This is a genomic window from Agrobacterium sp. DKPNP3 (assembly GCF_052686535.1).
Genome location: NZ_JBQYSN010000027.1, coordinates 1 through 51,536, shown reverse-complemented (window position 1 = coordinate 51,536; position 51,536 = coordinate 1). Strand labels below are relative to the sequence as shown.

Here is a 51,536-nt window from a genome sequence, read left to right as displayed (position 1 = left end):
GGGCGATCCTCGCCGCCGGCAACGGCGCGTTTCATCTGGTGCTGACGCTGCTCTTCATGCTGATCGCGCTGTTCTTCGTCTACCGCAACGGCGCCGGTTTCACCCGTCAGGTCGATCTTGTGGGCGAGCGCATTCTGCCGACGCGGTGGGAACGGATTTCACGCGTCGTGCCCGCCACCATCAGTTCCACGGTCACCGGGATGACACTGATCGCCATCGGCGAAGGCATCATCCTCGGCATCGCCTACTGGATCGCCGGCGTCCCCTCGCCCGTCACGCTCGGCGTTCTCACCGGCGTCATGGCGCTCATTCCAGGCGGTGCTCCGCTCTCCTTCACGCTGGTGTCGATCTATCTTGTCGCCAGCGGCTCGCCCGCCCACGGGCTGGCCCTGTTCATCTGGGGCTCGGTAGAGCTTTTCATCGTCGACAAGACCATCCGCCCCAAGCTCGTCGGCGGCCCCATCAAGCTACCCTTCCTGCCCACCTTTTTCGGGCTGGTCGGCGGCGTCAAGACCATGGGTTTCCTCGGGCTTTTCATCGGCCCGGTGCTGATGGCGCTGCTTGTGGCCATCTGGCGAGAATGGGTGCGGGAGGTCGAACTCTCCGCCGCCGTCACCGAACTCCCGCCTCCGCCCCCCACGCAGGATGATACGGTCGCAGAGGTCGTGTCGCGCGACGATGGCAACGATGAAAAGACGGCGTTCCGAAAAGCCGCCTTCTGACCGGCGTCACCGACGTGTGTGGTCTCGCTCGATAGTGTAACGTGATCGCTACGTCATACCGGCCTCGAGCCGATATCCAGCGGACGCGCATGGGGCGCGAGAAGATCGGAATGAATCCGAGCCGCAGGTCTTAAAGCATCTTCTCCATGAACAGGCTGAGCGGATCGGGCTTATAGGGCGCGAAGGCCTCGATCTCGACAAACCCCGCCTTCCGGTAAAGACCGATTGCTTCCGGCTGGCTGATGCCGGTTTCAAGCCGAATAGCGGAAAGGCCGCGTTCGACACCGCGGTCGATAAGCGTATCCATGATCAGCTTGCCAATGCGCAGGCCGCGAGCATCGGGATCGACGAACATGCGCTTGACCTCGGCCGTGCCATCGCCAGCCTCCACCAGCGCACCGCAGCCGACCACCCGGCCATCGTGCCGCGCCACGAAAAACGAGACATTTTCTTTTTCCAGCGCGCCAATATCGACCAGATGGTTGCTCTCGGCGGGATAAAGCGATGCCATATAGGTATTGGAAAGATCGATGAGGCGCAGAACCGCATCCTGCCTCGGGGTTTCAAGCTTGATTTCGGTGGCCACTGGTATGCCTGCTTTCTTTCAGAAAATGCGTCTTTCGTCGTAATGTCACTGCAATCGAGATAGATGAGGTTTTAGAGCAATATTCCCGACAGAGGCAACCACGCACCATGAAAACAGCCCTCGTTCTCATGACCTTCCTCGGCTGCGACGACAGCGCCACCGACTGCCATTACCTTGCCACCTCGCAGCAGCGCTGGACAAGCATCGAGCTCTGCGACGCCGTGTCGGAAAAGGAGCTGGAGCGCTTCGCAAATGCGTCCTATCCGGTCGTGGTCGCCGTTTGCCAGACCCCTCCTGAGCAGACCCCGCAGACGGCAGGCGCGCAGCCGCCTGTAGCCGCGCCCCAGGCAGCGGTGGAAGTGACACCGAAGGAAGAAGAAAGCTTGACCAGGCAGGCAATCAGCCGCGTCAGCAGCATCCTGCCTTCCACCGAAGGCATCAAGCACCTCTTGGGCACGCCCGTCAGGATGGTTGAAAACAGCTATTCGTGGATCGCCAAGCGGTTCGACAAGTGATTGAGTCGCGAAGGCAAAGCGTGCCTGCCGTCGCCATAAAGTAACGGGTCCGGCTGTTTACGCCGCATCGACGGTCAGCGCTTCGGCATAATGCCGCGCCTTTTGCCTCTCCTCGGTCAGGGTAAGCTTTCGCACGGCATGCAGCAATTCGAACAGTGCTTCGGAGCCGTCGACATCGCGGAAATGGGCGAGCAATTCCGCCGAGACGGAGGCCGGCGCCTCCGGAACCTGGGAGCGGGCCGCACGCCGCCACATCATCGTCGCCTCGATGAAGACACCGACGACATCGCCGAACAGGCCGACCGACTGAAATAGCGCCTTCAGCGCATGCGGCCGCCCCGTCGCCAGAATGGCGCGCACCTTGCGGTCATCGAGACCGGACAAATTGACCATCGCCGCCGTAAAAAACTCAAGACGACCTGAACAGACCGCGTGGATCAGCAGCGCCGGCGTCAATTCCAGGCGCTGGCGCAGATGTTCCACCAGCGACGGCAACTCGGACGAAGAAACGTTCGAGGCGATCAGAATGGTGGCGGAATCTTCCGCTTCCCGGAAGAGGCCTTCGGCGCGCTGACGTGCGATCATCGCGTGAACGAGCGACGAGCCGGCAAGCGCATCGCTGATGCGGCGCACCAGCAGATGGCGCGCATCCGCCGGCAGTTCCTCCCGGCGCAGAAGAAGGTCACGAACATCCGCGTCGCCGCCATGGCGCTCGGCGATGCGCCGCAGCGAAAACGGCGTGATGAAGGCCTGATCGTTTTCAAGCATGATGATTGTTTCGGGCAAATCTCCCACTTCGGCGAGAGCCGCGCAGACACCGCGCGCCAAGCCGGGACGAGCTGCGATGAGCGAGCGCGTAAGACTTTCGCCGCGGGCAGCGATATCAACCAGATCGGCTTCGCTGAGAGCGGGGGAGCGGGCAATCACCGTGCAGGCGATTTCCGGCTGATCTTCCGCCAGTGAGATGAGAATGGCGCGCGGCGCATCGGGCGCGTCGGCGAGCGCTTCGGCAAGCGCGAGCCTTACCCGAGGCGACGGGTCGTCCAGCAGGTAGGTCATGGTCATATAGGCGGCATCGCGGTTTTCCGGCGCCAGATCGGACTGCAGATAGGTGCGACCGAGCGCATAGGCGGCCTTCGCCCGCTCAGTCGATCCAGCCTTTTCAGACCAGCGAAGAAATGCCTGTACGATCACCGGAGCCTCGAAACACATTCATACAACGGGTGACGGCATCCGTGCCGCCGCCATGTATAAGTTCTAGGCGCAAATGGTTTACGTTTGGTTCACCATAAACTTTAACCTTGCCGCGACAGGCCCATAGTCACCGCGCCGCCGTGGGCCGCTGCAGTTGGAACACATCTGTGCCGCCATCGCTATAGTCCATGTAGCCCATGCGCGCGACAGGGCGCGCAATGCCCATATCGATACGGCCATCGCGAATGATCGTCTCATCGATATGAATCCCCATGACCTGGCCAATCACCATCCATGAGTCGGATGGTTCCCCCTCGAGATCCGTGAGCTGCTGGATCTGCGTCACGCGGCATTCGAGAGCGGCGAAAGCCTCGCCCACATAGGGCGCGTCCACGACCCGGCCGGCGACGGCCGTCAATCCGGCAAGCTGAAACTCATCGATCTCATAGGCCACAGGCGCGGAAGAGGCATTCATATGATCGATGAGATGCCGGCTGACGAGGTTTGCGGTGAAGACACCAGTCTCCTCCACATTGCGCAGACTGTCTTTGCGGCCGCTGGAGGAAAACATGACGAGCTTTGGCCGGTCCGAGACCGCGTTGAAGAAGGAATAGGGAGACAGATTGATGAAGCCATCCCTGCCCTTCGATCCGATCCAGCCGATCGGCCGCGGTGCGACAATCGCCTTGAAGGGATCATGGGGCAGGCCGTGCTGGTTGGTATCCGTGGTGTAGAACATCACACATCCCCGACCCAGGTGACGACATCGGCAAGGTCCGGCCGGGGACGCTCCACCGGCGGAAATTCCGTCGAGCCGATATGGATGTAACCCGCAATTTTTTCGTCCGCGCTGACGCCGGTTTCCGACAGGAAGGCCGGGTCAAACGCAAACCACTCCGTCAGCCAGTTGGCGGCAAAACCGGTGGCATTGGCAGCGAAGATGAGGTTGAGGCAAACGGCGCCCGCAGACATGACCTGTTCCCATTCGGGGATTTTGAAATGCGGCTTGGCGGTGCTGATAACGGCGATCACAACAGGTGCGCGGGTGAAGCGCGTCCGCTCCACGTCCTGCTGCTGAAGGTCGAGTTCGGGGTTTTTCTCGAGCGCGATCCTGAGTGCCGTCTCTCCGAGGCGCACACGCTCCTCGCCGCGATACACAACGAAACGCCAGGGAGCGAGCTTGCCATGGTCGGGAACGCGCACGGCAAGGCGCAGCATGTCCTCGATCTGCGCCGTCGAGGGTCCCGGTTCGGCAAGTTGCAGGGCCGGCGTGGAGCGGCGAACCTTGAGGTAATCGAGGAGCTTGATATCGCTGGTCATGATCAAAAACTTTCCATTCTGCTGTCATTGCGAAAACATGGGCCTTGAAATAGCCACGGCATTGGTTTTGAAGTGAGGCGGGAAAATCAAGAAGTCAATCGGTATCGAAAATGTCGGCATTCAAAATCGCGGCACGTCTGGCCATCGCATGCGCCGCGATCAGCGCTTTAGCACAGGCTTCTTTGGCGCAGGATGCCTTCAAGGACTTCAAACAGCTCGGCGGCACGCCAAAAATGCCGAAGCTCAACGCCTTCACAGCCCCTTCCGCCCCCAATGCGCCCGCAAGCACGGCCCGCGATATCGCCATGGAAGCCAAGCTGACCAGCGAAGGCGAAGCGGTACGGGAAGGCCTTTCCTGGCGCGTTTTCAGCCCTATTCCCGGCGCTGACGGCAAGTTGCCGATGCTGGCAAGTTCCGAGGGCGGTTCCGCCGAATTCCACCTCGTCCCGGGCGAATATTTCGTCAACGTCGCCTTCGGCCGCGCCGGCGTCACCAAGAAGCTCAACGTGCCGGCTTCCGGCAACGTGCAGAAACAGGTTCTGGTTCTCGACGCCGGCGGATTCGTACTGAACGCCGTGGCAGGGTCCGACAAGCAGATCTCCGGCAACCAACTGAAATTCTCCGTCTATTCCTCGGATGCGCGGCCGGACGGCGAACGCGGCCTCGTCATGGCCGATATCAAGCCCAACACGATCGTGCGGCTCAATGCTGGCACCTATCACGTGGTTTCGGAATACGGCAATGTCAACGCGGTGGTGCGCGCCGATATTCAGGTGGAAGCAGGCAAGCTGACCGAAGCGACGCTGCAGCACCAGGCAGCCCAGATTACTCTCAAGCTGGTCTCGGAACCGGGCGGCGAAGCCATTGCCGATACCGCCTGGTCGGTGCTGAACGGCGGCGGCGACGTCGTCAACGAAAGCGTGAGCGCCTTTTCGACCATGGTTCTGGCCGAAGGTGAATATACCGCCATTGCCCGCAATAAGGACAAGGTGTACCAGCGCAATTTCAAGGTGACCTCCGGCCGGGATTCGGACGTGGAAGTGCTGATGAAGGATCAGGCGCCGGAAGAGATGTCCGGGGATTTTGAGTAGCCCGGTTGAGCCGGCCGCGACGCCAGCAATAGATCCGAAACCTCTCATCCGTCACGCCGGGCTAGTTCCGGCATCCAGCCACGGCGCGCCTGCGCCGTGAAGAAAGTCTCCCGCGATCAAGGACTTGATCGCGCTGCCCCCAAATCAAGTCCGGGGTGACAGAGTGTAGATTTTCAGCTCATGCCGCCGGTATCACCATCACTTGACGTCCCCACAAACGAAAACGGCCCCCGAAGGGGCCGTCGTCACTATCACGCAACCTGCTTTTTCGCCGCAAGCTTGCGCTTCACATCCGGCGGTGTTGCTTCATCCACGAGGCTGGTGATCGCCTCTTCCAGCGACATCGATGTCTGGTTCTGCGAACCGAGACGGCGGATGTTGACGGTGCGCTCTTCCGCTTCCTTACGACCGCAGACGATGATGACAGGAACCTTGGTCACCGAGTGTTCGCGGACCTTGTAGTTGATCTTCTCATTGCGGAAGTCGGTCTCGACCGCCATGCCTGCTTCGCGCAGCGCTTCGGCGACTTCGCGGCCGTAATCATCGGCATCCGAGGTGATCGTGGCGACCACGACCTGCAGCGGGGCGAACCACAGCGGCATGTGACCGGCAAAGTTCTCGATGAGAATGCCGAGGAAACGCTCCATCGAACCGCAGATGGCGCGATGGATCATGACAGGCTGCGTCTTTTCCGAGTTCTGGTCGATATAGAAGGCCCCAAAGCGTTCCGGCAGGTTGAAGTCCACCTGCGTCGTGCCGCATTGCCATTCCCGGCCAATGGCGTCCTTCAGCGTATATTCGAACTTCGGCCCGTAGAATGCGCCCTCGCCCGGCAGGATGCCGGTCTTGATGCGGCCTTCCGACTGTTCCTCGATGGTTTTCAGAACGTCCATCATCACGCTTTCGGCGCGATCCCAGAGGTCGTCGGAACCGACACGCTTTTCTGGGCGCGTGGAGAGCTTGACGACGACTTCGCTGAAGCCGAAATCCTCGTAGACCGACAGGATAAGATCGTTGATGCGCAGGCATTCCGCCGCCATCTGCTCTTCCGTGCAGAAGACATGCGCATCATCCTGCGTAAAGCCGCGAACGCGCATCAGGCCGTGCAGAGCACCGGAAGCCTCATAGCGGTGCACGGTGCCAAATTCCGCAAGACGGACAGGCATTTCCCGGTAGGACTTCAAGCCATGCTTGAAGATTTGCACGTGCCCGGGGCAGTTCATCGGCTTGAGCGCAAAGACGCGCTGATCGGCTTCCTCGTCATCGGGATGGGTAAAGGCATGGGCGGATTTTACCGCGAACATGTTTTCCTGATACCAACCCCAGTGACCGGAAGTTTCCCACAGCGACTTGTCGAGCACCTGCGGCGCGTTGACTTCCTGATAGGTGTTGGCGAGCCGGCGGCGCATATAGGCCGTCAGCGTCTGGAACATGCGCCAGCCCTTGCCGTGCCAGAACACGACGCCCGGACCTTCTTCCTGGAAATGGAACAGGTCCATTTCGCGGCCAAGGCGGCGGTGGTCGCGCTTTTCGGCTTCGGCCAGAACATGCAGATACTGGTCCAGCTCTTCCTGAGTCGCCCAGGCGGTGCCGTAGATGCGCGACAGCATCGCATTGTTGCTATCGCCGCGCCAATAGGCGCCGGCCACCTTCATCAGCTTGAAGGCCGTACCGATCTGACCCGTCGAAGCCATATGCGGACCACGGCAGAGATCGAACCAGTCGCCCTGGTAATAGATCTTCAGGTCCTGCCCTTCCGGGATGGCATCGACCAGCTCGACCTTGTAGTTCTCGCCCTTGGCGGCGAACACTTCCTTGGCCTTTTCGCGCGACCAGATTTCGCGCGTAAACGGCTTGTTGCGGGCAATGATCTCCTTCATGCGCTTTTCGATCTTCGGCAGATCTTCCGGCGTGAAAGGCTCGTTCTTGGCAAAGTCGTAATAAAAACCGTTCTCGATGACCGGGCCGATCGTCACCTGCGTGCCGGGCCAAAGCTCCTGCACGGCCTCGGCCATGACATGGGCGGCATCGTGGCGGATGAGCTCCAGCGCTCGCTTGTCGTCGCGCGTGACGATCTCGATTCTGCCATCGGTGATGGTCTCGGACAAATCGCGTAGCGTGCCATCGAGCGCAATGGCGACGGCCTTCTTGGCAAGCGATTTGGAAATGGATTCGGCAACCTCGCGGCCGGTCGTGCCGGGGGCGTAGCTGCGGACCGATCCATCGGGAAATGTAAGGGAAATGGCTTCAGACATCGTCTCGTGCTCCTGTCCAGTCCCGCCAACGAATGCGGGTGGTGTTGGAATAAAAATCGCCCGATTTCGCACGGGCACGCAGGCTGATAAAGGCTTTTGCGATTGCAGTCAAAGGCGAAGGCCGCTTAGCGAAGCATTTCCGAAAGGCCGTTGACCGTATTGGCATTGCGGGTCGTGCCGACACCAAGCCGCTTTGTGGTCAAAACCGGCAGCAGCCGGCTTTCGCTTGGCTTGCCGCGAAAATCGATCCATAAATCGCCGGCGACGACAGCGATCTCTTCCTGCCGGCGATATTTTTGGAGCAGGTCGAGCGCCGTGTCATTCAGCGGCTCCCGCATGACCCGGACGCAGACGTCCGGCGGATTGCCTTGCGGAAACGGATTATTCGCCGCCAAGGTCAGCCAGTCGTCACCTGAACGAACAATAATATCGACATGTTTTCCGAACCGGCTTTCGAAGGCTTGCTCCAGCCTGTCCTCGATCCCGCGAACAAGCGTTGCCTGCGCACGGAAAACCAGATTTCCGGTTGCGACAAGCGTCCTGCAATCAATGAAGCCCAGTTCTGCCGCCAAGGCTTTCAAATCCGCCATGATCAGCCTTTTGCCCTGCCCAAGCACGATGCTGTGTAGCAAAGCGACATATTCGTTCATCGCTTCAGGCTCCAGTAACGCCACGGCATCCACCACCGCCGGCTGTCATCGAGCGCTTCCGGCACCGGGTCGAGACCGCTTGTGCCGCCGGGTCCGCAACGCGCCACGCGAAACAGAGTCATCCAGCCGCCGGCCCAGAGCCCGTGACGGGCGATTGCCTCATAACCATATTCGGAACAGGTCGGGATGTGGCGGCAGGAGTTGCCGATGAAGCCGGACAGGGTCAATTGATAAAGCCGTATGAAACCGACGCCGAAAAGCCGCCCCGGAGTTTTGGCAAAACGGCCCGTCCAGTTGCGGGTTCGGCCGCCTTTTACCGCCGTCTGCGGGTGCCGGCAGTCCGGTTCGCCGCACATCCCCTAACCCGCGACGTTGAGCGCGGGCCGCCCTTCGATCTGGTCCAGCGCATCGACAACGGCCTCAAAGGTCAGCATGGTGGAGGCGTGGCGGGCCTTGAAATCGCGGACGGGAGAAAGCACCCGCATATCCTCGAAGCGGCCCGTAGGGCCCTCGCCGCCCTGTTTCAGCATCGCCAGCATATCTTCCCGCGCCTTGCGGATTTCCGTGCTGGTAGCGCCGATGACATGATGTGCCATGATGGAGGCGGAGGCCTGACCCAGCGCACAGGCGCGCACCTCGTGCGAAAAATCCGTCACCCTGCCGGCTTCGACCTTGAGATAGACCTTAAGCTTAGAGCCGCAGAGACGCGAGTGTTTCTCGGCGCTGGCATCGGCATCTTTGAGAATGCCGATCAGCGGAATGTTCCCGGCGAAGTCCAGAATGCGATTATTGTAGATGTCGTCCATCGTCAGGTGTCCGGCGCTATCGAAAATGCCCAAAACAGGACAGGTCAGATTTTTCTAACACAGCGTTTGTCGCAGTGAAGCTTTTCTGCCCTTCATTCTCATTATATGCTAACGAGCTTTCTGGACATCAAGCCGTGATCAAATTAACGGCTCCGATACCGAAAAAACAGCATCGGCCTTGCCAAAATGCTATAAAACAACCAGATAGCAGCAACTGCGAACATGAGTTCGCGATGAAAAACGAATTCAGGTGCGGCCTTTACCCGCATCGGGAGAGACAAAATGGATGCGATCGTGAAGAATTTCCCCGGCGCTGGCGCAAAACCCGACGTGGCAGAAGCTCGCCCGAGCCAGGCTGAAGCGGAAGAAGCAGTGCGCGTTCTCTTGCGCTGGGCCGGAGAAAATCCTGCCCGCGAAGGTCTTCTGGACACGCCCAAGCGCGTCGCCAAAGCCTATCGCGAGCTGTTTTCCGGTTATGAGCTGAATGTTCAGGACGTGCTCGGCACGACCTTCGAGGAAGTCGGCGGTTATGACGATGTGGTACTGGTGCGCGACATCCCCTTCTTCTCCCATTGCGAACACCATATGGTGCCGATCGTCGGCAAGGCGCATGTCGCCTATCTTCCGGCTGGCCGGGTGCTCGGTCTGTCGAAGATCGCCCGCGTTGTCGAAATCTTCGGCCGCCGCCTGCAGACGCAGGAAAACATGACGGCTCAGATCGCTCGCTCGATCGAAGAAACGCTGAAACCGCGCGGTGTTGCTGTGATGATCGACGCCGAACACATGTGCATGTCCATGCGCGGCGTCAACAAGCAGGGCTCCACGACGCTCACCACCAGCTTCACCGGCACGTTCAAGAACGACCCGGCCGAACAGGTGCGCTTCATGACCATGGTGCGGAACCGCTAAGGGTTCCGCCTTTCCTTCGGGGTAGCAATGTCCATTTCGTTTCCCTCCGCGCCCGCGGAAAAGGAAGTGCTCGAAAATGCCGGTCTCTTTTCGCCGAAATTCGATGCTCACGGCCTCGTCACAGCGGTCGTGACCGATGTGCGCGACGGCGAATTGCTGATGGTCGCGCATATGAATGCGCAGGCCCTGGCGCTAACGCTGGAAACAGGCATTGCCCATTATTACAGCCGCTCCCGCGACAAGATCTGGAAGAAGGGCGAAACATCAGGCAACCTGCAGACGGTGAAGGAATTCCGCACCGATTGCGATCAGGACGCCGTTTGGCTGAAGGTCTCCGTCGCCGGCCATGATGCGACCTGCCACACCGGTCGTCGCTCCTGCTTTTACCGGTCGGTTGAACTCGTCGATGGCCAGGCGAAGACCCGCATCCTCGACGATGTCAGGCATTTCGACCCGGCAACCACCTATTCCAGCGAATAAACGACGACCTTCCATCGGTCGCACCGATTTGCTACCAATACAGTGAGTTCCGGGGATTTGGGGCGGAACCTGAAAGGCAGGCAGGGAGTGCGATCAATGTTGGGATGGGGAAATCGTCACAATCCGCTTGCAACGGGAAATCCTGAAGCCACCAGCAACGAACCACCCGTCACCCAGCTTGTCGACAAACATCGGATAGCGCTTGCGCTCGGCGGCGGTGCCGCCCGCGGTTGGGCGCATATTGGCGTCCTGCGTGCGTTGGACGAGGCTGGCGTCAAGATCGGCATGATCGCGGGTACCTCGATCGGGGCGCTGGTGGGCGGGTGTTATCTCGCCGGGAAGCTCGATGAGCTGGAGGAATTCGCTCGCTCGCTGACAATGCGCCGCATTGCCGGTCTGCTCGATCTGACCATTGGCGGCGGCGGCCTCTTTGGCGGCATGCGCCTGACCAAGCGCATGCAGGAGCATCTGGAAGGCCTGCGCGTCGAAAGTCTCGAGCACCCCTTCATTGCCGTTGCCACGGAGCTGCGCACCGGCCACGAGGTCTGGATCCACCAGGGGGATCTCGTCACCGCCCTGCGCTCCTCCTATGCGCTGCCGGGCATTTTCGAACCGGTGCAATGCAATGGCCGCACGCTGATCGACGGCGCCCTCGTCAATCCCGTGCCGGTTTCCGTCTGCCGTGCCTATGAGCAGGCGCTGGTTGTCGCCGTCAATCTCAACTACGATCTTTTCGGGCGCTCTGCCGTGGTCAAACACGCCGCCTCTCCCCCTGGTGCCGGCACGCCACCGGTTGAAACGGCACCGCGTCCCGGCCTGCCGGGTGTCATGGTACAGGCCTTCAACATCATTCAGGACCGCATCTCGCGCTCGCGTCTGGCAGGTGACCCACCCGACCTGATGCTGCATCCGCGCATCAACGATATCGGCCTTTCGGAATTCCACCGCGCCAGCGAAGCCATCGACAGAGGTTACGAGGAAACACGTTCGCGCATTCCCGAACTTGAGCGCATGCAGCAGGCATTCCGGCGCTAGGTACTGCTAAAGCCCGAAACGGATAGACGACCACCCAACTGTGGTGAAACCACGTATTGGTCGATTTCCATCCTGCCGCCTGCCGACGAAAACACTGTAGCCGACACGAATCGACTGATCCAGTTTCTCGAAAGACGGTCCCCGGCCCGAGGCTGACGCTTGTCCAGCCAATGCAAGCCGGGACGCAGGATCAGCCAGCAATATAAGCCTTGATTTGTTCGGCTTCGGCTTCGATCTCACCGATCCGCGCCTTAACGACGTCACCGATGGAGATGATGCCGGCAAGGCGGCCATTCTCTTCAACCGGGACATGCCTGAAGCGTCCGCCCGTCATGATTTCCATCAGCTGATCGGTGGTGGAATTGTGCTGACAGCGCACGACGTTCTTTGTCATGGCGACAGAAACGGACTGCTGCAGGGAAGCCGCGCCCTGGCCTGCCACGGCCTTGACGAGATCGCGTTCGGTGAAGATGCCGAGAACCACACCATCCGCGTCGGTCACGACGACAGAGCCGATCTTGTGCGCATGCAGCGTGCCCGCCGCCTCGCCGATGCTGACATCCGGACCGACAGTCACGACGTCCCGGCCCTTGCGGTCGAGTAGATCCTTTACGAATGTTGCCATGCCTTCCTCCTCTTTGCAGCGATTGGCAGTGCCGCAGTCTCCCCCGGCGGTTGCAAATCATGCAGTATGGTGCGCTGAGGCCCGTGCGAATGCAATCCCGGATGGGACGCGCATCAGCAAATTTGCGCTGCCTCCGACAAGGAGCGTGATCGGCCTAGCGAACCGGTCGATCAAAAAGGCCGAAGAACAGAAAGCCAAGCAGAAAGCCGAACACGTGAGCATCCCAGGCGATCTGGCCGCCCACATCACCAAACAGCGGTACGCCGACGGCAATCAGAACATTGCCGAAGAGCCACATCAGCGTGAAGATCAGCACCGTCCGGTTCGAGAGCGCCCCCAAGATACTCTGCCGCCGCATGAGATGGCCGAAGGACGCGCTATATCCACCGCGGGCGGGGAAAGCGAAGCGGCAGGCCGCCCCCATCAGGGCCGAAACCACGCCAGACGCACCGATCAGCACCGTCGCGTCACCCCAGTTCAGCGCCGCATGTCCAAAAGCGGAAACGGCGGCGGAAATGCCCCATAACAGCACGAAACGCACTGTTCCGATCCGGCGCAGGACGGGCGCTCCGAAAGCCATCAGCCATAATCCATTGAAGAGAATGTGCTCGATGCCGCCATGCAGGAAAGAATAGGTGACAGGCGTCCAGAGCCACTCCAGCCCCTGCTGCGAAAAAGGCACAGCGTAGCGCAGCGGGATAAAGCCAAAGGTGAAGACGAACCAGCCATTGCCTTCCTCCGACAGCAGATAGGCAGGAACCACATAAGCGATGATCAGCGCGGCCAGAATGCCGACCAACAGCGACGGCAGGTTAAAGACGGGAGCGTTCGCGTCATCTTTCGGTTCCGGCGTTCCCGAAACCGGCGGCTGTTCGCCGTCCTCGTAGGACATGATCCCATCCCTGTCTTGGTCGAATGTTGTGTTCCCCGAGCAATATAGGAAGCTCGGACGAAAAAAAAGCCGTCCCGCTTTTCACTTGCGCGACGCCCCTGCCGCAAGCGGAAAAGGGCGCCGGGCACGAAGCGGTCCGGCTTGCGTGCGCCGAACCTGACCGGCGGCGCCGCGTGAAATTGTGCTGACGGAGCTTTCCCCGACATGCCCGAGCCGATGCCACGGCTATCGCGGCTCATCAATATCAACCTTCTGTTAACATTAACGGATCCGTGTGGCACGAAAATCGCTACTCCTCCAGATGCAGACGTTCGGATGGACATGATGTCCCAGAAGCGAACATGGAGAAATGCTATGAAGAGCATGGCCGGACTGGACATATATGCCTACTGGGATGACCTGCGCGGTAAGCGCTCAGCCCCTCGCCGCGAGGACATAGACCCCACAAAACTGAAACATCACCTTGGCGATCTTTTCATTCTGACCGACAAGGGAGAGAATACGCCCTATTTCCGCCTCGCCGGCACGCGTCTGTGCGACCTGTTTGGCCAGGAATTGCGGGACCGTCCTTTTTCTGAACTGTGGAATGAGGCCAATGCCGTTTTCCCCTGCCGCGTTGCGCGCGGTATCCTGCAACACCAGTTGCCGGTGATTTTCGACGTCGAAGCTGAAGACGAGCACGGTGCCGCGCCCCTGGCGTTTGAAATGCTCCTTTTGCCGCTGCTGACAGAGATGGACACCGCCCCAAGGCTACTCGGTGCCCTCCTGGCTGAAAGACCACGGGTGAATTTCGCGACGCCGATCCGATGCCTCTCCATGAAAAGCAGCAGGCTCTTGCGTCTGGACGTGGCGCCCAAAGACCGAACGTCCAGCACCAGCGCGACGGCCGCTCCCTTCACAGGACGGCTGTGACACACTTCGAGCATGGCGGCGACATCAAACAATGTGCGCCGCCATAGAGAACAATAAAGTAGGTCAATACTGCCATCATTGCCGTAAATGGAAAAATTGTAGATATCAGGCAATACAGTCTGTTAACTGGCACGCGTTAGAAAGAGGCATCATCATTCATTACAATTGCGATGCCCATGTTTTCGTCCCGCTCGGTCAACACCGCCCAAATTCAGCGCCCGGTTGAGGAAGCTCCGCTTGACGATGCGGTCCGTGTGTCTTTCACCGGCCGCCTCATGTTGCCCGACCACGAAGAATATGATTGCACCGCCATCGAGATGACCGCCGAAAAGGCGCAGTTCACTTGCTCGGGCATTGCCCGGCGCGGCGACCGCGTGATCGCCTATCTTCAACATATCGGCCGTATTGAAGGCACGGTGAGTTCCCTCACCGCTTCCGGCTTCCTCATCTCCATCAACGCGCCGGAGCGCAAGCGGGAAAAGCTCGCAGCCCAGCTCACCTGGATCGCCAAGCGCCAATTGCTCGGACTGCCGGAAGACCGCCGCCATGACCGCCTGACGCCACGCAATGCAAGGGCACAGCTCGTTCTGGAAGACGGCAAACTCGTCGCCTGCCGGCTTATCGACCTTTCCCTTTCCGGCGCCGCCATAGAGATTGAAAACCGACCGCCGCTCGGTACCCGCGTGCAGCTTGGCAAGAACATGAGCGGCAAAATCGTGCGTCACTTCATGGAAGGTGTCGCTGTTGAATTCGACAGGGTGCAGTCGCCCGACGCGCTGATCGAGTTTCTCTAAGCGTATAAAAGACGACAGTCTTCCAGCACCAGAAACGCATCGCGTTTTATCGCGGGTCCGCCTGACATCATCGCCAAACCCCGACGATCCCTGCACCGCAAGACGCACCCCCTTGCTGAGCCACCACGATTGCAGCCTCGTTGGCGCATCTGGCTTTCGAGCGCTTTACACATTACCGCTCACGAAGGTGTCCGAGCCGCACGAAGTGGCGCGCTTCTCACGACCCATCCCCTCGCCCAACGCGGATCCTTCGCGGTCTGAAGGCCATCCAAATGCCCTCCGCACATCTTTTTCCGTAAAAAATGCGAATTTTCTTGAATTTTTTTTGCCCGATTTTCGCACTTGTTTCAGCATGGGACAACCATCCCATAACGGGAATTCGCACTCCCGTTACACGGAGCGGGGCCAGTCGCGTATTGCCGCCAGAGCCATCCGGATCTAAAAATCGCTGTTTATTCAGCGCGCTAAATGACTACCAAAAACCTAAGATCATGATGCGTAAAATTGTAATAAAATTTGCCTCGAATAAGCGTAAAAACTGACTCAAATACAATTCAAAACAACGGCTAATTTGCTGAAATTTAAGCTCAAATTGCGCCACGCAAATTTCCGACGGGTCAAAATATAGCTGCGAATGTCTCCTCACCACGGGGAGACAAGCAATGAACAAGAACCACCGTTTCGTATTCGCCCTGATCGCATTCGTCGTCAGCGCCGTCGCACATCAGGCAAGCGCATCGCCCGCCGCCGGCATGCGCGTCATCGGCAAGGCCAATCCGCCAATCGGCCATTATGAATTCTGCCAGACCTATCAGAGCGAGTGCCAGCCGACTTCGCTCGATACCGGGCCGATGAAGCTGAACGAAGAGCGCTGGAAGACGATGCTCGACGTCAACTATACCGTCAACACCACCATCACGCCGATGACGGACATGGAAATCTATGGTGTCGAAGAGCGCTGGGCCTATCCGACCACAGTCGGCGATTGCGAAGATTTCGTTCTTCTGAAGCGCAAGATGCTCATGAACAAGGGCTTCTCCGCGTCCAACCTGCTGATAACGGTCGTTCTGCAGCCGAATGGCGAAGGCCACGCCGTTTTGACCGTGCGCACGGATCGCGGTGACTTCATTCTCGACAACATGCGCAACAAGGTCATGAACTGGTCTGAGACCGAATACACCTACCTGAAGCGTCAGGACAGCGCCAACCCCGGTCGCTGGGTGAAGATTCAGGATGGCCGCGCCACCACGGCGGTCGGCGGGATCAACTGACCGCCGTAACCGTCCCGTCTCCCCAGAATCACAAAGCCGGCCTGTGCGAAGGGCCGGCTTTTTCTTTTTGCTCCGACACCGTTAGAGCAGGCCAAGCTCGGCCAGTTCACGCCGGAGATCGGAAGGCATGTCTTCACCGCCCGTGCCACCGCCGAGATCACGCGGCGCTTCCGTGTCCTGAAGGTAGCGCCAGCCCTGAAACGGCCGCTTGGGTGCCGGCGACGTTTCAATGACCTCCGGGCCAAGAACGAGGTCGCAGCGGGAAATACCGTCCTCGCCCTTGAAGGATCGGATATCGAGAAGTTTCTGCCGGGCCTGCACCTGTCCCTTGATCACCCAGTAGAGCGAACCGCCTTCAAGCAGTTCCTCGACCCGCTTCGGGATCATCCGGGTGGTGTGGACACTGTGCGGCTCAAGGCCAGCGGCAATGGCTGTCAGCGAACGGTGCGCGACCCATTCCCTCAAGTCCTGGATGGAATCCGCACCGACGCACAATTTGATGAGATGTAGAGGCATGCCCCTATCAATGCCTTTTTGCGGCGGGCGTCAAGCATCCGTAGGACACCTGCCGCCCGGCACACTCAGCACTCCACAACGTTGACGGCGAGGCCGCCGGTGGAGGTTTCCTTGTATTTCTCGCTCATGTCGTTGCCGGTCTGACGCATGGTTTCGATGCAGGCATCGAGCGGCACGAAATGCTGGCCGTCGCCTTTCAGCGCCAGCGACGCAGCGGTCACCGCCTTGACGGCGCCGAGCGCATTACGCTCGATGCAGGGCACCTGAACGAGGCCCGCAATCGGATCGCAGGTCATGCCGAGATGATGTTCGAGCGCGATTTCCGCAGCATTCTCCACCTGTTCGGGTGAGCCCCCCATGACGGCGGCCAGACCCGCAGCCGCCATGGCAGCCGCCGACCCGACTTCGCCCTGACAGCCGACTTCGGCTCCCGAGATCGAGGCATTGTGCTTGATGATGCCGCCGATCGCGGCCGCCGTCAGCAGGAAGTCGCGCACGTCGTCAACCGTCGCATCCTCGTGGAAATGCCGGAAGTAACGCACGGTCGCCGGAACCACACCGGCCGCGCCATTGGTGGGCGCGGTAACGACGCGGCCGCCGGCGGCGTTTTCTTCGTTGACCGCCATCGCGTAGACGCTGAGCCAGTCATTGGCCATGACCGGGTTCAACCGGTTGCTGCGCCATTCCGCATTCAGCTTCTCGTAAATGGAGCGGGCGCGGCGGCGAACCTTCAGGCCCCCCGGCATGATGCCATCCACTTTCAGGCCGCGTTCGATGCAGCCGTTCATGGCGTCCCAGATCTGGTCGAGACGCGCGTTCAGTTCCTCGCGGGAAACAACCGTTTCCTCGTTCGCCCGCTTCATCTGGGCGATGGTGCGGCCGGAACGGGCCGCCATCTCGAGCATTTCCCGCGCCGTCCCGAACGGATAGGGTACACGCGGGCCATTATCGATGGTCTTGCCGCGTTGCTTGATCGCCTCCAGCTCCGTATCCGTGACGACGAAACCGCCTCCGACGGAATAATAGATTCGCTTCAAGAGCAGCCGGCCCTGGTTGTCGAAGGCGGAGAAGGTCATGCCGTTGGCATGGCCGGGCAACGGGTTCTTTTTGTCGAACACCAGATCTTCGGCCGGGCGGAAAACGTAAGAGGGATGGCCGGGCGGCGTCACCGTGCCCGCCTTCTCGACGCCCTCGATGATCGCATCCATCGCGTCGGGATCGACGAGATCGGGCTGCTCACCCGTGAGGCCCAGAACGACGGCACGCCCCGTGCCGTGGCCAATACCCGTATAGGCAAGCGAGCCGTGCAGGCTGACCTTCAGCTGCGCCACGGCAGCACCCGAAGGACGTGGCCACTCGTCACTGAGGATAAGCGCCAGGAAACGGTTGGCGGCCGTCATTGGCCCCATTGTATGCGAACTGGACGGACCGATGCCGATCTTGAAAACGTCGAAGACCGAAAGAAACATGAAATATACCCTGCGTCATGGATTCCACCGCATCATATCCAAAGCTGAAACGGATCGCCACAAAAGAGCGGCACCGGCTTTTGCAGCTGCGACATGAAGGTCCTGAAACGAAAACAGCACGGTTTCCAGAGGAAAACCGCGCCGTTTCAAAAACCCGTCATTCAGGAGAGATGCTTATGGGCTGCCAAAAATGTACGTCAATGCGAGAAAAGCGGCAAAGCCTGCAAGTGCGCGCAAGGTGACGCCCCAGCAGGATTTCTGAGCGGTTTCTTCCATGATTACTCCAGCTATTCACTCTCCGGGGGATCTTCAAGACCCGGCCCGTTGGAGCAAGCATTTATTAAAATCCGGCGCGGAACGCAAATGCAAAAAGCGGCTAAATGAAGGCGTTTTTGACGGTCTGCCATTCGCGCGGCGCATAGGTATGTGAAAAAACAAGGCCTTACAGGACTGTCCCAAAGATGGACGTTTGTCGGTGTCGCCGCAATTTAGGCTAAAGTGTAACCGTTATTTAAAGCTTTTCCACAAACCCCTGTTGAAGAGGTGCCTGTGCGGCACGCAGTGGTCGAATTTTGACCGGCCACGCGCGCGCTGTCTTGAAAGGCCACAGCCCCTGCTCTATCGACGATGCCAACAGCAACGAGGCGAGTCTTTCATGCAGCAGGCTTCTTCCTTTCCCGACAGAGATACGGTCGCGTCAAAACTGACGGCGCTCACAAGTGAGGACAAGGCGTGGGTTTTGTTACTGATGGAAAATGCGGTGCAGGACGAGAATTTGCTGGCCGGCATCAATCTCTACCTCGACCAGCAGGCCAATGCGCGCTTCCTCAACAGCCTTAAACTTGAAGCCGCAGGCGAATGGCTCGGCAGCAATGCCCCCGCCCGCCTGCAAATCCGTCTGGCGGAAACGGCCAAGGCCAGCCAGCATCCTGCCTATCTCGCTTTCCGAAAGGGGCTGACGTCATCGGCCGGGCTTGAAAAAGCCTATCCCAAGGCGCCGATCTGACGTTTCCGGTCAGTCCGGCACGCGGTCGACCACGGCGATGATCGGCCCCATCGGGAACAGCTGATCCCGCCGGTTCATGGCAGGGATATCGACGCTGGAGATAGTGCCGTCGAGATAAAGCGCATTTGGCGCATCCAGCACATCCCGAAACAGCGTGCCGAAATCGTAAAAACGGACAGTGTTTTCGGAAATGGCGAAATGCACCATGCCGTTGCGGGAGACACCGACGCCATTGCGCCGTTTCAGACTGTCGCTATCGGGCAGGAAACGTGGGTGAAGCTTGCCGTCGATGACAAGCATCGGCCCGGACTGGGTGGCGAAATCGGGCTTGGGATCGGCCGCCAGATAGGCTTGCGTTTCCAGAACGCCGGCGGCCGCACCCTTTAAATAAAACACGCCGTTGGGAAGCAGATGGAAATTTCCCCAGCCGCCGCCGCTAATGATGCGCGACCGCTCCATGCCGTTTTCGATGAAAAGCCCGACGGGGGAATAGTCGGAGTGATACATGCCGCCATTCATGGCGAAAACGCTGAACATATGCTGTCGCCACAGGGCCGACGACAGATCGGCGAAGCTGCGATATCCCTGCCCGGAGACAGGGTCGCGGTCATAGATGCGGATGGTGGATTTTGCCGGATCGAAACTGCAAACGATATAGCGTCCGCCGGCATGATCGATGGTCTTGCAAAAATCCGCCTGCCCGGCTGCCTGCGCCGAAAACGGTAATAACAACGGTAGCAGCACCTGCGCCAGTTTCTTCATCGAATACATCATGACCGCCCACCTGATTCTCGTCGGGCGAACACTCACAGGCAAATCAGGACAAAGAAAAGGCGTCACCCGACTTTTCGGGTAACACCTTTCCGAGAGGGGAGCTTGTATTAGCGGCGAGCGGCGCGGTCGACGCTGCGTCCGGCGTCCTGCGTTGCGTCAACGGCGTTTGCCGTATCGCGGCCCATACCACGGATGGTATTGCCGCAGGAACTCAGGGTGACAACGGTCAGCAAAGCCACGAAAACGGTAGAAAGAATACGTGTGATCATGTGAAACAACTCCCCTATGACTTGCCGTCCACGGCAAGCGCCGATGTGATGTGCGTCACAATAACGTGAGTCCAAAAAAACGGTTCCAGCGGCGTTTCAAAAAATCCCGTCGATGAAAATTAACATGGTTTTGAACTTCACAGGCGACACTCCAGCAGCAGTGCTGGTTTAGGATAACTTCCGTGGGCGACATGACCGAATTCAACAAACGGCTCCTGGTGATGACGGCGGGCGGCGTGAACCCCAATGTCATGATCAACGCGCTCTCGGCGCAGTTCCCGGATATTCACGTGTTCCTGGAAGAGCCGGAGGGCAAACTAGCCATTCTGAAGCGACGGGCGCGGCGGCTCGGCTGGATTGTTGCTCTCGGCCAGATGGCGACGATGATCGTTTCCCGGCTTGGCAAACGTGTCGCCGCCCGAAGAAGCAGTGAGATCATCGCCGAGCACGGTCTTGTCGCAGACCTCTCTCCCGACATTCCCGTTACTCGCTTTACCTCGCTCAATGACGAGGAATGCCGCAAGGCCGTCAATATGCTGGAACCGGCGGCGATCTTCACCATTTCCTGCCGCCTGCTGACGGCACAGACACTGCGTTCCCTCCGCTGCCCGGTCATCAATTTCCACGCCGGTATCAACCCTGCCTATCGCGGCCAGATGGGCGGTTATTGGGCGCTTGTGGAAAAGGACCGCGGTAACTTCGGCGCAACCGTGCATCTGGTGGACAAGGGCGTCGATACCGGCGCAACGCTTTATGAAAAGCGGTTGAAACCCTCCTCTTCCGACACCATCGCTACCTACCCGCTGCTTCTGACGGCGGGTTCGGTCGATATCGCCATCAGCGCCATAGAAGACGCATTTTCCGGCAGCCTCTCGCCACAGCCACCTTCCCACGGCCGATCCGTCCTGCGGTTTCCGCCGACAATCTGGACATGGCTCTGGAACGGCCTGACGAAACGAATCTGGTGACGGCCGTGGAGGCAGCGGCAAGCGAGCTTCGTCGCAGATGCAGGCCTGTCTTGCCGCAACAACTACAGACTTCGCCCTGAAATCCGTGCATGATAATAAAAAGGAACATGCACAAATTGCCCGATAACGTCACCACGTCCGCTATCCCCGCCTCCATCGAAGCCTCGCCCGCGCAGGTGCTCGGCGCGACTGATCTATCCGGTGTTTTTCCGAAGGGTGTGCGGGTCTATCTTACCGGTACCGGGGCGGCCTCGCAGGAAAAGCTTGTGCAAGCCGCAGCGCATCTGCGCGACCTGGGTTATATGCCAGTGCCGCATCTCGCAGCACGGCGCCTTCCCTCCCGCGCAGGATTTGAGGAACAGGTAAGGCGGCTGGCGGGCGAAGCGGGCGTGACCGATGTCCTTGTTGTCGGCGGTGGCGTCGACCGGCCCGTGGGACCCTTCGCATCCAGCATGGACCTGCTCTCGATGGGCCTGTTGGACAGTTGTGGTATCACGCAGATCGCCATTGCCGGCCACCCGGAGGGCAGCCCGGACTTCAGCGACGATATTGCCGTAAACGCGCTGAAGCTGAAACGCGAGTTTGCCGAACGAACGGACGCCGACATGCGCATCGTCACCCAGTTCGGTTTCGATCCCGGCCGTTTTATCGCCTGGGCGGAGGGGCTCGCCCTCTCCGGCATCGATTTGCCGGTGCATATCGGTGTGTCCGGCCCGGCCAAAATTACGACGCTTCTGAAATATGCCGCCCTCTGCGGGGTCGGCAACTCCATCGCCTATCTCAAGAAAAACGCGCTGTCCTTGACGACGCTTGCAAAAGGCCATTCGCCGGAGGGTGTCGTGGGCCCGATTGAGCGTCACTGGCGCGCCAATACGCAAGGGCCGATCCAGCAAATTCACGTCTTCCCCTTCGGCGGCCTGCAGAATTCAGCCGACTGGCTGGTTCAACGCGGAAGTTGGAAAAGGGACCCAACCGCCCACGCCTTGTCCCCGGATTCGATGACGGGATAGCAAGTGCTAGAGGCTGCGCACCAGCGTGGCCGCTGCGCCTGCCTGCGATATCAGGCCGCCTTGGCAACCTCTCCAAAAGCATTTCGAATGCTCTCCGCCACGGCCAGAACCGGGCGTGAGGCCTTATCACCCATGATCAGGCGGATATCGAAACTGCCAAGCTCCGGCAGGCCCTCCTTGTCACCCAGGATCACCATGTCGTTCTGGACATAGGAGCGCGGCAACGGCGCGATGGCAAGATCCGCCACGATCGCCGCGCGTTGCGCCATGGTATGGCCGCTGAGATAGGCCACACGGAAATTGCGCCCGCGCCGTTCCAGCGAGTTGATCGCTTCCGAGCGCCAGATGCAGCCTTCTTCCCAGATCGAGATCGGCAGCGGATCACGCAGATGAGCAGTCCCGCATTTCGCGCCGGCCCAGACCAGCCGCTCGCGCATCAACACCTCGCCGGTGTCGCGCAATGGATGCGAGGCACAGTTGACGAGGGCCAGGTCAAGCCGCCGTTCATCCATGCGCTTGTAAAGATTGGAGCTGGAATCGATGGTGACGTCGATCATGATGCCCGGGAAAACATCGGCAAAACGCTTGAGGATGCCTGGCAGCAGGCCACGCTCGCCAATATCCTCCGGCGCGCCCAACCGGACGACACCCGACAGTTCCGGCATGACGAAACGCGACACCGCCTCATTGGAAAGCGCGATCATGCGCCGCGCGTAGGTGAGCAGCGTCTCGCCGTGCGCGGTCAAGGTGACGGAGCGCGCGTCTCGCAGGAAGAGCGTCGTCTTCAACTGCTCCTCCAGCTTCTTGATCTGCATGGAAACGGCCGAAGGCGTCCTGAACACGACTTCCGCAGCGGTGGAGAAATTCCCTGTTTCCGCAATTGCTACGAAGGTTCTCAAGATGTCGTTATCCAGCAACGGCAGTGGTTGGCGGAAAGTCACGGTCATGGCACGTACCTTCAAATATTTTGATTTATAGATGGATATCATTTCGTTTGATTGAATGTCAACCGAGGCGCATCCTTCTGACATGCATTGATGGCGCGCACTGGTCGCCGGGAATGAGTGTCAAAGGCATTGATAGAGTTACACCCTGCTCGACAATTCATTCCGAAATTTGATGAATGACATAAGATTCATTCTATTGCCTGATGAAACAGGCAAGCGCATACCGAAGTCGCAAACAGGATCGTGGTTCACGAAAGGACAAAGACATGACCATGGTACATTATCTGCCGGTAACGAACCGGTCTCCACATCGTCCGTCACCCGGAGGCTGGCTCAATCGCCTCTCAGAACAGGTCGCTGCCCGTTACGCGGAATGGCGCCGCGACAGGATGCTTCGTACACTGGAGGGCCTGCCGCCCGAAACCTTAAAGGACATTGGATGGCCGACAGCCGAAACCCCCAGCATGCGCGACATCCGCAAGTGATGGCCGCCCCCTTGGCTCGCAATCTTTGAATGCATTGCGAGCCACCACTATAATCTTGAGTTATATCATGAAGGGCGCAAATAAGCCTGCCTGTTTTGCATGCGACAGACCGCCTGTTTAGAAGGCGCATCGCAAAATTTGCTTATTTCAAAAGCGATTCTTTGACAGCTCCATTTTCGCGACGTATTTTTCGCGAAAGATGTCGCAATGGGGACATCCAGAATACCAATTCCAAGAGAGGAATTGTGTATTCGCAACGGAGCACGGGCAAATGAGCAGAGACTCCCAGAAAAAGCGCTCAATCGTCTTTTTTCTCATTCCGCAATTTACCATGCTGCCTTTTACCGGAGCCATCGAGACACTTCGCCTGGCCAACCAGATGCTGGGTTACACGGCCTACCAATGGCGCCTGGCGTCTCTGGATGGCGGCAAGGTCATGTCCTCAAGCCGTATCTGTCTTGAGGCCGATACCTGTCTTGCCGACGAACGACGTTTCATCAACGGTGAAAAGCGTCCGGATATGGCAATCGTCTGTTCGGGTCTGAATGTGGAGCAATACGGCAATAAATCCGTCAATGCCTGGCTGCGCGAAGCCTATAATCGCGGCATCACGCTCGGCAGCCTCTGTACGGCCACCCACATTCTCGCCGAGGCGGGACTTCTCAATGGCAAGCGCTGCGCAATCCATTGGGAGAACCTCCCGAGCTTTGCCGAAGCCTTTCCGCAGGTCGAGGTCTATGCTGACCTCTACGAAGTCGACAGCAACATCTACACCTGCGCCGGCGGGACCGCATCGCTGGACATGATGCTGAGCCTGATCGGCCAGGATTTCGGTGAGAACCTCGTCAACCGCGTTTGCGAACAGCAGCTGACGGACCGGGTGCGCAGCCCGAACGATCGCCAGCGCCTGCCACTGCGTGCACGACTTGGTGTCCAGAACAGCAAGGTTCTTTCGATTATCGAGTTGATGGAAGGCAATCTGTCGGAACCGCTTTCGCTTCTGGATATTGCCGATGCCGCCGATCTGTCGCGGCGGCAGGTAGAACGCCTCTTTCGCCAGGAAATGGGTCGCTCCCCCGCCCGATATTATCTCGAGATCCGCCTTGATCGCGCACGGCATCTGCTGATCCAGTCCGCAATGCCGGTCGTTGAGGTTGCGGTTGCCTGCGGTTTCGTTTCCGCCTCGCATTTTTCGAAGTGTTATCGCGAAATCTACAATCGCACGCCGCAGCAGGAACGCGCCGAGCGCAAACTGTTGATGAGCGCGTCACGAATGGCAATGGCGAGCCAGGCGGGCAAAGCCGCGCATTGAAGTCGCGGCCTTAAATGCCTCGGACACGATCGCAGGCAGATCGAAGACGAAGCATCTCCCTCATGCCGGACTTGCTCCGGCATCCAGCCACGGCGCGTCGGCGCCTGAAAGAGTATCTCGCGATTAAGGACTTGATCGAGCGGGACCCTGGACCGAATTCGGGGTGACGGAAGTGAAGATGAGTATCCTACATCACCCAAACGGCCGGACCGCATGGGCGAGGTCCTCCGCGGTCATGCCATCTCCGGCCCGATGGCCCGCCTCACCGTGCAGCCAGACACCGGCGGCAGCTGCCTCGAAAGTGGGCGTTCCCTGCGCCAGCAACGCGCCGACAATACCCGCAAGCACATCGCCCGAACCCGCCGTGGCAAGGCTTGCCGGTGCGTTGGTGTTAACGACTGCCCTGCCATCGGGGGCAGCGATGACGGTATCGGCGCCCTTGTAAACCAGCACGGCGCCGCTTCTAGCCGCCGCTTCTTGCGCCTTCTCAATCTTGCCCAGCGTCCTGTCGTCGGCAAGATCGGGAAACAGTCTGGCAAATTCACCCTCATGCGGCGTCATCACGAATTTGCCCTGCCCGGCTCGGATCGCCTCGAACAGGGTGTCGGTCTGCGCCTTGAATGCGGTGATCGCGTCAGCATCCAGCACGACAGCCTTGTCTCCAAGCAGCGACACGAACCGCCTTGCCTTGTCGAGATCGCCGAACCCCGGACCGATCACAAAGGCGCCGTGGCGATTGTCGTCGAGCCACGCGCGAAGCTCGTCCTCGTCGTCCATCGGCGTGTTCATCACCGCCGTCAAAGTCACCGAGAGCACGTCCAGCGCTTTCCTGGGCGCTGCAACGGTGACGATGCCTGCGCCTGCCTTCATCGCCGCCATCGCCGTCATGCGGCTGGCACCCGTTGCGTGCGGCGGGCCGGCAAAGACCGTCAGGTGCCCTCGGCGGAATTTGTGGGTTTCGATCTCCCGCGCGGGCAAGGCATCGCGCCACACAAGCGGATCGTTTTCCGATACAGACCCCGCATGATCGAGCAGGATGCGCGAGGGAATGCCGATATCGAAAACCTCCAGCGAGCCGCACAGCTCCCGCCCCGGCATCAGCAGATGCCCCGGCTTGCGTGCCATGAAGGTCACCGTCCGTTCCGCCCGGAACGCCGCCCCGAGAGGAACGCCCCGTCGGCCGCAGAGCCCTGACGGCAGATCGACCGCAAGAACCGGAACTTTCGCCGCCGAAACGGCATCAATCACGCGCACAAGCTCTTGCGGAACATCGCGAGAAAGTCCCGCTCCGAAAACGGCGTCGATCACCACATCGCCCGGCTGCGGCGCGTATTCAGCCAGGGGCAAAGGCTTGACACCGCTCCGCTCGAATGCTCGCCGCGCGTCACCCTTCAGAGCGTCTACATCGTCCAGATGATGAGCCGTCACCGCCGCTCCGCTCCGCAGAAGCGCCCGCGCCGCCACATAACCATCGCCACCATTATTGCCGCCTCCACAGAGAACGACAAAACGCCGCGCCTGCGGATAGTGCCGAAACGCAGAAGCTGCGACCGCCTGGCCCGCCCGCTCCATCAGGTCATAAAGCGGGATGCCTGACTGGCCGGTTGCCGCGTCGATCCGGGCCATAGTTTCGGGGGCGATGAGAAGCAGGTGCCTAAGAGATGTCATACCCCGATCATCCCTGCAAAACGCGGCAAAGGCAATCGATACAAAAATGAGCAGATTTGAGTGAGGAAATAATAGTCAATTGCATAAAATATAAACAAATCAACATTTAAGCGATCATAAAATTATAAATATTCAAAATTACTAAAATAATACAAATCGGTCGAAATGCAGATGATTTTTTCGGAGTCTGACGAGAAATTGGCTGGAAAATCGCAAAAACTAGATGCATTTTGTGCTGGTGGGGCCGGTGAGCGAAGTTTTTTCTTCAAGCTGGCTTCCGATCTGGCACAATACGTGCATTCTTGTGGCAGAGCGGGATTTACCTGCTTTAACGGGAGAAGCGGAGAGATATTTTCTCATGAAAAAGATCGAAGCGATCATTAAGCCTTTCAAGCTCGACGAAGTGAAGGAAGCCCTTCAGGAAGTCGGTCTTCAGGGAATCACGGTCACGGAAGCAAAAGGCTTTGGTCGTCAGAAGGGACACACGGAACTCTACCGCGGTGCAGAGTACGTTGTGGACTTTTTGCCGAAAGTGAAAGTCGAAGTCGTATTGGCAGATGAGAATGCGGAGGCCGTCATTGAGGCGATCCGCAATGCGGCACAGACAGGACGCATCGGCGATGGAAAGATTTTCGTTTCCAATGTCGAGGAAGTCATCCGCATCCGTACCGGTGAAACAGGCGTTGACGCCATATAATTAAAAACGTCCCGAGCCGGGGAGGCTTGGGTTTTCACCTCGTCATCATCACACTCAAGGAAAATGTTTAAATGACGACCGCAAACGATATCTTGAAGCAGATCAAGGATAACGACATCAAGTTCGTGGACCTGCGCTTTACCGACCCCAAGGGCAAGCTGCAGCACGTCACCATGGACATTGTCTGTGTGGACGAAGACATGTTCGCCGATGGCGTCATGTTCGACGGCTCCTCGATCGCCGGCTGGAAGGCCATCAACGAGTCCGACATGGTGCTGATGCCCGATCCGGCCACGGCCCATGTCGATCCGTTCTTTGCCCAGTCCACCCTGGTCATCCTTTGCGACATTCTCGACCCGGTTTCGGGCGAAGCCTACAACCGCGACCCGCGCGGCACCGCCAAGAAGGCCGAAGCCTACCTCAAGGCATCAGGTATCGGCGACACGGTTTTCGTCGGCCCCGAGCCTGAATTCTTCGTCTTCGACGACGTGAAGTACAAGGCAGACCCCTACAATACCGGCTTCAAGCTCGATTCGTCCGAACTGCCGTCCAACGACGACACCGACTACGAGACCGGCAACCTCGGTCACCGTCCGCGCGTCAAGGGCGGTTACTTCCCGGTTCCGCCGATCGACAGCCTGCAGGACATGCGTTCCGAAATGTTGACGGTTCTCGCCGAAATGGGTGTCGTCGTCGAAAAGCATCACCACGAAGTGGCTGCTGCACAGCACGAGCTGGGTGTGAAGTTCGATACGCTCGTCTCCAGCGCCGACAAGATGCAGATCTACAAGTATGTCGTGCACCAGGTCGCCAATGCCTATGGCAAGACGGCAACCTTCATGCCGAAGCCGATCTTCGGCGACAACGGCTCGGGCATGCACGTTCACCAGTCAATCTGGAAGGGCGGCAAGCCGACCTTCGCGGGCGACGAATATGCCGGTCTTTCCGAGACCTGCCTCTATTACATCGGTGGCATCATCAAGCACGCCAAGGCGATCAACGCTTTCACCAACCCCACCACCAACTCCTACAAGCGTCTGGTGCCGGGTTATGAAGCGCCGGTTCTGCTCGCTTACTCCGCGCGCAACCGTTCCGCCTCCTGCCGTATCCCCTTCGGCTCCAATCCGAAGGCCAAGCGCGTCGAAGTCCGCTTCCCGGACCCGACCCAGAACCCCTATCTCGGTTTTGCGGCCATGCTGATGGCCGGCCTCGACGGCATCAAGAACAAGATCCACCCCGGCAAGCCGATGGACAAGGACCTTTACGACCTTCCCGCCAAGGAACTGAAGAAGATCCCAACCGTCTGCGGTTCGCTGCGTGAAGCGCTGGAAAGCCTCGACAAGGACCGCAAGTTCCTGACCGCCGGCGGCGTGTTCGACGACGACCAGATCGACAGCTTCATCGAGCTGAAGATGCAGGAAGTCATGCGTTTCGAAATGACCCCTCACCCGGTCGAATTCGACATGTACTACTCGGCCTGATCGGTCCTGCGAGCGCTCCACCGGGGCGCTCCAGTCATCGCGGCGGTTTTCCCCGGAAAGCCGCCGTTTTTTATTCTACTGATGTGACGCAAGCCCATGCCAACGAAACCAGTCTCTCAGCCCGCACGCTTTACGGACTGGCTCATCTTTCTGGCTGTGCCATTCTTTTTCTCCAGCAACGTCATTTTCGGCCGTGGCGTCGTCGGCGAAGTCTCGCCTTTCATCGCCGCCTTCATCCGCTGGATCGGCTCGACCCTCATCATCGCACCTTTCTTGGTGGCCGACTGGCGCAATTGCCTTGCCTTCGTCCGGCGCAAGACGCTGCTCTGGCTCATTCTGGGTATGCTCGGCATGGGCGTCTGCGGGGGCGTGGTCTATTGGGGTCTCACCATGACGACGGCCGCCAACGGCACGCTGATCTACACCACGTCGTCGCTGTTCATCATCCTGTTCCAGCGCATCTTCCAGGGCCGGGTCATCAGGAGGCTGGAAGTGGCCGGCATGGTGATCGCATTTACCGGCGTTGCCGCCATCGTGCTCAAGGGCGACCTCTCCGCGCTGCGTCACATGAATTTCAACATTGGCGATTTCGCGATCCTGACCGCCGCCATCGCCTTCGCGATCTATTCGCTGCTTCTGCGCGATCCGGCGGCCCGGCAGATGGCCTCCTTCAGCCTTTTTGGGCTGATCGCCTTTTCCGGCGCGCTGGTGCTTCTGCCGCCAGCGGCACTGGAACTGGCGCAGGGCGGCATGTTGCCCGCGACAGGCCTGGCCTGGGCGAAAATCGGCGGCATCATTCTCTTCGCCTCGCTTCTCGCCTTTTATTGCTTCACCCATACGGTACGCGTTTTCGGCCCGGCGACGGCAGGCATTACCCTTTACATGATGCCGCCAGTATCAATCGTCATGGCGACGCTGTTCCTCGGCGAGACTTTCGAGAGCTACCACGCCATCGGCATCGTGCTGGTCACGGGCGGCGTCATTCTGGCCACCGCGCCGATTGGCAGAAAGCGCTGAGCCTTTCGGCAGGCCGCCACCACGACCGCTAGCCCTTGATATTTCCTAATCTACACCCAACTAATATTGGGAAAGGAAGTACATGCCATGAAACAAAGAGACGCAAAATTTACGCTTGGCGAGATCGTTCGCCACAAGGTGTTTCCGTTCCGCGGTGTGGTAATCGACGTGGACCCGGAATATTCCAATACCGAGGAATGGTGGAATGCCATCCCTGCGGAAATTCGGCCGGAACGCGACCAGCCCTTCTACCATCTCCTCGCCGAAAACGACGAGACGGAATACGTCGCCTATGTCTCCGAGCAGAACCTCGTCCACGACGAAAACGAGACGCCGCTGAGAAATCCCAATATCGGCCGCATCTTTGACAAGGCGCCAAACGGGGAATGGCGTCCGAAAATGTCCACGGCGCATTGACGCCCGCCAAGCATCTCCCTCCTCCCGGGATGTCGAACACGCATAAAAAAACCGGTCTGTCGCCAGACCGGTTTTCTATTTTTTCTGAAGCTTGCGCTGGAAATCAGGGCTTCGGCGCGCCCTTGGCAGCGTCCTGAGCGGCTTCCAGCTTCTTGCGAGCCTCTTCGGCCTTCTTCTGCATGCCTTCCTGCAGGCTGCGCTGGCTTTCGGCCAACTGCGACTGCGTGATCGCCGGGCCGTCATAGGCGCCAGTGAAGCCGGAAAGCGCGATCTTGATGGGGTTCGGCGCGCGGCGGAAGTTGATGGAGGTGAAGACCACCTCGCTACCCTTCTTGAGCGACGCGATCATGGCATCCGTCAGCGGAACTTCGGCCGTGCACTTGTCGGGAAGGCAAACGGCGTAGTCGAGCTTCTGGCCCTTGCCGCCGTCGATCTGCATCATCACACCAGGAGGAATGAGACGCGCGGTCGGAACGGAAACCTGCAACAGCTTGCGGTTGACCTTGCCTTCAACGGTGATGAGGCCGACTGCCGTAATCATCTGGCCATTCTGGGCGAGAACCACGTTCTGCACGACGCAGACATCGTTGTCTTCCTGCTTGGAGCAGGTCTTGAACCAGCCGAGCGGAGGAGCGCCAGCGCCGCCCTGGGCAGCCGGGGCAGCATCCTGCGCCTGCGAGATGGCCGGAGCGGAAACTGCGCCGAGAGAAAGGACCAGAGCGGACAGAGCCGTCCGGGTGAATGTGTTTGCCTTGTGCATCATAAGAGTTCCGTCTCCTGAATGTCTGCCAGAACAGAACCGCAAAGTCCTGTTCGCCGATGGCGGTATCCTTCTGCCCGTTCAACTGTCGTTTAAATGAGGCAAATGCGTGACCCGTCTCTTCCGGCCACCCTGTTACATGCCGATCGCGGCGATATCCAGCACTTCTTTAACTTTTTCTTGAGCGGAGCCAAGATTTCCCGCTCCCGCATGGGTCGTGCAATGTCCCTGTGCTACATATCTGCCAGAATCATGACGATAAGCCATCGTGACGATCATCGGACGGACAGTTAGACAGGATAATAACATGCGCAACCTTGCGGCCCTCATCCCCGCATTGTTCCTTTTGGGATCATCCCTGCTTCCAGGCGGCGCCGCGCAGGCACAGCCGCTGCACGGCATCTCCATGCATGGCACACCTGCCCTTCCTGCCGATTTCCGGCACTTGCCCTATGTCAATCCGGACGTGAAAAAAGGCGGGCGTATTTCCTATGGCGTGGTCGGCACGTTCGATAGCCTGAACCCCTTCGTTCTCAAGGGAATGCGCACCACGGCGCGCGGCGTCTGGGATCCGGAATTCGGCAATCTGCTTTACGAGCCACTGATGCTGCGCTCCAGCGACGAGCCCTTCAGCCTCTATGGCCTGCTGGCCGAAACCGTGGAGTGGGACGAGGAGCGAAGCTTTGTCCAGTTCAACATCAACTCCAAGGCAAAATGGTCGGATGGCGAGCCCGTCACGCCTGACGATGTGATCTTCAGCTTCAACCTCCTCAAGGAGAAGGGCCGGCCGCCCTTCAACACCCGTCTCGCGGGCGTGGCCAAGATGGAGAAGACCGGCGATCGCAGCGTGCGCTTCACCTTCAACGACAAGGCGAATCGCGAGACCCCGCTCATTCTCGCCTCCTCGACACCGATCCTGCCGAAACATGCGACGGATCCTGAAAAATTCGAACAGGCGGGCCTTGGCGACGTTATCGGCTCCGGCCCCTACCGAATCAAGACGCTGCGCCCGGGCGAGCGAATCATCTGGGAGAGAAACCCCGATTACTGGGGCAAGGATATTCCCGGCAAAGTCGGCTTCGACAATTACGACGAGATCAGCATCACCTATTTCCTCCAGGTCACGACCATGTTCGAGGCCTTCAAGAAAGGTGATATCGACATCTACCCCGAAGGCGATGCGATCAACGGCACCTCCGATACCTCCCATTGGGGACAGGCCTATAATTTTCCGGCCGTCCATCGCGGCGATATCGTCAAGGACGTGTTCCAGCCGCGCCTGCCGACCGGCATGTTCGGCCTCGTCTTCAACACCCGCCGCGCCGTCTTTGCCGACGAAAAGGTACGCGAAGGCCTGACCTATGCGTTCGATTTCGAATGGATGAACAAAAACATCCTCGGCGGCTCCTTCAAGCGCACCCAGAGCTACTGGCAGAACTCGCCGCTCGGCGCCTATGGTAACGCCGCCGACGAGCGTGAGCTGGCGTTGCTGGGCGATGCCGCAAAATCCATGCCGCCGGAACTGCTGGCCGGCACCTACGCCCTGCCGACCACGGACGGCACGGGCGCCGACCGCAAGGTTCTGAAAATGGCCGTCGACAAGCTGAAAGAGGCGGGCTACAGCATCAAGAACGGCAGGATGTCCGATGCCAATGGCCGCCAGCTCGCCTTCGAAATCATGACGCAGAATCCGGCGCAGGAACGCATCGCGCTTGCCTATCAGCGCTCGCTGAACCTGATCGGCGTCGCCATGGGCATCCGCTCGGTCGATGACGGGCAATACCAGGCCCGCTCGAACAGCTTCGACTACGACATGATCATTCGCTCCCTGCCCTCATCGCTTTCGCCCGGGATGGAGCAGCTGAACCGCTGGGACTCGCTGTCGCGCGATGCGCAGGGCAGCTTCAATTATGCAGGTGTTGCCAATCCAGATATAGACCGGATGATAGAGGCGTTGTTGCAGGCCCGTTCGACGGAAGATTTCCAGGCAGCCGTGCGCGCCTACGACCGCCTGCTGGTGGCGGGACATTATATCATTCCGCTCTATTATATCGGCGCCCAATGGGTCGCGCGCTGGAAATATATCGACCGCCCGGATATGACACCCATACAGGGCAATCAGAAACAGACCTGGTGGGATGCGCGGGCGCAATAACCTGCCGCCATCATGTCGATCATATAAGGAATATCAGCCATGGAACGCATCGTTGTCGACGTCGTATCGGACATGGTCTGCCCATGGTGTTATCTCGGCAAAGCTCGGCTCGATCTTGCCATTGCCGAGGTGCAGGACGAAATCAGCGTCGATGTGAACTGGCGTCCCTATCGCCTCAACCCCGATTATCCGCCAGAAGGCGTCGACCAGAAAGCCGCACTCGAGGAAAAGCTCGGCAAGGAACGTCTGGAACAGGCCCATGCGACGCTGGTCCAGCTGGGCAAGGACGTCGGCATCAACTACGATTTCGACGCGATCAAGATCGGCCCGAACACGCTCGATGCCCACCGCCTGTCGCTCTGGGCCCATTCCGAAGGCCGCGACGTTCAGGAACGCGTCGTGACCGGCCTGTTCAAGGCCAATTTCGAAGAGGGCCGTAATATCGGCGATCACACCGTGCTGACAGACATTGCAGCAAAGGCTGGCATGGATGCGAAAGTGGTGGAGCGGCTGCTGGCTTCAGATGCGGACAAGGATACGGTCATCGCTGAAATCGATGCTGCCCAGCAGATGGGTGTCGCCGGCGTGCCCTTTTTCATCATCGACCAGAAATACGCCATAAGCGGTGCACAAACACCCGATGTCCTGATTGCTGCATTGCGGGATATTGCAAAAATCAAGGCGGACGAGCATAGATCGATGAACTGACGGTCAAATCACCGGCGGTTTTCAACAACTCGATTTTTGCCGGTGTTTCCGTGTCCGACCAGACCCTGAAAGGCATTCTGCTCGCCTTTGCAGCCTTCGCTGCTTATGCCTGGAGCGATGCCAGCGTTAAACTCATTGAAGGCCAGATTTCGCCGATTGAATCGGCCTTCTTCGGAGCCCTGTTCGGCCTCGTCGCCCTACCCTTCATCCGCAAGCGCAATGACAGCTGGCTGGATGTGGTAAAGACGACCAACCGGCCTTTGTGGATCATCCGTTTTTTCGCCGCCGGCACGGGCGCGGTCGGCAGCGTCACCGCTTTCACCCATCTGTCCATGGCCGAAGCCTTCGCGCTGATCTTCCTGCTCCCCTCCTTCGTCACCATCATGTCGGTGGTGTTCTTGAAGGAACAGGTCGGCATCCGCCGCTGGTCCGCCGTCATCATCGGCTTCCTTGGCGTGCTCGTCATCCTGCGGCCGGGCTTCCGTGAACTTGGCATCGGTCATCTCGGTGCCATCATCGGCGGCTTCAGCGGCGCGCTCAGCATCGTCATCTTCCGCGCCATGGGCCCATCGGAAAAAAACGTCTCGCTGTATGGCGCCGGCGTGCTCGGCTGTCTCACCATCAGCGGCATCGCCATGGTGCCGACATTCATCATGCCGGGTGGCGAACAATGGCTGCTGCTGGCGGGATATGGCCTGCTCGGCGCGCTCGGCAACGTCCTGGTCATGTATGCCGCCCAATATGCGCCGGCCGCGATGATCGGCCCGACGCAATATAGCCAGATGCTCTGGGCCATCCTGTTCGGTTATCTGATTTTCGGTGATCGTATCGATGGATGGATGCTGATCGGCATCGCCCTCATTGTAGGCTCTGGCCTGTTGACGCTGATCCGTGAAAAGCAGAGAAAAGTACCGCTGCCCGCCTCGATCGCCGCGACCGACCAGAATGTGGCCGTCGGCATCACGCCGGAAGACAGCCGCTAGCTGAAACATGCAAAAAACCGGCGACGCTCTGCACGCCGCCGGTCTGCCTGTCGATCAATCACAAACCCTGACCCGATACATGTCGCCCCAGGCATTCTGCCTCCAGGCCACATGGCAGCGGGGATAGACCGGCTGGTAGACAACAGGCGGACCATAGGCCGGAGAAGCGTAAACAGGCGGACCGTATGCAGGCGCATAATAGGCCGGGCCGTAAGCGTAGCCCGGATGTCTTGCCCCGGCAATCAGCGCTCCGCCAATGATCGTGCCGGCAATGCCTGCGGCAAGGCCGCGGCCGAAATTATTGCGCGCTTCCGCCTGGCTGGTGGTGGCAATTGTGGTGCCCGCAATTGTCAAAGCAACCAGACCAGCGGTGGCAAACCTGTTGATATTGGTCCACATCGTCCTGCTCCTTCAAAACCCGGCGGCAATCACTGATCCGCCGCACCGGGTATGAGGAAAAGATTACGCCCGTGAAGACTACCGATACATGTCCGTTTCGTTACATCGCGGTAATTTTCTCTGAGCCGCGTGGAGCGCATTTGTGAGTGGCCAAGGTGGGCTTGGCTTTACCCCTCTGCCCTGCCGGGCAGAAGGGGGTAAAACCAAACCCACCCAACGTCGCGTCAGGACCGAGCCAGCTCCGCCAGTTGCGTCATGATCATCGCCGCTCCCGTCAGCCGCTTTTCCGGCGTCGGCAGGTCGCGGTTGAGGAACAGGCTGTGATCGGGACGGATCTTCGCCATCGATCCCTGCTTGCCGATATACCCCACCAGCGCTGCCGGGTTCGGGAATTCCTTGTTGCGGAACTGCACCACGACGCCCTTCGGACCGGCATCCAGTTTCTCGACATTGGCAATGCGGCAGAGCGACTTGATGTAGACGATCTTGAGGAGGTGCTGCACCTCTTTCGGCAACGGGCCGAAACGGTCGATCATTTCCGCGCCGAAACCGTCGATCTCGCTGATATCCGCAAGCTCGCCAAGGCGGCGGTAAAGACCCATGCGCAGATGCAGATCAGGAACATAATCTTCCGGGATCATGACCGAGGTGCCTACAGAGATTTGCGGCGACCAGCCGCTATCCTGCACCTGCTCGTCACCCTTCACTTCTGCGACAGCTTCTTCCAGCATCTGCTGGTAAAGCTCGAAACCGACTTCCTTGATATGGCCGGATTGTTCCTCGCCGAGCAGATTGCCCGCGCCGCGAATATCAAGGTCGTGGCTCGCCAGCTGGAAACCCGCGCCGAGCGTATCGAGCGATTGAAGCACCTTCAGCCGGCGCTCGGCAGTCGTCGTCAGTACCTTGTTGACCGGCAGGGTGAAGAGCGCGAAGGCGCGCACCTTGGAACGGCCGACACGGCCGCGCAGCTGGTAAAGCTGGGCGAGACCGAACATATCGGCGCGGTGCACGATCAGCGTATTGGCCGTCGGCACGTCAAGGCCGGATTCAACGATGGTCGTCGACAGCAGCACATCGTATTTGCCGTCATAGAAGGCATTCATGATGTCTTCCAGCTCGCCCGCCGCCATCTGGCCATGCGCCACCGCCACCTTCAGCTCCGGCACATCCGACTGAAGGAAGGCGTGGATATCGGCGAGATCGGCAAGCCGCGGACAGACGTAAAAACTCTGGCCGCCGCGATAATGCTCACGCATCAGCGTCTCGCGAATGACGAGCGGATCAAACGGCGAAATGAAAGTGCGCACCGCCATGCGGTCGACAGGCGGCGTGGTGATGAGCGAGAGTTCGCGGACACCGGTCATGGCGAGCTGCAAGGTGCGCGGAATGGGCGTCGCCGATAGCGTCAGCACATGCACATCGCTTTTCAGCTCCTTCAGCCGCTCCTTGTGCTTCACGCCGAAATGTTGCTCTTCATCGATGATCAGCAGGCCGAGATTGGCAAAGCTGATACCCGCACCGAGAAGCGCGTGCGTGCCGACGACGATGTCGGTCTTGCCATCGGCGACTTCCTTTTTGGTCAGCGCCAGTTCCTTGGAACCAACAAGGCGCGACGCCTGCTGCACGCGGATGGGCAACCCGCGGAAACGCTCCGAGAAAGTCCGGAAATGCTGGCGGGCGAGCAGCGTGGTCGGCACCACGACCGCCACCTGCACGCCATTCATGGCGGCAAGGAAAGCGGCGCGCAGGGCCACTTCCGTCTTGCCGAAGCCCACGTCGCCGCAGATTAGGCGGTCCATCGGCCGGCCGGCCGCGAGATCCTCCCGCACCGCCTCGATGGCGTTCAGCTGGTCCTCGGTTTCGTCGTAGGGGAAACGCGCAGCAAACTCATCATAGAGCCCGTCCGGCGCAATGAGCTCCGGCGCATGGCGCACCAGGCGCGCGGCCGCAATGCGGATGAGCTCATCGGCCATGTCGAGAAGGCGCTTCTTGAGCTTGGCCTTGCGCATCTGCCATGCGCCGCCGCCGAGCTTGTCGAGCGTTGCCTCTGCCGCATCCGAGCCGTAACGCGAGAGAAGATCGATGTTTTCAACCGGCAGAAACAGCTTGGCATCATCGGCATAGTGCAGTTCCAGACAGGCACGCGGTGCGCCCGCCGCCTCGATGGTCTGCAAACCGACAAAACGGCCAATGCCGTGTTCCGCGTGAACGACGAGCGAGCCCTCGTCCAGCCCGGCCACTTCCGAGATAAAATCCGCACCGCGCTTGCGGCGCTTGGAGCGCCGCACCATGCGGTCGCCGAGAATATCCTGCTCGCCGATAACGGCAAGGTTTCCCGTCTCGAAACCCGCCTCAAGGCTCAGCACCGCCGAGGCGGCCTCGCCTTTGCCAAGCTTCTCCACCTCTTTCAGCGAGGCAACCGGCTTGATCTTCTCAAGCCCGTGCTCGTTCAGCACCTGCAGCAGCCGGTCGAGCGAACCTTCCGACCAGCCTGTTATCAGCACCTTCCAGCCCTGGGCGCGGCGCTCGGCTATGTGTTTCACGGCCAATGCAAAGACATTGACCCGCTCTTCGCTTTCGCCTTCGGTTGGCTGCCGCGCCCAGCGCGGGCCGACATGCGCGTCCAGCGTGGCGACGGGTCTTCCCTCGCTATCCTGCTCATTAAAGGGTGTCAGACGCACCGCATTGACGGCAGACAGGGCCGTGTCGAAATCCTTGCCGTTGAGATAAAGCTGGCCGGGAGACACGGGCTTGTAGGGCGCACCCTGCGTCGATCCTTTCGTCTCACCGGAACTGCGTCGCGCCTCGTAATAATCGAGCACCAGCTTGGACCGCTCCTTGGCCGCCTCTTTCGCCGTATGGTCCGTGACGATGCGAAAACCCTTGAGATAATCGAAGGCGGTTTCCAGCTTCTCGTAAAACAGCGGCAGCCAGTGCTCCATGCCGGCATATCGGCGGCCTTCGGAGACCGCCTGATAAAGCGCATCGTCGCGCGTCGCAGCACCGAAAAGCGAGAGGTAATTCTTGCGGAACCGGCTGATCGTATCGGGCGTCAGCGTCACTTCGCTCATCGGATTGAGGTCAAGCGACCGCGCCTGGCCGATGGTGCGCTGGCTGGCGGGATCGAAGGTGCGGATGCTCTCCAGCGTATCGCCGAAGAAATCGAGCCGCACAGGCTCTTCGGTCCCTGGCACGAAAACATCAAGAATGCCGCCGCGCACGGCGAATTCGCCCACTTCACGCACCGTCGCCACCCGGTCGAAGCCGTTGCGCTCCAGCCGCGCGGCGATATCCTCCATGCGGATCTGGTTGCCGGGCCTGGCGGAGAAGCCAAGGCTTTCGATAATGTCGCGCGGCGCCATCTTCTGCAGCATGGCGTTGACGGTAACCAGAACGATAGCCGGATGCGCTTTTTTGGCGTGACTGATGAGACCGGCAAGCGCCGCCAGACGGCGCGCCGACGTGTCGGCGCTTGGTGACACGCGGTCATAGGGAAGGCAGTCCCAGGCCGGCAGCGTCATGACCGGAATATCGGGCGCAACGAAGCCGAGGAGTTGTTCGAGATCGGCGATACGCTGGCCATCCGACATGACGTAGGCAACCGAGGTGCCTGCGCGCGCCATCTCGGCAAGCAGCAGCGCTTCCATGCCTGCGGGCACGTTTCCGATGGTCAGCGGCGTATCGGCCGACGACACCAGCTTTGCATCGAATCCGGCTATCATGGTTTCACGCTTTCACATTGTCTGCGGTGACGAGATCGAAATCGGGACGATAGGATGCGATCTTCATGAACAGGGGGGTCTGGAACTTTTCAGGAATGGCAAGGGCACCCGTCACCATCTTGACGAGGTCATTGTCTTCTTCCAACATGATGACTTCAAGCTCATCGAGCTGCTCATCGGTAAGCAGCGCGATATTGTCTTCCGCGAATTGCCCGAGAACGAGGTCCATCTCGCGAATGCCGCGGTGCCAGCAGCGGTAAAGTATCCGCCGGCGTCTCGGATCGAGATCGGCGCTCGTGCGCACCAGTCCAGTCATCGCATTCACCTTTCGGTTGACCATTCAACAGCATGTTGATCGCGACCTCCTATAGAACAGGAGGCGAACGCTTGGGAACCGGTTTTTATCGAAATAATGCCACGGCCGCGAAAATCTGCCGGTGATAACCCGGCTTTGTGACCCGCGAAGTCTTGCATAAGCCATTCCCTTCCCCGATTTTGCTGGCCATGCGCCCGGCCATTCTCGATCCGCTGTTTGCCTCCGTTTCCACGCTCGCCGGCGTGGGGCCGAAGCTTGCCGATCTCCTGGCGAAACTTCTGGGGCGGGAGAGTGCGGACGATACGCGCGTCATTGACCTTTTGTTCCATGCGCCCTCCAATGTCATCGACCGGCGGAACCGCCCCGGCATCGCGCTCGCAGCCCCGGGCGCCATTGTCACCATTCAGGGACGCATTGACCGACACCAGCCGCCACCGCCGGGTAACCGCTCCGCCCCCTATCGCGTCTTCCTGCATGACGAAACCGGCGAACTGGCTCTGACCTTCTTCCGCGCCAAGGGTGACTGGCTGTCCAAGGCCCTGCCTGTCGATGAACAGGTTCTGGTCAGCGGCAAGGTGGACTGGTTCAACGGCCGCGCCTCCATGGTGCACCCGGATTTCATGGTGAAGCTTTCCGAGGCGGACAACCTGCCTTTGGTCGAAGCCGTCTATCCCATGACCGCCGGCCTTTCCGCCAAGGTGTTGCGCAAGGCGATCGAAGGCGGGCTGTCGAAGCTGCCGGTTTTCCCGGAATGGATCGACGAGACGCTCAAGACCCGGCAGGGCTTCGGTGACGTGGCGTCCAGCTTCCGCGAATTGCACGACCCGCGCGACAGCGCCGATATCGAACCGCAAGCCCCGGCGCGCAGACGGCTTGCCTATGACGAATTCCTGGCTGGGCAATTGTCCCTGGCGCTGGTGCGCCAGCGGCTGCGCAAGGTCGCGGGCCAGCCGATCCGCGCCAAGGGTGATATAGCCGCAAAGATCCTGTCGCAACTGCCCTTCTCGCTGACGGCAAGCCAGAGCGCAGCCGTGAAGGATATCCTGATCGACATGGCCGGCGAAGACCGCATGTTGCGGCTGCTGCAAGGCGATGTCGGCGCTGGCAAGACGCTGGTAGCGTTGATGGCCATGGCGACGGCGGTGGAAGCCGGCGGACAGGCGGTGCTGATGGCGCCGACGGAAATCCTCGCCCGCCAGCACTATGCCACCATCTCCAAACTCGCCCAAGCCGTGGGCCTCACGGTGGAAGTGCTGACCGGCCGTACCAAGGGCAAGGAACGCCGCGAGATCGAGGAACGCGTCGCATCGGGTGAAGCGCAGATCGTCATCGGCACCCATGCGCTGTTTCAGGATAGCGTCACCTATAAGAACCTCGTGCTGGCCGTTGTGGATGAACAGCACCGTTTCGGCGTGCATCAGCGCCTGCGCCTCACTGCCAAGGGCATCACGCCGCATATGCTGGTGATGACCGCCACGCCCATTCCACGCACGCTGGTTCTGGCTGCCTTCGGGGACATGGATGTCTCCAAGCTCACCGAAAAACCGGCGGGCCGCAAACCCATCCAGACCGTGACGATCCCAACCGAACGCATCGGTGATATTGTCGAGAGGCTGCGCGCAGCGCTGAAGGAAGGCAAGAAGGCCTACTGGATTTGCCCGCTGGTGGAGGAGACAGAAGAGTCCGACTTGATGTCGGCGGAGGAGCGACACGCGGTTCTCTCGCAGATGCTCGGCACCAATATCGGTCTCATTCACGGACGTATGAGCGGCCCGGAGAAGGACGCCGCCATGTTGGCCTTCAAGAACGGCGAAACCCGGCTTCTGGTGGCAACGACAGTGGTGGAAGTGGGCGTCGACGTGCCTGACGCGACGATCATGGTCATCGAACATGCCGAACGTTTCGGCCTTGCCCAGCTTCACCAGCTTCGCGGCCGCGTCGGACGCGGCGACGAGGCCTCCACCTGCATCCTACTCTATAAGGGCCCGCTCAGCGAAAACGGCCGCGCACGGCTCTCCATTCTGCGCGACAGCGAAGACGGATTCCTGATCGCCGAGGAAGATTTGAAGCTGCGCGGCGAAGGGGAATTGCTCGGCACACGTCAATCAGGCACGCCAGGCTTCCGCATCGCCAGCCTCGAGGCCCACGCCGATCTTCTCGAAATCGCCCGCAAGGACGCAGCCTATGTCATCGAGCGTGATCCCGAGCTGACAGGTCCACGCGGCGATGCGCTACGCACCTTGCTCTACCTGCACCGCCGCGACGAAGCGATCCGCTTCCTGCACGCCGGCTGAAAGTGATCGCCATGAACATGATCGACCCCCGCCGCCCGCCGCCCGCCTTCCGCAAGGGATACGCGCTGTGCTCGCCGCAGAACATCCTGCAACCCGAGACATTTGCGAAGAGCGAGAAAAAGGCGATCGGCAAGATGTTCAAAAAGCCCGGCCGCAAGAAGGCTTGGAGCCTGGCGCTGGAAGAAGGCTGGAGCGTGAGGCTGGTCTATATGCGGCTTTTCGTGCCGGTGTTCCACGCCACGACCACAGAAACAGACGTGGATGATCTGGACGACGAGGATTGATATGGTCCATTGAATGGACTAATATAACGCTAACTTTAACGCCCGAGGTTAGCCGTGCAGATATCCGTGACTGATGCAAAAAGTCAGCTTACCGAACTGGTGCGCCGCGCCGAAGCCGGTGATGAGGTCATTCTCACTCGTCATGGCCACGCAGCCGTGCGGCTGGTTCCGGTCACCGTCGTGGCAGATAAAACATCCCGTAGCGCCGCGCTCGCAAAAGTGCGCGCGACTGTCGCCAACAGAGCCGATAACGGCCCGGATGCCGCGCATAGTCAGGATTTTCTCTATGACGAGCACGGCCTTCCGAAATGATCGTTATCGATACGTCGGCTCTGATGACGATCCTGCTCGATGAACCCAAAGCGGATGCCTGCGCCTCAGCGCTCGAAACGGATGAACCTCTGCTCATTTCAGCGGGGACGCTTGCGGAGGCCATGATCGTGGCGCAGCGGCGCGACCGCAGCCGGGAACTAGAGATGCTGATCGAAGGTCTGGGCGCCGAAATCAAGCCCGTCACCCCCAAATCGGCGCATGGCATTTCGGAAGCTTATCGCATTTGGGGCAAGGGCGTTCATCCTGCCGGACTGAATTTCGGCGACTGCTTTGCCTACGAGTTGGCGAAAACAGAGGGTTGCCGTTTGCTTTATGTCGGTAACGACTTTTCGCAGACGGACATCCCGGGCGTTCTCTAGATTAGACCGGCGCAATCATCTTCGGCGGCGTGAAATCCGGCGCGACGAGACCACCGGAGATCAGCAGTTTTGCCGCGTCCTCCGGGGTCATGTCCAGCATCACGATCTTGTCCTTGGGCACGAACAGCAGGAAACCCGCCGTCGGCACCGGTGTCGGCGGCAGGAACACGGCGACCATCTGTTGACCCATCTCGTTGAAGCGATGCGCAAGCTCGCCCTTTGCTTCGGACGCTACGAAGACCATCGCCCATGTGCCCGAGGACGGGAACTCGATGAGGCCGACCTTCTTGAACGAGTTCGAGTGCTCCTTCAGAACGGATTCGAACAGCTGCTTGATGCTTTTATAGATCGGCCGCACCAGCGGCATGCGGTTGAGGATGGATTCGCCGACGCCGACGATCCATTTGCCGATCAGATTATTTCCGAGGAAGCCGATGAGGGTAATGCCGATGACGGCGATCAACAGGCCAAAGCCGGGAATGGCGACATCGAAATATTGCTCGGGATCGTAACGGGCGGGGATGTAGGGCTTCACCCAGCTGTCGGCCCATTGCAGGAAGCTCCACACCAGCCACATGGTGATGGTGACGGGCGCGAGAATCAGAACGCCCGTAAGGAAGCTGTTGCGCAACCGCGTGGCAAAGGAAATTTTGGGAGAAATGTCGGTCATTTACCGTTCGCGTTAAGCGCTGTCGCTATCGAAACCCGGATGAAAACTGACAATGCCGGATGGCGTTCCCCCATGCAAGCGAAGAACTGTGAAATATTCGTCAGGAATCCCAAGGGCACCAAGGCCTTCGACGGCGCGAAAACCGAAGCGTCCATAATAATCGGGATCGCCAGCAACGACACATCCCGACGCGCTCAGCCGATCGAGCGCACCAAGCCCCTCACGCACCAGCCGTGAGCCGATGCCCTCGCCCTGCCGTTCCGGCGTCACCGAAAGCGGCGCGAGACAAAACCAGCCCGTCTCGCCGCTTGAGAGCGTCACGGGCGAAAAGCCGATATGGCCGACGATCCCTTCGCTGTCTTCGGCCACGAGCGAAACGGTGAGCGCACCGGCCTCACGCAGCCGCGCCACGATCAGATGTTCGGTCTTGTCGCTGTGGTCGACGTTACGGAAGGCTTCTTCCGTAACGCGGGCAATCGCCTCTTCGTCACCCTGCCGCTCCGGCCGGATGATCATTCCACCGTGACCGATTTTGCAAGGTTGCGCGGCTGGTCGACATCCGTCCCCATGAAAACGGCGGTATGATAGGCCAGCAACTGGATGGGCAACGAGAAGACCATCGGTGCGATCAATTCATCGACGGTCGGCAGCGTGATTGTCGCCATGGTATCGAGCTTGGAAGCAGCAGCTCCCTTCTCATCCGTGATGAAGATGATCCGGCCGCCACGGGCTGCGACCTCCTGCATGTTCGAGACGGTCTTTTCGAAGAAGCGATCATGCGGGGCGATGACGATAACAGGCATGTTCTCGTCGATGAGCGCGATGGGTCCGTGCTTCAGCTCGCCAGCGGCATAACCTTCTGCGTGAATATAGGAGATTTCCTTGAGCTTCAGCGCACCTTCCAGCGCCAGCGGAAAGCTGGTGCCCCGGCCGAGATAAAGCACGTCCTTGAAACGCGACAGATCGCGCGACAGCGCCTCGATCTGCGGTTGGATGATGTTGAGCACCTTGCTCATGATGCGTGGCATCTCGATCAGATGCTGCACGAGTTCGGTTTCCTGCCGAGGTGTGATCGTGCCGCGCGCCTTGCCGGCGGCAATCGCCAGCGACGCGAGCACGGCGAGCTGGCAGGTAAAAGCCTTGGTGGAGGCGACACCGATTTCCGGCCCGGCAAGGATCGGGAAAATCGCATCTGATTCGCGTGCGATCGTCGATTCCCGTACGTTGACGATGGCGCCGATCTTGAGATCATTTTCCTTGCAATAGCGCAGCGACGCCAGCGTATCGGCGGTCTCGCCGGATTGAGAAATGAACAACGCCGCCTGCGATGGCTGAAGCGGCATTTCGCGATAACGGAACTCGGAGGCCACATCGATTTCCACCGGCAGGCGCGCATAACGCTCGAACCAGTATTTGCCGATCAGGCCGGAAAGATAAGCCGTACCGCAGGCGGAAATCGCGAGGCCGGAAAGCCTGGCGAAATCGATGGCTTTATCGGCTTCCTTCACTGTCTTGGAGGCGAAATCCACATAATGGCTGAGCGCGTGAGAAATGACTTCCGGCTGCTCGTAGATTTCCTTTTCCATGAAGTGACGGTGGTTGCCCTTGTCGACCACATAGGCCGTCGCCTGCGAAATCTGCCGCTCGCGCTTCACCGGTCTGCCGGAGAAATCGATGATCTCAGCACCCTGACGGGTCACGATGGCACAGTCGCCATCGACCAGATAGGTGATTTCGTTGGTGAAGGGCGAGAGCGCGATGGCATCCGACCCCAGGAACATTTCTCCGCGGCCATAACCGACGGCAAGCGGCGGGCCGGAGCGCGCCGAAAGCAGCGTGCCGGGATCGTCCTTGAACATCACCACCAGCGCATAGGCGCCCGTGACGCGGTTGAGCATCTTCAGCATCGCCTCACGATGGCCAAGACCATCGCGGGTGTATTTGGCCAGAAGCTGGGCAACCACTTCCGTGTCGGTCTGGGTGGTGAAGGTGGCACCCTCGGCGATCAGTTCTTCGCGCAGTTCGGCGAAGTTCTCGATGATACCGTTATGGACGACGGCTACGCCATCGACGAAATGCGGGTGCGCGTTGGTTTCGTTTGGCACACCATGGGTCGCCCAGCGGGTGTGCGCGATGCCGACCACGCCCGGCAGCGGCTGTTCGGACACCAGCTTTTCGAGATTGAACAGCTTGCCCTCGGCACGGCGGCGATCCATCGCGCCATTGTCGATGGTGGCAACGCCGGCTGAATCGTAACCACGATATTCGAGTCGCTTCAGCGCATCGACAAGCCGTTCAGCAACGGGCTCAGTTCCGACAATTCCGACAATTCCGCACATATATATCTCCAGACGACGATCTCTTCGCCGAAACTACTCATCTTTCCCGCGCAATCAGCAATGATGCCGACGGTCAGGTTCAGTATCGTTTGGTAGCGTCCTTCAAGACGACTCCTTCTTTGCGTCCTTCAGCGCCTTTGCCCGCTCGCGGACCACCGTTGCCCGACCCGGCTTCACCTCCTGGCGCGCGCGCCCAAAAGCCAGCGCATCGGCGGGCACATCATCGGTAATGACGCTGCCGCAAGCGATATAAGCCCCCTCGCCAATCGTCACGGGTGCGACCAGCGACGAGTTCGAGCCGACGAAGCTGTTGGCGCCGATCCGCGTTTCAGCCTTGTTGTAGCCATCATAATTGCAGGTGATCGTGCCGGCGCCGATGTTGCTGCCAGCGCCGATAAAGGCATCGCCGATATAGGTCAGGTGATTGACCTTGGCGCCCTCGCCTATCTCGGCCTTTTTAACCTCGCAAAAATTGCCGACCTTGGAATTAGCGTGCAGGTTTGCCCCCGGGCGCAGCCGCGCATAGGGACCGATCTCGGCGCCTTGTGCAACATGCGCGCCTTCCAGATGCGAGAAGGCATGGATAACGACGCCGGACTCGATCGTCACCCCGGGTCCGAAGAAAACATTGGGTTCAATCAGTGTATCCTGTCCGATCACCGTATCGAAGGCCAGGAACACGGTCTCGGGCGCGATCATGGAAACGCCGTCCACCATCAATTCATGACGCCGGCGCTCCTGCCAGAGCCTTTCGATGAAGGCCAGTTCCGCGCGGTTGTTGCAGCCAACCAGTTCGGACTCCGGCGCATCGATGGCGACAGCGCGGCGGCCGAGAGAGCGGGCGATTTCCACCACGTCGGTCAGGTAATATTCGCCCTTTGCATTGCTGTTGCCGATGCGGTCAAGCAGATCAAGCGCATTGCGGCCATTGATCGCCATCAAGCCACTATTGCACCATGTGACCTTGCGCTCCGCATCGGTTGCGTCTTTTTCCTCACGGATTGCCACCAGCTCGCCATCCTTGACGAGCAACCGGCCATAACCCGTTGGACGCTCGGTATGAAATCCGATGACGGCGACATCGGCGCCGGCCGCGATGGCATCTCTCGCCCGGTCGAGCGTTGCGGACGTGATCAGCGGCACATCGCCATAGGCCACGATGACATCATCGAAGCCGCGAGCGATGGCGGCGCGGGCGGCAAGAACGGCGTGGCCCGTGCCCTTCCGCTCTGTCTGCAGGAAAGCTTCGACCTCAACACCCGGCAGGCTCGCTGCCGCCGTGACGTTTTCGGCATCCCGTCCAACCACGAGGGCCACCGTTCCCACACCCGATCCAGCCACAGCGCCGACCACATGCGCAATCATCGGACGCCCGGCGACCGGATGCAGCACCTTGGATTTCGACGACTTCATGCGCGTGCTGTCGCCCGCTGCGAGAATTACGGCTAGAGAGCTGCGCTCCATAAGACCTCCGACACCTTGTCACGACCGCAGGAAGCCGCGACGACGGCATATGTTTGACTTCGCGCCGCCGGTGGACAGGCGGACGCATCGATAATTTCATTCCGGAATTGCTATAGCGGCGGCCCGCTTAAGAAACCATGCAAATATGCACCAAATTTCCGCACCGATTTTCATCAATCGTGATCAACGCCAGAGCGAAATCATCTATTTGCGCGGGTTGCGGGCGGTGAACTCCAGCACCTGCTGGCGACCGTTTTCGATCAGCCTTTCCATCTCGCGCCGCGCCGTAACCTCGTCGCGCTGACGAAATGCCTCGACAAGTCTCAGATGGGAGGCGGAGACATCGGATATCTCGTTTGGATCGGTATCCGGGTTGCTCATCCGGAAAATGCCAACGAGCGCCGCCTTGATCAATGACCCCACCGTGCGCATGAACGGGTTGCCGGACATTTCCGTGATGAGCACGTGGAAATTCATATCCGCGAGCGCCCGTTTCTCCTTGGAATAAGCGGTATTTCCCATCTCGTTGGCATAGGCGGCGAGCCTGGTGATGTCTGCATCCTTCGCCCTGACGGCGGCGAGCGCGGCACCATAGGGTTCGAAAGCGTGGCGGATATCGTAGAGATGCAGCAGAAACTCGTCACTGACCCCGGCTTCGAAATGCCAGAGCAGCACTTCGCTGTCGAACATGTTCCAGCTGTCCCGCTCCGTTACCCGCGTTCCGATCCGCGCCTTCGGCGAAATCATTCCTTTGGCGGTCAGCGTCTTCATCGCCTCGCGCAGCACGGTGCGGGAGACTTTCAGCCGCTCCATCAACTCGGCATCACCGGGAAGAATGTCGCCAGTTTTGAAGGTGCCGGAGACAATATCCAGACCGAGTTTGTGAACGACCTGTGCATGATTGGTCCGCAGCTTTCGAAAACCGATCGCTGCATCGAGCATTCCGCGCTGCAAATGTCATGTCCTTCCGTTCGGCTGGCGATCTCAAAAAATCGCGCCAGACGCGTATATCTCAAGTCAGATTATAGTGAAAAACATCAAGTTGCGTGAAAAGCAAAGGCAAACTTCGTTCAAGCAATAAAACCAGTGAAAATAACAAAGGCCGCGCATGAATTCATGCACGGCCTGCGTTGATGAAGTGGTCGCTACTCTTTCCGGTCACGCCAGACCTGATCCGGCATCCAGCCACGACGTGTCTGCGCCGTCAAAAGACTCTTTGCGATCAGGACTTGATCGCGCTGAAGGCCGGGGATGACGGCGTGCGGATGCAGCCCAGGCGACGCGCGTCATTATTGCGGCAGCTTGTCATCCACGCCGGCGACGTAGAAGTTGAGGCCCAGCAGCACCTTGTCTTCAGCCTTTTCGCCAGCCTTCAGCCACTCCGAACCGTCCTGCTTCTTCACCGGGCCGGTGAAGGGGTGCAGTTCGCCGGACTTGATCTTGGCTTCGGTTTCCTCAGCCATCTTCTTCACGTCGTCGGGCATGTTGGTGTAGGGGGCCATGGTCAGGATGCCGTCCTTCAGGCCGTCCCAGACCGATTCGGACTTCCAGGTGCCGTCAAGAAGCGCCTGCGTGCGCTTGATGTAATAAGCGCCCCAGGTATCCTTGATCGCCGTCAGCTGCGTCTCGGGCCCGGCCTTGATCATGTCCGAAGCCTGACCGAAAGCCTTGATGCCGCGCTCGGCCGCAACCTGCATCGGCGCCGTCGTGTCGGTGTGCTGCGTCAGGATATCGACGCCCTGGTCGATCAGCGCCTTGGCGGCATCGGCTTCCTTGCCGGGGTCGAACCATGTGTTGGCCCAGACGACCTTGACCTTGAAGTCCGGATTGACGGACTGTGCGCCGAGAACGAAGGCGTCGATGCCCATCACCACTTCAGGGATCGGGAAGGATGCGATGTAACCGGCAACGCCCTTTTTCGACATTTTCGCGGCGATCTGGCCCTGAATGTAACGGCCTTCATAGAAGCGCGAATTGTAGGTCGCAACGTTCTCAGCCGTCTTGAAGCCGGTGGCATGCTCGAACTTCACCTTCGGGAATTTCTGGGCAACCTTCACGGTGGCGTCCATGAAGCCGAAGGAGGTGGTGAACACCAGCTCGCAGCCGGAACGGGCCATACGCTCGATAGCGCGTTCGGCATCCGGGCCTTCCGGAACGCTTTCGAGGAACGGCGTCTCGATCTTGTCGCCGAAGTGCTTCTGCAACTCTTCGCGGCCGATGTCATGTGCCTGCGTCCAGCCGCCATCCGTGCGGCTGCCGACATAGATGAAGCAGACCTTCTTAGCGTCTGCGGCTTCAGCGGAGGAAACAACGCCTCCAAGTGCCGCGATGGAAGCGGCAAGTGCGATGACCAGTTTTTTCATTTTTACCCCTGTTGGTTTGGAGACGTGAGAATTTTTCATCTGTCCGGCACGAAGGATTTGCCGAGAGATGCCGGTGTGTTGATCAACGTCGTGCGGCGATTATGCGAGATGATGACCAGCACGACAATGGTTGCAAGATAAGGTAGCGCCGAAAGCAGCTGCGACGGCACCCCGATGCCGAAGGCCTGCGCGTGCAGCTGTCCGATGGTGACCGCCCCGAACAGATAACCGCCAGCCAGCAGACGCCACGGACGCCAGGACGCGAAGACGACGAGCGCCAGTGCGATCCATCCGCGCCCGGCGGACATGTTTTCCACCCATTGCGGCGTATAGACGAGTGACAGCTGCGCACCGGCCAGACCGGCACAAGCGCCGCCGAACATGACGGTCAGATAACGGGTCCGGATAACGTTGATGCCGAGCGCATGGGCCGAAGCATGGCTGTCGCCGATAGCGCGGATTTTCAGGCCCGTACGGCTCTTGAACAGAAACCAGCCTATGCCGGCGACAAGCGCTATGGAGAGGTAGAAGATCAGATCCTGCCGGAAGAGGAGCGGCCCGATGAAGGGTATTTCCGACAAGACAGGAAACACGATCGGCTGCAGCTTGATGCCCGGCAGACCAACGAAGCTTTCGCCCAGCATGCCCGATACACCGAGGCCGAGAATGGTCAGCGCAAGGCCGGTCGCCACCTGGTTCGTCACCAGCGTCAGCGTCAGGAAGCCGAACAGCAGCGAAAACACCGCGCCCGAGGCAATGCCAGCGAGAATGCCGAGATAGGGCGAACCCGTCATATGCGCTGTCGCGAAAGCGCAGACCGCCCCCATGATCATCATGCCCTCGACGCCGAGATTGAGCACGCCCGAGCGCTCCACCACCAGCTCGCCAGACGCGGCTATGACGAGCGGCGTCGCGGCGGTGATGACGGTAAGGAGAATGGCCTGAAGCATATCCATCATGCCGCTCCTTCTCTGCGATGCGTCCTGCCGGAAAAAACGACACGGATGCGATAGAAGATCAGCGTGTCGCAGGAGAGCACGAAGAACAGCATCAGCCCCTGAAACACGCGCGTGACCTTGTCCGAAACACCGATCGAAAGCTGGGCTGCCTCGCCGCCGAGATAGGTCAGCGCCAGAACCAGGCCGGAGAGGATAATGCCGAGCGGATTGAGGCGGCCAAGAAAGGCGACGATGATAGCGGTAAATCCATAGCCCGGCGAAATGCTGGGCTGGAGGTGGCCGATGGAGCCGGACGCCTCCGAAATGCCGGCAAGCCCGGCCAGCGCGCCGGAAAGCAGCAGCGAAAACCACACCATGCGGCTGGAGGAGAAACCGGCAAATCGCCCTGCCCGGGCCGACTGGCCAAGCACGGTGACTTCGAAGCCCTTCAGCATGTAGCGCATCATGAACCACAGCGCGATGGCCGCAACGATGGCGAAGACGAAGCCCCAATGCGCCCGGCCGGACGCCAGCATTTCCGGCAGCACGGCGCTTTCGTTGAAGGGTTTCGTCTGCGGAAAATTATAGCCCGCCGGATCGCGCCAGATGCCGCGCGTCAACCAGTCGAGAAACAGCTGCGCGACATAGACCAGCATCAGGCTGACAAGAATTTCATTGGTGTTGAACTTGGTCTTCAACAGCGCCGGAATACCCGCATAAAGCGCGCCACCGACAGCGCCCATCACCATCATCAGCGGCAGGATAAGCGGGGAATGCCAGTCGGGATAAAGCACCGGCAGAATGGAACCGGTAATCGCACCGATGGTGAATTGCCCTTCCGCGCCGATATTCCAGTTGTTGGAGCGATAACAGATGGAAAGACCAACGCCGATCAGTATCAGCGGCGCGGCCTTGATCGCCAGCTCATGCAGCGACCAGACCTCGAGCAGCGGCTCGACGAAAAAGGCATAAAGCGCATGGGCCGGATTTTTGCCAAGCATGGCGAACATGATGGCGCCGACCAGCAGCGTCAGCACCAGCGCCAGAAGCGGCGAAAGCAGGGTAAAAAGTTTCGAGACCCCTGCGCGTTTTTCAAGTTCAATGCGCATGCTGGGCGGCTCCCGAATGTGACGTGTGAATGCCGCCCATCAATAGGCCGATCTTTTCAAGCGTCATCTCCTCCACCGGATGAACATCGGAAAGCTTGCCGTCGGAAATGACTGCGATATTGGTGGCGACCTCGAAGATTTCATCGAGATCCTGGCTGATGACGATAACGGCCGAGCCGGCCTTGGCGAGATCGACAAGCGCCTGACGGATGCGGCTTGCCGCACCCGCATCCACACCCCAGGTCGG

The 51,536-nt window shown here is 59.6% G+C and carries 54 protein-coding genes and 1 pseudogene; 26 read left to right on the top strand and 29 right to left on the bottom strand.

Features of this window, described 5'->3' with window-relative positions:
* Nucleotides 1–722, top strand: a 722-nt coding sequence (locus ACUTJJ_RS10265; RefSeq protein WP_445542048.1) for an AI-2E family transporter, incomplete at its 5' end; no start/stop codon positions are given.
* A 130-nt stretch (nt 723–852) separates the two neighbouring features.
* Here the strand turns inward: ACUTJJ_RS10265 and ACUTJJ_RS10260 are convergent.
* On the bottom strand, nt 853–1,308 hold the full coding sequence (locus ACUTJJ_RS10260) for a GNAT family N-acetyltransferase (protein ID WP_063948824.1): 456 nt from the start codon (nt 1,306–1,308) through the stop codon (nt 853–855).
* A 107-nt stretch (nt 1,309–1,415) separates the two neighbouring features.
* On the opposite strand from ACUTJJ_RS10260, the gene ACUTJJ_RS10255 reads away from it, so the two are divergent.
* On the top strand, nt 1,416–1,823 hold the full coding sequence (locus ACUTJJ_RS10255; RefSeq protein WP_445542047.1) for a hypothetical protein: 408 nt from the start codon (nt 1,416–1,418) through the stop codon (nt 1,821–1,823).
* A gap of 57 nt (nt 1,824–1,880) precedes the next feature.
* On the opposite strand, the gene ACUTJJ_RS10250 is transcribed toward ACUTJJ_RS10255, so the two are convergent.
* The 3 genes from ACUTJJ_RS10250 to ACUTJJ_RS10240 all read right to left on the bottom strand — a co-directional run bounded on the left by ACUTJJ_RS10250 (nt 1,881) and on the right by ACUTJJ_RS10240 (nt 4,337).
* A complete protein-coding gene (locus ACUTJJ_RS10250; protein ID WP_445542046.1) occupies nt 1,881–3,035 on the bottom strand; it encodes a DUF2336 domain-containing protein in 1,155 nt (384 codons plus the stop codon).
* Between the two features lie 109 nt (nt 3,036–3,144).
* Entirely contained in the window at nt 3,145–3,756 is a 612-nt protein-coding gene (locus tag ACUTJJ_RS10245; protein WP_445542045.1) for a flavin reductase family protein, read from the bottom strand.
* The gene (locus tag ACUTJJ_RS10240; RefSeq protein ID WP_445542044.1) at nt 3,756–4,337 is read right to left on the bottom strand and encodes a nitroreductase family protein; all 582 of its coding nucleotides are present in this window, start codon (nt 4,335–4,337) and stop codon (nt 3,756–3,758) included. The genes ACUTJJ_RS10245 and ACUTJJ_RS10240 overlap by 1 nt, the downstream gene beginning before the upstream one ends.
* A gap of 110 nt (nt 4,338–4,447) precedes the next feature.
* On the opposite strand from ACUTJJ_RS10240, the gene ACUTJJ_RS10235 reads away from it, so the two are divergent.
* Complete coding sequence (locus tag ACUTJJ_RS10235; protein WP_063948819.1) at nt 4,448–5,428, top strand: hypothetical protein; 981 nt, start codon at nt 4,448–4,450, stop codon at nt 5,426–5,428.
* 251 nt (nt 5,429–5,679) lie between these two features.
* On the opposite strand, the gene thrS is transcribed toward ACUTJJ_RS10235, so the two are convergent.
* From thrS to ACUTJJ_RS10215, 4 genes are all read right to left on the bottom strand, one after another.
* Complete coding sequence (thrS, locus tag ACUTJJ_RS10230; RefSeq protein ID WP_445542043.1) at nt 5,680–7,683, bottom strand: threonine--tRNA ligase; 2,004 nt, start codon at nt 7,681–7,683, stop codon at nt 5,680–5,682.
* A 125-nt stretch (nt 7,684–7,808) separates the two neighbouring features.
* Nucleotides 7,809–8,333 (bottom strand): DUF1697 domain-containing protein, encoded by a 525-nt coding sequence (locus ACUTJJ_RS10225; RefSeq protein ID WP_445542042.1) that lies wholly within the window; start codon nt 8,331–8,333, stop codon nt 7,809–7,811.
* Entirely contained in the window at nt 8,330–8,689 is a 360-nt protein-coding gene (yidD, locus tag ACUTJJ_RS10220; RefSeq protein ID WP_445542041.1) for a membrane protein insertion efficiency factor YidD, read from the bottom strand. The genes ACUTJJ_RS10225 and yidD overlap by 4 nt, the downstream gene beginning before the upstream one ends.
* 3 nt (nt 8,690–8,692) lie before the next feature.
* Nucleotides 8,693–9,139, bottom strand: a complete 447-nt coding sequence (locus ACUTJJ_RS10215; protein WP_445542040.1) for an iron-sulfur cluster assembly scaffold protein — start codon at nt 9,137–9,139, stop codon at nt 8,693–8,695.
* A gap of 282 nt (nt 9,140–9,421) precedes the next feature.
* Between ACUTJJ_RS10215 and folE the strand changes: the two genes are divergently transcribed.
* The 3 genes from folE to ACUTJJ_RS10200 all read left to right on the top strand — a co-directional run bounded on the left by folE (nt 9,422) and on the right by ACUTJJ_RS10200 (nt 11,563).
* Nucleotides 9,422–10,048: a GTP cyclohydrolase I FolE gene (gene folE / locus ACUTJJ_RS10210; protein WP_063948815.1), complete on the top strand. Its 627-nt coding sequence runs from the start codon at nt 9,422–9,424 to the stop codon at nt 10,046–10,048.
* Nucleotides 10,049–10,075: 27 nt separating this feature from the next.
* On the top strand, nt 10,076–10,528 hold the full coding sequence (gene hisI, locus ACUTJJ_RS10205) for a phosphoribosyl-AMP cyclohydrolase (protein ID WP_445542039.1): 453 nt from the start codon (nt 10,076–10,078) through the stop codon (nt 10,526–10,528).
* A gap of 96 nt (nt 10,529–10,624) precedes the next feature.
* Entirely contained in the window at nt 10,625–11,563 is a 939-nt protein-coding gene (locus ACUTJJ_RS10200) for a patatin-like phospholipase family protein (RefSeq protein WP_063948813.1), read from the top strand.
* A 190-nt stretch (nt 11,564–11,753) separates the two neighbouring features.
* Here the strand turns inward: ACUTJJ_RS10200 and ACUTJJ_RS10195 are convergent, their stop codons facing one another.
* Both ACUTJJ_RS10195 and ACUTJJ_RS10190 read right to left on the bottom strand, forming a co-directional pair.
* Nucleotides 11,754–12,188, bottom strand: a complete 435-nt coding sequence (locus ACUTJJ_RS10195) for a CBS domain-containing protein (RefSeq protein WP_063948812.1) — start codon at nt 12,186–12,188, stop codon at nt 11,754–11,756.
* Between the two features lie 154 nt (nt 12,189–12,342).
* Complete coding sequence (locus ACUTJJ_RS10190) at nt 12,343–13,080, bottom strand: rhomboid family intramembrane serine protease (RefSeq protein WP_445542038.1); 738 nt, start codon at nt 13,078–13,080, stop codon at nt 12,343–12,345.
* A 354-nt stretch (nt 13,081–13,434) separates the two neighbouring features.
* On the opposite strand from ACUTJJ_RS10190, the gene ACUTJJ_RS10185 reads away from it, so the two are divergent.
* From ACUTJJ_RS10185 to ACUTJJ_RS10175, 3 genes are all read left to right on the top strand, one after another.
* Nucleotides 13,435–13,992 carry a PAS domain-containing protein gene (locus tag ACUTJJ_RS10185; RefSeq protein ID WP_445542051.1) on the top strand — a complete coding sequence of 186 codons (558 nt, stop codon included), beginning with the start codon at nt 13,435–13,437 and terminating at the stop codon, nt 13,990–13,992.
* Nucleotides 13,993–14,168: 176 nt separating this feature from the next.
* Nucleotides 14,169–14,786 carry a PilZ domain-containing protein gene (locus tag ACUTJJ_RS10180; protein WP_445542037.1) on the top strand — a complete coding sequence of 206 codons (618 nt, stop codon included), beginning with the start codon at nt 14,169–14,171 and terminating at the stop codon, nt 14,784–14,786.
* Between the two features lie 662 nt (nt 14,787–15,448).
* Nucleotides 15,449–16,057 carry a transglutaminase-like cysteine peptidase gene (locus tag ACUTJJ_RS10175; RefSeq protein ID WP_063948808.1) on the top strand — a complete coding sequence of 203 codons (609 nt, stop codon included), beginning with the start codon at nt 15,449–15,451 and terminating at the stop codon, nt 16,055–16,057.
* Nucleotides 16,058–16,138: 81 nt separating this feature from the next.
* Here the strand turns inward: ACUTJJ_RS10175 and ACUTJJ_RS10170 are convergent, their stop codons facing one another.
* Nucleotides 16,139–16,573 (bottom strand): DUF1489 family protein, encoded by a 435-nt coding sequence (locus tag ACUTJJ_RS10170; RefSeq protein WP_445542036.1) that lies wholly within the window; start codon nt 16,571–16,573, stop codon nt 16,139–16,141.
* 65 nt (nt 16,574–16,638) lie between these two features.
* On the bottom strand, nt 16,639–18,042 hold the full coding sequence (locus tag ACUTJJ_RS10165) for an L-serine ammonia-lyase (protein WP_063948806.1): 1,404 nt from the start codon (nt 18,040–18,042) through the stop codon (nt 16,639–16,641).
* A 93-nt stretch (nt 18,043–18,135) separates the two neighbouring features.
* Between ACUTJJ_RS10165 and ACUTJJ_RS10160 the strand changes: the two genes are divergently transcribed.
* Together ACUTJJ_RS10160 and ACUTJJ_RS10155 are read left to right on the top strand one after the other, a co-directional pair.
* Nucleotides 18,136–18,426, top strand: a complete 291-nt coding sequence (locus ACUTJJ_RS10160) for a hypothetical protein (protein ID WP_209088080.1) — start codon at nt 18,136–18,138, stop codon at nt 18,424–18,426.
* A gap of 271 nt (nt 18,427–18,697) precedes the next feature.
* On the top strand, nt 18,698–19,048 hold the full coding sequence (locus ACUTJJ_RS10155) for a hypothetical protein (RefSeq protein ID WP_445542035.1): 351 nt from the start codon (nt 18,698–18,700) through the stop codon (nt 19,046–19,048).
* Nucleotides 19,049–19,057: 9 nt separating this feature from the next.
* Here the strand turns inward: ACUTJJ_RS10155 and ACUTJJ_RS10150 are convergent, their stop codons facing one another.
* A complete protein-coding gene (locus ACUTJJ_RS10150; protein ID WP_445542034.1) occupies nt 19,058–19,822 on the bottom strand; it encodes a phosphodiester glycosidase family protein in 765 nt (254 codons plus the stop codon).
* A 107-nt stretch (nt 19,823–19,929) separates the two neighbouring features.
* Nucleotides 19,930–20,091, bottom strand: a complete 162-nt coding sequence (locus ACUTJJ_RS10145; RefSeq protein ID WP_004442283.1) for an entericidin domain-containing protein — start codon at nt 20,089–20,091, stop codon at nt 19,930–19,932.
* 191 nt (nt 20,092–20,282) lie between these two features.
* On the opposite strand from ACUTJJ_RS10145, the gene ACUTJJ_RS10140 reads away from it, so the two are divergent.
* The gene (locus tag ACUTJJ_RS10140; protein WP_445542050.1) at nt 20,283–21,059 is read left to right on the top strand and encodes a formyl transferase; all 777 of its coding nucleotides are present in this window, start codon (nt 20,283–20,285) and stop codon (nt 21,057–21,059) included.
* Between the two features lie 89 nt (nt 21,060–21,148).
* Nucleotides 21,149–22,069: a methylenetetrahydrofolate reductase gene (locus tag ACUTJJ_RS10135; protein WP_445542033.1), complete on the top strand. Its 921-nt coding sequence runs from the start codon at nt 21,149–21,151 to the stop codon at nt 22,067–22,069.
* Nucleotides 22,070–22,119: 50 nt separating this feature from the next.
* Here ACUTJJ_RS10135 and ACUTJJ_RS10130 read toward each other — a convergent pair whose 3' ends face one another.
* Nucleotides 22,120–23,058, bottom strand: a complete 939-nt coding sequence (locus tag ACUTJJ_RS10130; protein WP_172801597.1) for a LysR family transcriptional regulator — start codon at nt 23,056–23,058, stop codon at nt 22,120–22,122.
* 224 nt (nt 23,059–23,282) lie between these two features.
* On the opposite strand from ACUTJJ_RS10130, the gene ACUTJJ_RS10125 reads away from it, so the two are divergent.
* Both ACUTJJ_RS10125 and ACUTJJ_RS10120 read left to right on the top strand, forming a co-directional pair.
* On the top strand, nt 23,283–23,501 hold the full coding sequence (locus ACUTJJ_RS10125) for a hypothetical protein (RefSeq protein ID WP_063949102.1): 219 nt from the start codon (nt 23,283–23,285) through the stop codon (nt 23,499–23,501).
* Nucleotides 23,502–23,772: 271 nt separating this feature from the next.
* On the top strand, nt 23,773–24,813 hold the full coding sequence (locus ACUTJJ_RS10120; RefSeq protein ID WP_063948802.1) for a GlxA family transcriptional regulator: 1,041 nt from the start codon (nt 23,773–23,775) through the stop codon (nt 24,811–24,813).
* Between the two features lie 192 nt (nt 24,814–25,005).
* Here ACUTJJ_RS10120 and ACUTJJ_RS10115 read toward each other — a convergent pair whose 3' ends face one another.
* Nucleotides 25,006–26,481, bottom strand: a complete 1,476-nt coding sequence (locus ACUTJJ_RS10115) for an NAD(P)H-hydrate dehydratase (protein WP_445542032.1) — start codon at nt 26,479–26,481, stop codon at nt 25,006–25,008.
* Nucleotides 26,482–26,839: 358 nt separating this feature from the next.
* On the opposite strand from ACUTJJ_RS10115, the gene ACUTJJ_RS10110 reads away from it, so the two are divergent.
* From ACUTJJ_RS10110 to hspQ, 4 genes are all read left to right on the top strand, one after another.
* Nucleotides 26,840–27,178, top strand: coding sequence for a P-II family nitrogen regulator (locus ACUTJJ_RS10110; protein WP_003515720.1), 339 nt, complete (start codon nt 26,840–26,842; stop codon nt 27,176–27,178).
* A 71-nt stretch (nt 27,179–27,249) separates the two neighbouring features.
* Nucleotides 27,250–28,659 carry a type I glutamate--ammonia ligase gene (gene glnA, locus ACUTJJ_RS10105; protein WP_063948800.1) on the top strand — a complete coding sequence of 470 codons (1,410 nt, stop codon included), beginning with the start codon at nt 27,250–27,252 and terminating at the stop codon, nt 28,657–28,659.
* A gap of 96 nt (nt 28,660–28,755) precedes the next feature.
* A complete protein-coding gene (locus ACUTJJ_RS10100; RefSeq protein WP_445542031.1) occupies nt 28,756–29,676 on the top strand; it encodes a DMT family transporter in 921 nt (306 codons plus the stop codon).
* A gap of 87 nt (nt 29,677–29,763) precedes the next feature.
* Nucleotides 29,764–30,093: a heat shock protein HspQ gene (gene hspQ, locus ACUTJJ_RS10095; RefSeq protein WP_063948798.1), complete on the top strand. Its 330-nt coding sequence runs from the start codon at nt 29,764–29,766 to the stop codon at nt 30,091–30,093.
* 103 nt (nt 30,094–30,196) lie between these two features.
* Here hspQ and ACUTJJ_RS10090 read toward each other — a convergent pair whose 3' ends face one another.
* Nucleotides 30,197–30,856 carry an invasion associated locus B family protein gene (locus ACUTJJ_RS10090; protein ID WP_063948797.1) on the bottom strand — a complete coding sequence of 220 codons (660 nt, stop codon included), beginning with the start codon at nt 30,854–30,856 and terminating at the stop codon, nt 30,197–30,199.
* 304 nt (nt 30,857–31,160) lie between these two features.
* Here ACUTJJ_RS10090 and ACUTJJ_RS10085 point away from each other — a divergent pair, with 304 nt between their 5' ends.
* The 3 genes from ACUTJJ_RS10085 to ACUTJJ_RS10075 are packed head-to-tail and all read left to right on the top strand — an operon-like array spanning nt 31,161 to nt 34,699.
* On the top strand, nt 31,161–33,008 hold the full coding sequence (locus tag ACUTJJ_RS10085; RefSeq protein ID WP_445542030.1) for an extracellular solute-binding protein: 1,848 nt from the start codon (nt 31,161–31,163) through the stop codon (nt 33,006–33,008).
* A 39-nt stretch (nt 33,009–33,047) separates the two neighbouring features.
* Entirely contained in the window at nt 33,048–33,716 is a 669-nt protein-coding gene (locus ACUTJJ_RS10080) for a DsbA family oxidoreductase (RefSeq protein WP_063948795.1), read from the top strand.
* A gap of 50 nt (nt 33,717–33,766) precedes the next feature.
* The gene (locus tag ACUTJJ_RS10075; protein WP_144574001.1) at nt 33,767–34,699 is read left to right on the top strand and encodes a DMT family transporter; all 933 of its coding nucleotides are present in this window, start codon (nt 33,767–33,769) and stop codon (nt 34,697–34,699) included.
* A 54-nt stretch (nt 34,700–34,753) separates the two neighbouring features.
* On the opposite strand, the gene ACUTJJ_RS10070 is transcribed toward ACUTJJ_RS10075, so the two are convergent.
* The 3 genes from ACUTJJ_RS10070 to ACUTJJ_RS10060 form a co-directional block, all read right to left on the bottom strand.
* Nucleotides 34,754–35,098, bottom strand: a complete 345-nt coding sequence (locus ACUTJJ_RS10070; protein ID WP_144573999.1) for a hypothetical protein — start codon at nt 35,096–35,098, stop codon at nt 34,754–34,756.
* 224 nt (nt 35,099–35,322) lie between these two features.
* Nucleotides 35,323–38,820 (bottom strand): transcription-repair coupling factor, encoded by a 3,498-nt coding sequence (gene mfd, locus ACUTJJ_RS10065; protein WP_445542029.1) that lies wholly within the window; start codon nt 38,818–38,820, stop codon nt 35,323–35,325.
* A gap of 4 nt (nt 38,821–38,824) precedes the next feature.
* A complete protein-coding gene (locus tag ACUTJJ_RS10060; RefSeq protein WP_445542028.1) occupies nt 38,825–39,136 on the bottom strand; it encodes an FAD assembly factor SdhE in 312 nt (103 codons plus the stop codon).
* 188 nt (nt 39,137–39,324) lie between these two features.
* Between ACUTJJ_RS10060 and recG the strand changes: the two genes are divergently transcribed.
* Genes recG through ACUTJJ_RS10040 form a run of 4 tightly spaced genes read left to right on the top strand, consistent with a single transcriptional unit; the run spans nt 39,325 to nt 42,406 of the window.
* Nucleotides 39,325–41,430, top strand: coding sequence for an ATP-dependent DNA helicase RecG (recG, locus tag ACUTJJ_RS10055; protein ID WP_445542049.1), 2,106 nt, complete (start codon nt 39,325–39,327; stop codon nt 41,428–41,430).
* A gap of 11 nt (nt 41,431–41,441) precedes the next feature.
* Nucleotides 41,442–41,714: a hypothetical protein gene (locus ACUTJJ_RS10050; RefSeq protein WP_445542027.1), complete on the top strand. Its 273-nt coding sequence runs from the start codon at nt 41,442–41,444 to the stop codon at nt 41,712–41,714.
* A 54-nt stretch (nt 41,715–41,768) separates the two neighbouring features.
* Nucleotides 41,769–42,026 (top strand): type II toxin-antitoxin system Phd/YefM family antitoxin, encoded by a 258-nt coding sequence (locus ACUTJJ_RS10045; RefSeq protein ID WP_445542026.1) that lies wholly within the window; start codon nt 41,769–41,771, stop codon nt 42,024–42,026.
* Entirely contained in the window at nt 42,023–42,406 is a 384-nt protein-coding gene (locus ACUTJJ_RS10040; protein ID WP_063948790.1) for a type II toxin-antitoxin system VapC family toxin, read from the top strand. The genes ACUTJJ_RS10045 and ACUTJJ_RS10040 overlap by 4 nt, the downstream gene beginning before the upstream one ends.
* Before the next feature lies 1 nt (nt 42,407).
* Here ACUTJJ_RS10040 and ACUTJJ_RS10035 read toward each other — a convergent pair whose 3' ends face one another.
* From ACUTJJ_RS10035 to ACUTJJ_RS09995, 9 genes and pseudogenes are all read right to left on the bottom strand, one after another.
* Nucleotides 42,408–43,076, bottom strand: a complete 669-nt coding sequence (locus ACUTJJ_RS10035) for a DUF502 domain-containing protein (protein WP_445542025.1) — start codon at nt 43,074–43,076, stop codon at nt 42,408–42,410.
* 12 nt (nt 43,077–43,088) lie between these two features.
* Nucleotides 43,089–43,592 carry a GNAT family N-acetyltransferase gene (locus ACUTJJ_RS10030; RefSeq protein WP_063948788.1) on the bottom strand — a complete coding sequence of 168 codons (504 nt, stop codon included), beginning with the start codon at nt 43,590–43,592 and terminating at the stop codon, nt 43,089–43,091.
* Nucleotides 43,589–45,415, bottom strand: coding sequence for a glutamine--fructose-6-phosphate transaminase (isomerizing) (gene glmS, locus ACUTJJ_RS10025; RefSeq protein ID WP_445542024.1), 1,827 nt, complete (start codon nt 45,413–45,415; stop codon nt 43,589–43,591). The genes ACUTJJ_RS10030 and glmS overlap by 4 nt, the downstream gene beginning before the upstream one ends.
* A gap of 102 nt (nt 45,416–45,517) precedes the next feature.
* Nucleotides 45,518–46,879, bottom strand: coding sequence for a bifunctional UDP-N-acetylglucosamine diphosphorylase/glucosamine-1-phosphate N-acetyltransferase GlmU (gene glmU / locus ACUTJJ_RS10020; protein ID WP_445542023.1), 1,362 nt, complete (start codon nt 46,877–46,879; stop codon nt 45,518–45,520).
* A 204-nt stretch (nt 46,880–47,083) separates the two neighbouring features.
* A complete protein-coding gene (locus tag ACUTJJ_RS10015; RefSeq protein WP_063948785.1) occupies nt 47,084–47,821 on the bottom strand; it encodes a FadR/GntR family transcriptional regulator in 738 nt (245 codons plus the stop codon).
* Between the two features lie 347 nt (nt 47,822–48,168).
* Complete coding sequence (locus ACUTJJ_RS10010; RefSeq protein WP_144573986.1) at nt 48,169–49,242, bottom strand: BMP family ABC transporter substrate-binding protein; 1,074 nt, start codon at nt 49,240–49,242, stop codon at nt 48,169–48,171.
* Nucleotides 49,243–49,277: 35 nt separating this feature from the next.
* A complete protein-coding gene (locus ACUTJJ_RS10005) occupies nt 49,278–50,198 on the bottom strand; it encodes an ABC transporter permease (RefSeq protein WP_063948783.1) in 921 nt (306 codons plus the stop codon).
* On the bottom strand, nt 50,198–51,289 hold the full coding sequence (locus ACUTJJ_RS10000) for an ABC transporter permease (protein ID WP_445542022.1): 1,092 nt from the start codon (nt 51,287–51,289) through the stop codon (nt 50,198–50,200). Before ACUTJJ_RS10000 ends, ACUTJJ_RS10005 begins: the two co-directional genes overlap by 1 nt.
* Nucleotides 51,279–51,536: pseudogene (locus ACUTJJ_RS09995) on the bottom strand (ABC transporter ATP-binding protein); the annotation flags it as partial. The pseudogene ACUTJJ_RS09995 and the gene ACUTJJ_RS10000, both read right to left, overlap by 11 nt.

Coding starts and splice junctions, on each gene's coding strand:
- ACUTJJ_RS10255 (WP_445542047.1), top strand. CDS start 1,416: ATGAAAACAGCCCTCGTTCTCATGACCTTCCTCGGCTGCGACGACAGC.
- ACUTJJ_RS10250 (WP_445542046.1), bottom strand. CDS start 3,035: ATGTGTTTCGAGGCTCCGGTGATCGTACAGGCATTTCTTCGCTGGTCT.
- ACUTJJ_RS10245 (WP_445542045.1), bottom strand. CDS start 3,756: ATGTTCTACACCACGGATACCAACCAGCACGGCCTGCCCCATGATCCC.
- ACUTJJ_RS10240 (WP_445542044.1), bottom strand. CDS start 4,337: ATGACCAGCGATATCAAGCTCCTCGATTACCTCAAGGTTCGCCGCTCC.
- ACUTJJ_RS10235 (WP_063948819.1), top strand. CDS start 4,448: ATGTCGGCATTCAAAATCGCGGCACGTCTGGCCATCGCATGCGCCGCG.
- thrS (WP_445542043.1), bottom strand. CDS start 7,683: ATGTCTGAAGCCATTTCCCTTACATTTCCCGATGGATCGGTCCGCAGC.
- ACUTJJ_RS10225 (WP_445542042.1), bottom strand. CDS start 8,333: ATGAACGAATATGTCGCTTTGCTACACAGCATCGTGCTTGGGCAGGGC.
- yidD (WP_445542041.1), bottom strand. CDS start 8,689: ATGTGCGGCGAACCGGACTGCCGGCACCCGCAGACGGCGGTAAAAGGC.
- ACUTJJ_RS10215 (WP_445542040.1), bottom strand. CDS start 9,139: ATGGACGACATCTACAATAATCGCATTCTGGACTTCGCCGGGAACATT.
- folE (WP_063948815.1), top strand. CDS start 9,422: ATGGATGCGATCGTGAAGAATTTCCCCGGCGCTGGCGCAAAACCCGAC.
- hisI (WP_445542039.1), top strand. CDS start 10,076: ATGTCCATTTCGTTTCCCTCCGCGCCCGCGGAAAAGGAAGTGCTCGAA.
- ACUTJJ_RS10200 (WP_063948813.1), top strand. CDS start 10,625: ATGTTGGGATGGGGAAATCGTCACAATCCGCTTGCAACGGGAAATCCT.
- ACUTJJ_RS10195 (WP_063948812.1), bottom strand. CDS start 12,188: ATGGCAACATTCGTAAAGGATCTACTCGACCGCAAGGGCCGGGACGTC.
- ACUTJJ_RS10190 (WP_445542038.1), bottom strand. CDS start 13,080: ATGTCCTACGAGGACGGCGAACAGCCGCCGGTTTCGGGAACGCCGGAA.
- ACUTJJ_RS10185 (WP_445542051.1), top strand. CDS start 13,435: ATGAAGAGCATGGCCGGACTGGACATATATGCCTACTGGGATGACCTG.
- ACUTJJ_RS10180 (WP_445542037.1), top strand. CDS start 14,169: ATGTTTTCGTCCCGCTCGGTCAACACCGCCCAAATTCAGCGCCCGGTT.
- ACUTJJ_RS10175 (WP_063948808.1), top strand. CDS start 15,449: ATGAACAAGAACCACCGTTTCGTATTCGCCCTGATCGCATTCGTCGTC.
- ACUTJJ_RS10170 (WP_445542036.1), bottom strand. CDS start 16,573: ATGCCTCTACATCTCATCAAATTGTGCGTCGGTGCGGATTCCATCCAG.
- ACUTJJ_RS10165 (WP_063948806.1), bottom strand. CDS start 18,042: ATGTTTCTTTCGGTCTTCGACGTTTTCAAGATCGGCATCGGTCCGTCC.
- ACUTJJ_RS10160 (WP_209088080.1), top strand. CDS start 18,136: ATGAAGGTCCTGAAACGAAAACAGCACGGTTTCCAGAGGAAAACCGCG.
- ACUTJJ_RS10155 (WP_445542035.1), top strand. CDS start 18,698: ATGCAGCAGGCTTCTTCCTTTCCCGACAGAGATACGGTCGCGTCAAAA.
- ACUTJJ_RS10150 (WP_445542034.1), bottom strand. CDS start 19,822: ATGATGTATTCGATGAAGAAACTGGCGCAGGTGCTGCTACCGTTGTTA.
- ACUTJJ_RS10145 (WP_004442283.1), bottom strand. CDS start 20,091: ATGATCACACGTATTCTTTCTACCGTTTTCGTGGCTTTGCTGACCGTT.
- ACUTJJ_RS10140 (WP_445542050.1), top strand. CDS start 20,283: ATGACCGAATTCAACAAACGGCTCCTGGTGATGACGGCGGGCGGCGTG.
- ACUTJJ_RS10135 (WP_445542033.1), top strand. CDS start 21,149: ATGATAATAAAAAGGAACATGCACAAATTGCCCGATAACGTCACCACG.
- ACUTJJ_RS10130 (WP_172801597.1), bottom strand. CDS start 23,058: ATGATATCCATCTATAAATCAAAATATTTGAAGGTACGTGCCATGACC.
- ACUTJJ_RS10125 (WP_063949102.1), top strand. CDS start 23,283: ATGACCATGGTACATTATCTGCCGGTAACGAACCGGTCTCCACATCGT.
- ACUTJJ_RS10120 (WP_063948802.1), top strand. CDS start 23,773: ATGAGCAGAGACTCCCAGAAAAAGCGCTCAATCGTCTTTTTTCTCATT.
- ACUTJJ_RS10115 (WP_445542032.1), bottom strand. CDS start 26,481: ATGACATCTCTTAGGCACCTGCTTCTCATCGCCCCCGAAACTATGGCC.
- ACUTJJ_RS10110 (WP_003515720.1), top strand. CDS start 26,840: ATGAAAAAGATCGAAGCGATCATTAAGCCTTTCAAGCTCGACGAAGTG.
- glnA (WP_063948800.1), top strand. CDS start 27,250: ATGACGACCGCAAACGATATCTTGAAGCAGATCAAGGATAACGACATC.
- ACUTJJ_RS10100 (WP_445542031.1), top strand. CDS start 28,756: ATGCCAACGAAACCAGTCTCTCAGCCCGCACGCTTTACGGACTGGCTC.
- hspQ (WP_063948798.1), top strand. CDS start 29,764: ATGAAACAAAGAGACGCAAAATTTACGCTTGGCGAGATCGTTCGCCAC.
- ACUTJJ_RS10090 (WP_063948797.1), bottom strand. CDS start 30,856: ATGATGCACAAGGCAAACACATTCACCCGGACGGCTCTGTCCGCTCTG.
- ACUTJJ_RS10085 (WP_445542030.1), top strand. CDS start 31,161: ATGCGCAACCTTGCGGCCCTCATCCCCGCATTGTTCCTTTTGGGATCA.
- ACUTJJ_RS10080 (WP_063948795.1), top strand. CDS start 33,048: ATGGAACGCATCGTTGTCGACGTCGTATCGGACATGGTCTGCCCATGG.
- ACUTJJ_RS10070 (WP_144573999.1), bottom strand. CDS start 35,098: ATGTGGACCAATATCAACAGGTTTGCCACCGCTGGTCTGGTTGCTTTG.
- mfd (WP_445542029.1), bottom strand. CDS start 38,820: ATGATAGCCGGATTCGATGCAAAGCTGGTGTCGTCGGCCGATACGCCG.
- ACUTJJ_RS10060 (WP_445542028.1), bottom strand. CDS start 39,136: ATGACTGGACTGGTGCGCACGAGCGCCGATCTCGATCCGAGACGCCGG.
- recG (WP_445542049.1), top strand. CDS start 39,325: ATGCGCCCGGCCATTCTCGATCCGCTGTTTGCCTCCGTTTCCACGCTC.
- ACUTJJ_RS10050 (WP_445542027.1), top strand. CDS start 41,442: ATGAACATGATCGACCCCCGCCGCCCGCCGCCCGCCTTCCGCAAGGGA.
- ACUTJJ_RS10040 (WP_063948790.1), top strand. CDS start 42,023: ATGATCGTTATCGATACGTCGGCTCTGATGACGATCCTGCTCGATGAA.
- ACUTJJ_RS10035 (WP_445542025.1), bottom strand. CDS start 43,076: ATGACCGACATTTCTCCCAAAATTTCCTTTGCCACGCGGTTGCGCAAC.
- ACUTJJ_RS10030 (WP_063948788.1), bottom strand. CDS start 43,592: ATGATCATCCGGCCGGAGCGGCAGGGTGACGAAGAGGCGATTGCCCGC.
- glmS (WP_445542024.1), bottom strand. CDS start 45,415: ATGTGCGGAATTGTCGGAATTGTCGGAACTGAGCCCGTTGCTGAACGG.
- glmU (WP_445542023.1), bottom strand. CDS start 46,879: ATGGAGCGCAGCTCTCTAGCCGTAATTCTCGCAGCGGGCGACAGCACG.
- ACUTJJ_RS10015 (WP_063948785.1), bottom strand. CDS start 47,821: ATGCTCGATGCAGCGATCGGTTTTCGAAAGCTGCGGACCAATCATGCA.
- ACUTJJ_RS10010 (WP_144573986.1), bottom strand. CDS start 49,242: ATGAAAAAACTGGTCATCGCACTTGCCGCTTCCATCGCGGCACTTGGA.
- ACUTJJ_RS10005 (WP_063948783.1), bottom strand. CDS start 50,198: ATGGATATGCTTCAGGCCATTCTCCTTACCGTCATCACCGCCGCGACG.
- ACUTJJ_RS10000 (WP_445542022.1), bottom strand. CDS start 51,289: ATGCGCATTGAACTTGAAAAACGCGCAGGGGTCTCGAAACTTTTTACC.